The 56481-nt window shown below is 49.7% G+C and carries 60 protein-coding genes, 1 pseudogene, 1 riboswitch and 1 other annotated feature (1 of these 63 only partly in view); of the genes and pseudogenes, 44 read left to right on the top strand and 17 right to left on the bottom strand.

Annotated elements, in window-relative coordinates; translation table 11 throughout:
* Positions 1-957 carry the 3' portion of an NADP-dependent phosphogluconate dehydrogenase gene (gene gndA / locus M975_RS11490; RefSeq protein ID WP_064559450.1) on the top strand. It extends 453 nt beyond the left edge of the window, so the window shows 957 of its 1410 coding nt (coding positions 454-1410); its start codon lies beyond the left edge, outside the window; its stop codon occupies positions 955-957.
* Between the two features lie 245 nt (positions 958-1202).
* Positions 1203-2189 (top strand): LPS O-antigen chain length determinant protein WzzB, encoded by a 987-nt coding sequence (gene wzzB, locus M975_RS11485; RefSeq protein WP_064559448.1) that lies wholly within the window; start codon positions 1203-1205, stop codon positions 2187-2189.
* Between the two features lie 67 nt (positions 2190-2256).
* Here the strand turns inward: wzzB and hisIE are convergent, their stop codons facing one another.
* The 9 genes from hisIE to hisL all read right to left on the bottom strand — a co-directional run bounded on the left by hisIE (position 2257) and on the right by hisL (position 9492).
* Positions 2257-2868, bottom strand: coding sequence for a bifunctional phosphoribosyl-AMP cyclohydrolase/phosphoribosyl-ATP diphosphatase HisIE (hisIE, locus tag M975_RS11480; RefSeq protein WP_064559447.1), 612 nt, complete (start codon positions 2866-2868; stop codon positions 2257-2259).
* Positions 2862-3638, bottom strand: a complete 777-nt coding sequence (gene hisF, locus M975_RS11475; RefSeq protein ID WP_064559446.1) for an imidazole glycerol phosphate synthase subunit HisF — start codon at positions 3636-3638, stop codon at positions 2862-2864. Before hisF ends, hisIE begins: the two co-directional genes overlap by 7 nt.
* Positions 3620-4357, bottom strand: coding sequence for a 1-(5-phosphoribosyl)-5-[(5-phosphoribosylamino)methylideneamino]imidazole-4-carboxamide isomerase (hisA, locus tag M975_RS11470; RefSeq protein WP_064559445.1), 738 nt, complete (start codon positions 4355-4357; stop codon positions 3620-3622). The genes hisF and hisA overlap by 19 nt, the downstream gene beginning before the upstream one ends.
* Positions 4358-4362: 5 nt before the next feature.
* The gene (gene hisH, locus M975_RS11465) at positions 4363-4953 is read right to left on the bottom strand and encodes an imidazole glycerol phosphate synthase subunit HisH (protein WP_064559443.1); all 591 of its coding nucleotides are present in this window, start codon (positions 4951-4953) and stop codon (positions 4363-4365) included.
* A complete protein-coding gene (hisB, locus tag M975_RS11460; protein ID WP_064559441.1) occupies positions 4953-6020 on the bottom strand; it encodes a bifunctional histidinol-phosphatase/imidazoleglycerol-phosphate dehydratase HisB in 1068 nt (355 codons plus the stop codon). The genes hisH and hisB overlap by 1 nt, the downstream gene beginning before the upstream one ends.
* The gene (hisC, locus tag M975_RS11455; protein ID WP_064559439.1) at positions 6017-7099 is read right to left on the bottom strand and encodes a histidinol-phosphate transaminase; all 1083 of its coding nucleotides are present in this window, start codon (positions 7097-7099) and stop codon (positions 6017-6019) included. Before hisC ends, hisB begins: the two co-directional genes overlap by 4 nt.
* Complete coding sequence (hisD, locus tag M975_RS11450; protein ID WP_064559437.1) at positions 7096-8403, bottom strand: histidinol dehydrogenase; 1308 nt, start codon at positions 8401-8403, stop codon at positions 7096-7098. The genes hisC and hisD overlap by 4 nt, the downstream gene beginning before the upstream one ends.
* Before the next feature lie 4 nt (positions 8404-8407).
* Positions 8408-9307 (bottom strand): ATP phosphoribosyltransferase, encoded by a 900-nt coding sequence (gene hisG, locus M975_RS11445; protein ID WP_064545284.1) that lies wholly within the window; start codon positions 9305-9307, stop codon positions 8408-8410.
* 36 nt (positions 9308-9343) lie between these two features.
* Positions 9344-9466, bottom strand: a sequence feature (His leader region).
* Positions 9442-9492 carry a his operon leader peptide gene (gene hisL, locus M975_RS22965; RefSeq protein ID WP_202914407.1) on the bottom strand — a complete coding sequence of 17 codons (51 nt, stop codon included), beginning with the start codon at positions 9490-9492 and terminating at the stop codon, positions 9442-9444. Its footprint overlaps the feature before it by 25 nt.
* A 196-nt stretch (positions 9493-9688) precedes the next feature.
* Between hisL and M975_RS11440 the strand changes: the two genes are divergently transcribed.
* The 8 genes from M975_RS11440 to M975_RS11405 all read left to right on the top strand — a co-directional run bounded on the left by M975_RS11440 (position 9689) and on the right by M975_RS11405 (position 18936).
* Complete coding sequence (locus M975_RS11440; RefSeq protein ID WP_064559435.1) at positions 9689-10516, top strand: SDR family oxidoreductase; 828 nt, start codon at positions 9689-9691, stop codon at positions 10514-10516.
* A gap of 38 nt (positions 10517-10554) precedes the next feature.
* Entirely contained in the window at positions 10555-11469 is a 915-nt protein-coding gene (locus M975_RS11435) for a LysR substrate-binding domain-containing protein (protein ID WP_064559433.1), read from the top strand.
* Positions 11470-11600: 131 nt separating this feature from the next.
* A complete protein-coding gene (locus M975_RS11430) occupies positions 11601-12563 on the top strand; it encodes a glycosyltransferase family 2 protein (RefSeq protein WP_064559431.1) in 963 nt (320 codons plus the stop codon).
* Between the two features lie 26 nt (positions 12564-12589).
* Positions 12590-13237: a class I SAM-dependent methyltransferase gene (locus M975_RS11425; RefSeq protein ID WP_064559429.1), complete on the top strand. Its 648-nt coding sequence runs from the start codon at positions 12590-12592 to the stop codon at positions 13235-13237.
* Positions 13224-14078 (top strand): hypothetical protein, encoded by an 855-nt coding sequence (locus M975_RS11420; protein ID WP_064559427.1) that lies wholly within the window; start codon positions 13224-13226, stop codon positions 14076-14078. Before M975_RS11425 ends, M975_RS11420 begins: the two co-directional genes overlap by 14 nt.
* A gap of 10 nt (positions 14079-14088) precedes the next feature.
* Positions 14089-15852 carry a hypothetical protein gene (locus tag M975_RS11415; RefSeq protein ID WP_064559425.1) on the top strand — a complete coding sequence of 588 codons (1764 nt, stop codon included), beginning with the start codon at positions 14089-14091 and terminating at the stop codon, positions 15850-15852.
* Positions 15853-16066: 214 nt separating this feature from the next.
* On the top strand, positions 16067-17365 hold the full coding sequence (gene gabT, locus M975_RS11410) for a 4-aminobutyrate--2-oxoglutarate transaminase (RefSeq protein WP_064559423.1): 1299 nt from the start codon (positions 16067-16069) through the stop codon (positions 17363-17365).
* A gap of 206 nt (positions 17366-17571) precedes the next feature.
* Positions 17572-18936: an APC family permease gene (locus M975_RS11405; protein ID WP_064512283.1), complete on the top strand. Its 1365-nt coding sequence runs from the start codon at positions 17572-17574 to the stop codon at positions 18934-18936.
* Positions 18937-18982: 46 nt separating this feature from the next.
* On the opposite strand, the gene sbcB is transcribed toward M975_RS11405, so the two are convergent.
* Positions 18983-20410, bottom strand: coding sequence for an exodeoxyribonuclease I (gene sbcB / locus M975_RS11400; protein ID WP_064559421.1), 1428 nt, complete (start codon positions 20408-20410; stop codon positions 18983-18985).
* A 180-nt stretch (positions 20411-20590) separates the two neighbouring features.
* Between sbcB and M975_RS23410 the strand changes: the two are divergent.
* Positions 20591-20782, top strand: a pseudogene (locus M975_RS23410) (Arm DNA-binding domain-containing protein); the annotation flags it as partial.
* A 577-nt stretch (positions 20783-21359) separates the two neighbouring features.
* Here the strand turns inward: M975_RS23410 and M975_RS11395 are convergent.
* The 4 genes from M975_RS11395 to M975_RS22960 form a co-directional block, all read right to left on the bottom strand.
* Positions 21360-22823: a glucosyltransferase domain-containing protein gene (locus M975_RS11395; RefSeq protein ID WP_064559419.1), complete on the bottom strand. Its 1464-nt coding sequence runs from the start codon at positions 22821-22823 to the stop codon at positions 21360-21362.
* Positions 22820-23737, bottom strand: coding sequence for a glycosyltransferase family 2 protein (locus M975_RS11390; RefSeq protein WP_064559417.1), 918 nt, complete (start codon positions 23735-23737; stop codon positions 22820-22822). The genes M975_RS11395 and M975_RS11390 overlap by 4 nt, the downstream gene beginning before the upstream one ends.
* Positions 23734-24099: a GtrA family protein gene (locus M975_RS11385; RefSeq protein ID WP_064559593.1), complete on the bottom strand. Its 366-nt coding sequence runs from the start codon at positions 24097-24099 to the stop codon at positions 23734-23736. Before M975_RS11385 ends, M975_RS11390 begins: the two co-directional genes overlap by 4 nt.
* A 223-nt stretch (positions 24100-24322) precedes the next feature.
* A complete protein-coding gene (locus M975_RS22960; RefSeq protein ID WP_157093372.1) occupies positions 24323-24469 on the bottom strand; it encodes a hypothetical protein in 147 nt (48 codons plus the stop codon).
* Positions 24470-24733: 264 nt separating this feature from the next.
* On the opposite strand from M975_RS22960, the gene dacD reads away from it, so the two are divergent.
* The 4 genes from dacD to M975_RS11365 all read left to right on the top strand — a co-directional run bounded on the left by dacD (position 24734) and on the right by M975_RS11365 (position 28323).
* Positions 24734-25900: a serine-type D-Ala-D-Ala carboxypeptidase DacD gene (gene dacD, locus M975_RS11380; protein WP_064559415.1), complete on the top strand. Its 1167-nt coding sequence runs from the start codon at positions 24734-24736 to the stop codon at positions 25898-25900.
* 217 nt (positions 25901-26117) lie between these two features.
* Complete coding sequence (sbmC, locus tag M975_RS11375) at positions 26118-26588, top strand: DNA gyrase inhibitor SbmC (protein ID WP_064559413.1); 471 nt, start codon at positions 26118-26120, stop codon at positions 26586-26588.
* Between the two features lie 89 nt (positions 26589-26677).
* A complete protein-coding gene (locus M975_RS11370; protein WP_064559411.1) occupies positions 26678-27736 on the top strand; it encodes an FUSC family protein in 1059 nt (352 codons plus the stop codon).
* 266 nt (positions 27737-28002) lie between these two features.
* Positions 28003-28323 carry a DUF496 family protein gene (locus M975_RS11365; protein WP_064559409.1) on the top strand — a complete coding sequence of 107 codons (321 nt, stop codon included), beginning with the start codon at positions 28003-28005 and terminating at the stop codon, positions 28321-28323.
* A gap of 178 nt (positions 28324-28501) precedes the next feature.
* Here the strand turns inward: M975_RS11365 and M975_RS11360 are convergent, their stop codons facing one another.
* On the bottom strand, positions 28502-29362 hold the full coding sequence (locus tag M975_RS11360; protein ID WP_064559592.1) for a GHMP family kinase ATP-binding protein: 861 nt from the start codon (positions 29360-29362) through the stop codon (positions 28502-28504).
* A 160-nt stretch (positions 29363-29522) separates the two neighbouring features.
* Positions 29523-29694: riboswitch (cobalamin riboswitch) on the top strand.
* 158 nt (positions 29695-29852) lie between these two features.
* Here M975_RS11360 and M975_RS11355 point away from each other — a divergent pair.
* The 22 genes from M975_RS11355 (at position 29853) to M975_RS11250 (ending at position 47389) form a co-directional block, all read left to right on the top strand.
* Positions 29853-31250, top strand: a complete 1398-nt coding sequence (locus tag M975_RS11355; protein WP_064559407.1) for a cobyrinic acid a,c-diamide synthase CobB — start codon at positions 29853-29855, stop codon at positions 31248-31250.
* Positions 31247-32206 carry an adenosylcobinamide-phosphate synthase CbiB gene (gene cbiB / locus M975_RS11350; protein ID WP_064559405.1) on the top strand — a complete coding sequence of 320 codons (960 nt, stop codon included), beginning with the start codon at positions 31247-31249 and terminating at the stop codon, positions 32204-32206. Before M975_RS11355 ends, cbiB begins: the two co-directional genes overlap by 4 nt.
* Before the next feature lie 9 nt (positions 32207-32215).
* A complete protein-coding gene (locus tag M975_RS11345) occupies positions 32216-32848 on the top strand; it encodes a cobalt-precorrin-8 methylmutase (RefSeq protein ID WP_064559403.1) in 633 nt (210 codons plus the stop codon).
* Positions 32845-33993 (top strand): cobalt-precorrin-5B (C(1))-methyltransferase CbiD, encoded by a 1149-nt coding sequence (gene cbiD, locus M975_RS11340; RefSeq protein WP_064559401.1) that lies wholly within the window; start codon positions 32845-32847, stop codon positions 33991-33993. The genes M975_RS11345 and cbiD overlap by 4 nt, the downstream gene beginning before the upstream one ends.
* A complete protein-coding gene (locus M975_RS11335) occupies positions 33987-34589 on the top strand; it encodes a cobalt-precorrin-7 (C(5))-methyltransferase (protein WP_064559399.1) in 603 nt (200 codons plus the stop codon). Before cbiD ends, M975_RS11335 begins: the two co-directional genes overlap by 7 nt.
* On the top strand, positions 34579-35148 hold the full coding sequence (locus M975_RS11330) for a decarboxylating cobalt-precorrin-6B (C(15))-methyltransferase (protein ID WP_064559397.1): 570 nt from the start codon (positions 34579-34581) through the stop codon (positions 35146-35148). The genes M975_RS11335 and M975_RS11330 overlap by 11 nt, the downstream gene beginning before the upstream one ends.
* The gene (locus M975_RS11325) at positions 35141-35914 is read left to right on the top strand and encodes a cobalt-precorrin-4 methyltransferase (protein WP_064559396.1); all 774 of its coding nucleotides are present in this window, start codon (positions 35141-35143) and stop codon (positions 35912-35914) included. The genes M975_RS11330 and M975_RS11325 overlap by 8 nt, the downstream gene beginning before the upstream one ends.
* Positions 35895-36956, top strand: a complete 1062-nt coding sequence (gene cbiG / locus M975_RS11320) for a cobalt-precorrin 5A hydrolase (RefSeq protein ID WP_064559395.1) — start codon at positions 35895-35897, stop codon at positions 36954-36956. The genes M975_RS11325 and cbiG overlap by 20 nt, the downstream gene beginning before the upstream one ends.
* Positions 36950-37675, top strand: a complete 726-nt coding sequence (locus M975_RS11315) for a precorrin-3B C(17)-methyltransferase (protein ID WP_064559393.1) — start codon at positions 36950-36952, stop codon at positions 37673-37675. Before cbiG ends, M975_RS11315 begins: the two co-directional genes overlap by 7 nt.
* A 50-nt stretch (positions 37676-37725) precedes the next feature.
* The gene (locus M975_RS11310) at positions 37726-38511 is read left to right on the top strand and encodes a cobalt-precorrin-6A reductase (RefSeq protein ID WP_064559590.1); all 786 of its coding nucleotides are present in this window, start codon (positions 37726-37728) and stop codon (positions 38509-38511) included.
* Positions 38508-39302, top strand: a complete 795-nt coding sequence (gene cbiK / locus M975_RS11305; RefSeq protein WP_064559390.1) for a sirohydrochlorin cobaltochelatase — start codon at positions 38508-38510, stop codon at positions 39300-39302. Before M975_RS11310 ends, cbiK begins: the two co-directional genes overlap by 4 nt.
* On the top strand, positions 39299-40012 hold the full coding sequence (locus M975_RS11300; RefSeq protein ID WP_064559388.1) for a cobalt-factor II C(20)-methyltransferase: 714 nt from the start codon (positions 39299-39301) through the stop codon (positions 40010-40012). Before cbiK ends, M975_RS11300 begins: the two co-directional genes overlap by 4 nt.
* A 3-nt stretch (positions 40013-40015) precedes the next feature.
* Complete coding sequence (cbiM, locus tag M975_RS11295; RefSeq protein WP_064559386.1) at positions 40016-40747, top strand: cobalt ECF transporter S component CbiM; 732 nt, start codon at positions 40016-40018, stop codon at positions 40745-40747.
* A 1-nt stretch (position 40748) separates the two neighbouring features.
* The gene (locus M975_RS11290; RefSeq protein ID WP_034496484.1) at positions 40749-41030 is read left to right on the top strand and encodes an energy-coupling factor ABC transporter substrate-binding protein; all 282 of its coding nucleotides are present in this window, start codon (positions 40749-40751) and stop codon (positions 41028-41030) included.
* A complete protein-coding gene (locus tag M975_RS11285) occupies positions 41017-41694 on the top strand; it encodes an energy-coupling factor ABC transporter transmembrane protein (RefSeq protein ID WP_064559385.1) in 678 nt (225 codons plus the stop codon). Before M975_RS11290 ends, M975_RS11285 begins: the two co-directional genes overlap by 14 nt.
* An 11-nt stretch (positions 41695-41705) precedes the next feature.
* Positions 41706-42515 carry an ATP-binding cassette domain-containing protein gene (locus M975_RS11280; RefSeq protein WP_064559382.1) on the top strand — a complete coding sequence of 270 codons (810 nt, stop codon included), beginning with the start codon at positions 41706-41708 and terminating at the stop codon, positions 42513-42515.
* Positions 42512-44047, top strand: coding sequence for a cobyric acid synthase (locus tag M975_RS11275; protein WP_064559381.1), 1536 nt, complete (start codon positions 42512-42514; stop codon positions 44045-44047). The genes M975_RS11280 and M975_RS11275 overlap by 4 nt, the downstream gene beginning before the upstream one ends.
* A complete protein-coding gene (cobU, locus tag M975_RS11270; RefSeq protein ID WP_064559379.1) occupies positions 44044-44586 on the top strand; it encodes a bifunctional adenosylcobinamide kinase/adenosylcobinamide-phosphate guanylyltransferase in 543 nt (180 codons plus the stop codon). The genes M975_RS11275 and cobU overlap by 4 nt, the downstream gene beginning before the upstream one ends.
* Positions 44586-45329, top strand: coding sequence for an adenosylcobinamide-GDP ribazoletransferase (gene cobS, locus M975_RS11265; protein ID WP_064512146.1), 744 nt, complete (start codon positions 44586-44588; stop codon positions 45327-45329). The genes cobU and cobS overlap by 1 nt, the downstream gene beginning before the upstream one ends.
* A gap of 48 nt (positions 45330-45377) precedes the next feature.
* Positions 45378-46430 carry a nicotinate-nucleotide--dimethylbenzimidazole phosphoribosyltransferase gene (cobT, locus tag M975_RS11260; protein WP_064559377.1) on the top strand — a complete coding sequence of 351 codons (1053 nt, stop codon included), beginning with the start codon at positions 45378-45380 and terminating at the stop codon, positions 46428-46430.
* Between the two features lie 247 nt (positions 46431-46677).
* The gene (locus M975_RS11255) at positions 46678-46941 is read left to right on the top strand and encodes a type II toxin-antitoxin system RelE family toxin (protein WP_134185505.1); all 264 of its coding nucleotides are present in this window, start codon (positions 46678-46680) and stop codon (positions 46939-46941) included.
* 73 nt (positions 46942-47014) lie between these two features.
* Positions 47015-47389, top strand: coding sequence for a helix-turn-helix domain-containing protein (locus tag M975_RS11250; protein WP_064559588.1), 375 nt, complete (start codon positions 47015-47017; stop codon positions 47387-47389).
* 113 nt (positions 47390-47502) lie between these two features.
* On the opposite strand, the gene acuI is transcribed toward M975_RS11250, so the two are convergent.
* The gene (gene acuI / locus M975_RS11245) at positions 47503-48477 is read right to left on the bottom strand and encodes an acrylyl-CoA reductase (NADPH) (RefSeq protein ID WP_064559374.1); all 975 of its coding nucleotides are present in this window, start codon (positions 48475-48477) and stop codon (positions 47503-47505) included.
* A gap of 259 nt (positions 48478-48736) precedes the next feature.
* Between acuI and M975_RS11240 the strand changes: the two genes are divergently transcribed.
* The 4 genes from M975_RS11240 to M975_RS22950 are packed head-to-tail and all read left to right on the top strand — an operon-like array spanning position 48737 to position 51780.
* The gene (locus tag M975_RS11240; RefSeq protein WP_064559586.1) at positions 48737-49723 is read left to right on the top strand and encodes an ABC transporter substrate-binding protein; all 987 of its coding nucleotides are present in this window, start codon (positions 48737-48739) and stop codon (positions 49721-49723) included.
* A 9-nt stretch (positions 49724-49732) separates the two neighbouring features.
* Positions 49733-50512, top strand: a complete 780-nt coding sequence (locus M975_RS11235) for an ABC transporter ATP-binding protein (RefSeq protein ID WP_064559372.1) — start codon at positions 49733-49735, stop codon at positions 50510-50512.
* Positions 50509-51267: an ABC transporter permease gene (locus M975_RS22955; RefSeq protein ID WP_064559369.1), complete on the top strand. Its 759-nt coding sequence runs from the start codon at positions 50509-50511 to the stop codon at positions 51265-51267. Before M975_RS11235 ends, M975_RS22955 begins: the two co-directional genes overlap by 4 nt.
* Positions 51268-51279: 12 nt before the next feature.
* Positions 51280-51780 carry a nucleoside deaminase gene (locus M975_RS22950; protein WP_064559367.1) on the top strand — a complete coding sequence of 167 codons (501 nt, stop codon included), beginning with the start codon at positions 51280-51282 and terminating at the stop codon, positions 51778-51780.
* A 61-nt stretch (positions 51781-51841) separates the two neighbouring features.
* Here M975_RS22950 and cueP read toward each other — a convergent pair whose 3' ends face one another.
* The gene (gene cueP, locus M975_RS11220) at positions 51842-52384 is read right to left on the bottom strand and encodes a copper-binding periplasmic metallochaperone CueP (protein WP_064559365.1); all 543 of its coding nucleotides are present in this window, start codon (positions 52382-52384) and stop codon (positions 51842-51844) included.
* A gap of 284 nt (positions 52385-52668) precedes the next feature.
* On the opposite strand from cueP, the gene M975_RS11215 reads away from it, so the two are divergent.
* From M975_RS11215 to M975_RS11205, 3 genes are all read left to right on the top strand, one after another.
* Entirely contained in the window at positions 52669-54111 is a 1443-nt protein-coding gene (locus M975_RS11215) for an IS1182 family transposase (protein ID WP_064559363.1), read from the top strand.
* A 315-nt stretch (positions 54112-54426) separates the two neighbouring features.
* Positions 54427-55608 carry an AAA family ATPase gene (locus M975_RS11210; RefSeq protein WP_064559361.1) on the top strand — a complete coding sequence of 394 codons (1182 nt, stop codon included), beginning with the start codon at positions 54427-54429 and terminating at the stop codon, positions 55606-55608.
* A 1-nt stretch (position 55609) separates the two neighbouring features.
* Positions 55610-56356, top strand: coding sequence for an HNH endonuclease family protein (locus M975_RS11205; protein ID WP_064559359.1), 747 nt, complete (start codon positions 55610-55612; stop codon positions 56354-56356).
* Positions 56357-56481: the final 125 nt, after the last annotated feature.

The following is a 56481-nucleotide window of genomic DNA, read 5'->3' as shown; positions in this document are numbered from 1 at the left end:
GTTGCACCCATTCTGAAGCAAATCGCAGCAGTGGCAGAAGATGGTGAACCATGCGTCACCTATATTGGTGCTGATGGTGCTGGTCACTATGTGAAGATGGTTCACAACGGTATCGAATACGGTGATATGCAGTTGATCGCTGAAGCATACTCACTGCTGAAAGGTGGCCTCAATCTGACCAATGAAGAACTGGCAGAAACCTTCACAGAGTGGAATAAGGGTGAGCTGAATAGCTACCTCATCGATATCACTAAAGACATCTTCACAAAAAAAGATGAAGACGGTAAATATCTTGTTGATGTGATTCTTGATGAAGCAGCGAACAAAGGTACCGGTAAGTGGACCAGCCAGAGCTCGCTGGATCTTGGTGAACCACTGTCGCTGATTACAGAATCAGTTTTCGCCCGCTACATTTCCTCACTCAAAGAGCAACGTGTTGCTGCATCTAAAGTACTGAGCGGCCCTCAATCTAAAGCATTTGCTGGTGATAAAACTGAGTTCTCTGAGAAAGTGCGTCGTGCACTGTATCTGGGCAAGATCGTCTCTTATGCTCAGGGCTTCTCACAGCTTCGTGCTGCATCGGAAGAGAATAACTGGGATCTCAATTACGGTGAGATTGCTAAGATCTTCCGTGCTGGCTGCATCATTCGTGCGCAATTCCTGCAGAAAATCACCGATGCTTACGCTGAGAACCCAGCTATTGCAAACCTGCTGTTAGCACCTTACTTCAAACAGGTTGCTGATGAATATCAGCAGGCACTGCGTGATGTAGTTTCTTACGCAGTACAAAATGGTATTCCAACACCAACCTTCTCAGCTGCAATCTCATACTATGATAGCTATCGCTCAGCGGTTCTGCCTGCAAACCTGATTCAGGCACAACGCGACTACTTTGGTGCGCATACTTATAAGCGCATAGACAAAGAAGGTGTGTTCCACACTGAATGGCTTGATTAAAAGCAGTCCATAAAAGTTTTATCCAACGGTCCTTTCGGGGCCGTTTTTTTAAGACAAGACATATGGTTTTCCTCTCAATTCCTGAGTATAGTTTGTGTCTGGTTTTGAATGTAACAATTAAGTAACATTTAATGGTTGTTTTGTACTTTTAAAAACACATACTTTTCAACGATGATTTTTATAACCCCTTGTTATACTAGCGCCGTAAACAATTACCTCACTGAACAATTTCGATTAGGGTAAACATGAATCAAAATAGCAATGATGCGATAAAAAATCGCATAGATAATAACGAAGAACCAATTGATTTAATTGATATTTTTTTGCAGTTATGGAAGGGTAAAGTCACTATCATCGCTTTTGCAGTTGTAGCGGTAATTCTTGCGGTTATCTACCTGTTCGTTGCTAAAGAGAAATGGACCTCTGAGGCTATCATTACGTTGCCCGACTCAGGACAAATTGCGAATTATAACAACTCAATGGACGTTCTGTATGGCGCTAGCGCTCCGACGATTGTCGATATCCAGCAACGTTTCTTTGGCCGTTTCAATTCAGCTTTATCGGCATTGTCAGAGCAATTAGACAATCAGCAAAAACCTGAAAAATTGACCATTGAAGAGTCGGTTAAGGGACAGCCAGTCCCACTGAAAGTGAGCTATGTTGCAACCACCGCAGGTGAGGCACAAAAAACACTTACCAACTACATTCAGCAAATTAACAAACGCATTGTTACCGAGCTTGATGATGACTTACAAACCAGCATTAATTCTAAAGTTGAAGATCTGAAGGTAGATTTGACAACTAAAGAAAAAATCGCTCAAGAGAAGAAAGATAAACGTCTGGAAATCTTGAATCAGGCATTGATAGTTGCGCAGCAATCCAACATCAAGAATACGCTTGTTCAGCAGGCTGAAACGCTTTCTGAAGACACACTGTTTGTATTGGGTAGTGATGCACTTTCTGCAACCATTAAGAACGAAGCGACGCGTCCACTACCGTTGGATGAGTCTTACTTCGGTGCACGCCAAACGTTGTTAGCGATTAATGCATTGAAATCAAAACCAGACACCACATACGCTTTCCGCTATGTGATGAAGCCAAGCTTGCCTATCCGTCGTGATAGCCCGAAAAAAGGTCTGACACTGGTGCTGGGTGCGTTGGTTGGTTTGATTTTGGGTTCTGGTGTTGTTCTTGGACGTAATGCACTGCGTAACTACAAACCCGTCGTCTGAATCCTGTGTAAACATGAATAAAAAGGCCGCAATCGCGGCCTTTTTCACATCTAAAACCCAAACAATTTTACTTATGTCTTTCGCGCAAATTCTCAATCACCGCGCTCAAATCCAAATCCTGATCCTGCAGTAACACCAGCAAGTGATACACCAAATCTGATGCTTCATTCTTCAGCTCAAAGCGGTCATTAACCGTTGCCGCCAGCGCAGTTTCCACGCCTTCTTCACCGACTTTCTGCGCAATACGCTTAGTCCCACTCGCATACAACTTGGCGGTATATGAGCTTTCCGGATCGGCAGTTTTGCGCGAGGCCAGCAGTTCCTCCAGCTGATACAAGAAGTGCCAGTCGTGCTGGGTTTCACCAAAGCAGCTTGAGGTGCCGAGGTGGCAGGTTGGGCCAATCGGGTTCACCAGGATCAGAAGCGTGTCGTTATCACAGTCCTGGGCAATATTCACCACGTTGAGGAAGTTGCCGGAGGTTTCGCCTTTGGTCCACAGGCGCTGTTTCGTGCGAGAGAAGAAGGTGACTTTTCCGCTTTCGATGGTTTGCGCCAGAGCTTCCGGGTTCATATATCCCAGCATCAAAACTTCACCCGATTTGGCGTGCTGGACGATGACTGGCATCAGGCCATCGGTTTTTTCCCAGTCCAGTTGAGCTTGTTGTTCTGTCGTTAGCACACTCTTATCTCCACACCTTGCTGAGCCAGAAAAAGTTTCAGCTCACCAATATTAATAATTTGCTTGTGGAACACTGAGGCTGCCAGCGCACCATCAACATCTGTATCACGGAATGCTTCGAGGAAGTGTTCCATGGTTCCCGCGCCACCTGAGGCAATCAGTGGCACGTGGCAAACTTCACGTATTTTCTTCAATTGCTCCAGGTCGTAACCGTTACGCACGCCATCCTGGTTCATCATATTCAGAACGATTTCCCCGGCACCGCGCTTTTGTACTTCCTGCACCCAGTCCGCAGTTTCCCACTTGGTTACGCGCGTGCGGCTTTCATCGCCAGTATATTGATTGACGTGGTATTTCCCGGTTTCGCTATCAAACCAGGTATCAATACCCACCACAATACACTGCACGCCAAAGCGTTCAGCCAGGCGAGTGATCAGCTCCGGGTCTGCCAGGGCAGGGGAGTTAATGGAGATTTTGTCTGCGCCGAAGGATAGAATTTGTGCGGCATCGTCAATCGACTTAATGCCGCCCGCTACGCAGAAAGGAATATCAATAACTTCCGCCACGCGTGACACCCAGCTTTTATCGACCACACGGCCATCGCTGGAGGCGGTGATATCGTAAAACACCAGCTCGTCGGCACCTTCGGCAGCGTAACGTTGCGCGAGAGGTACGATATCACCGATGATCTCATGGTTGCGGAATTGCACACCTTTTACGACTTGCCCGTCGCGTACGTCCAGACAAGGAATTATCCGTTTTGCCAGCATGAAATCGCCTCCGTTACATTAAACTTCCCTTCCAGCAGTGCTCGCCCAACAATCACACCCTGAACGCCTGTTCCGCGTAAAGCGGCGATATCATCGATATCACCAATGCCGCCGGAAGACTGGAACGCCACCTGTGGGAAACGTGCGCAAACTTCTTCATACAGCGACACGTTAGAACCTGCCAGTGTTCCGTCGCGGGAAATATCGGTGCACAACACATGTTTGAGCCCGACGGGCAGGTATGTTTCCACCAGTTCTTCAAGCGTTACGCCAGAATTCTCTTGCCAGCCGCTGACAGCGACGTGTTTATTGCCTTGTTCGTCAATGCGCACATCAAGTGCTAAGACCAGTGCATCAGCACCAAAGCGGGTAAACCAGCCTTTGACAACTTCGGGTGATTTCACCGCCGTTGATCCGACGACCACACGCGCGACACCTGCTTCAAGTAGTGAGGCAACATCTTCTTCTGTACGTACACCACCACCCACTTGCACGGGAACTTTCACGCCTGCAACCAGCGTTTTAATCAGTGGGATCTGGCGTTTGGCAGGGTCTTTCGCGCCGGTTAAATCCACTAAGTGCAGCACTTGTGCACCTTGCGCTTCGTACTCTTGCAGGCGCGGCAACGGGTCGTTGCCGTAATCGCGTTGCTGGCCATAGTCTCCCTGATGGAGGCGCACCACTGTGCCGTCAATTAAATCGAGAGCAGGAATAATCATGGTGCTTACATCTCCAGGAAGTTTTTCAGTAATTTCGCGCCAGCGGCACCCGAGCGCTCCGGGTGGAACTGCACGCCAAAGAAATTATCTTTTTGCACGGCAGCGGTGAAAGCTTCACCGTAGCTTGCCTGCGCGATGGTGTTTGCACAAACCGGCATCGCGTAGCTGTGCACAAAGTAAAAATAATCACCATCGTCAATGCCACGGAACAAGCGGTCACCGGCTTTGGGATAGACGCGGTTCCAGCCCATATGCGGCAAAGGCAAACCATGGTCGACCATTTTTAGCACCGGCTGCTCGATGATGCCGAGCATCTCTATACCGTTGCTTTCGTCACTGCGTGAACCCAGCAATTGCATACCGAGGCAAATACCCAGCACCGGCTGAGTACAGGCTTTAATCAGATCGATAAGCTCACGTTCACGAATCTGGTCCATCGCCGCCTGCGCCGTGCCAACGCCTGGCAAAAAGAGCTTATCCGCGCGTAGCACCACATCAGGATCGCGGCTCACCAGTGGCTCGTAGCCATGGCGCTGGATGGCCGATTTCACCGAGTGCAGGTTTGCGCATCCGGTGTCCAGAATCACCACGTTCATTACAACACTCCTTTTGAGGAGGGCAGCGTGTCGCCTTCAACTTTGATAGCCTGGCGTAACGTACGGCCAAAGACTTTAAACAGGCTTTCGACACGGTGGTGGTCGTTTTTGCCTTTGGTTTTCAGGTGCAGCGTCACGCCCATGGTGTAAGAAAGCGAACGGAAGAAGTGTTCAACCATCTCGGTGCTTAAATCGCCGACACGCTGGAAGTTATACTCGGCTTTGTATTCAAGGTGCGGGCGGCCAGAAATATCCAGCGCACAACGGGCCAGGCATTCGTCCATCGGCAGTGTGAAGCCGAAACGTGTAATCCCACGTTTGTCGCCCAGCGCGATTTTCAGCGCTTCGCCCAGAGCCAGACCCGTGTCTTCAACTGTGTGGTGGTCGTCGATGTAGAGGTCGCCTTTCACGCTGATATCCATTCGGAAGCCGCCGTGGGTGGCAATCTGGTCCAGCATATGGTCGAAGAAACCCACGCCAGTGTTAATTTTGCTGCCACCTTCACGGTCGAGCCAGACTTGCACGTCGATTTGCGTCTCTTTAGTGGCGCGTTCAACGTGGGCATAGCGGTCACGTTTTGTCAGTTGTTCACTGATGGCAGACCAGTTCAGCGTTTCACCGTGGTAGCGCAGCCCCTGAATACCCATATTTTCAGCCAGTTCAATATCGGTTGCACGGTCGCCAATCACGTAGCTATTGGGTTTATCCAGAACGCCTTCTTCCAGATAACCGTTCACCATGGCAATTTTTGGCTTACGGCATTCACAGTTGTCAGCCGGCAAGTGCGGGCAAATCAGCACATCGTCAAAGTTGACGCCCTGCGAGGTAAACACTTGCATCATCAGGTTGTGCGGGCCGTCGAAATCCGCTTGCGGGAAGCTCTCGGTGCCTAAACCGTCCTGATTGGTGATCATGACTAGCTTGTAGCCTGCTTTTTGTAATTGCAGCAGGGCAGGGATCACCGCTGGCTCAAAAGCCAGTTTGTCCATGCGGTCCACCTGGTAATCTGAAGGTGGTTCAGAAATTAACGTGCCGTCACGGTCGATAAAAAGAATTTTCTGGCTCACACGCCCTCCGTGGCCGTCAGGCCTGGTTGTTCACGCAGCGCTGCAATAGTGCGCTCGCATTCTAAACGGGTGCCGACGGTAATCCGCAGGCAGCCACTTAATGATGGTTGTTTATTTTGATCACGTAGGATAATGCCTTGATCCCACAAAGATTTAAACACTGCACTTGAAGCGGTGATGCGAGCCAGAACATAGTTGGTTTCTGAGTCGAAAACTTGCTCTACGCAACCCACTTCCTGAAGTGCTGTGACCAGGTACTGGCGATTCAGCAGCACTTCAGCCACGCGCTCGCGCATTGCATTTATTCCCTGTGGGCTTAACGCCTGGGCGGCAATATCCGCAACCGGGGTCGACAGCGGGTAAGGGGCGATGACCTTCATCAGCAAGTTAATCACTTCTTCATTGGCGAGCGTGAAGCCACAACGCAGGCCAGCCAGCGCAAAGGCTTTGGAAAGTGTGCGCAGTACCACGAGGTGTGGATATTCATTTAACCAGCCAGCGAGCGTCGCCTGTGGGCAAAACTCGATATAGGCTTCATCTGCAACCACCAGTGCTTTTCCGCGCGCCATTTCCAGCAGCACACGGAAATCTTGCGGATTGATTAACTGCCCCGTTGGGTTGTTCGGGCTGCAAACGTAAATCACTTTTACGCCTTCAAGATTCTCTGCAATGGCCGGTAAATCGAGCTGCCAGTCGGCAAGTGTCGGTACAACGCGGCATTCCACGTTGAAGGCTTCGCAGCTCACGCTGTACATACCGTAAGTCGGTGGGCAATAAAGTACTGCGTCTTTGCCCGGCTCACAGAATGCGCGGATCAACAGTTCGATACCTTCGTCTGCGCCACGGCTGACCAGTACTTGCTCAGGTTTCACGCCTGCATATTCGGCATAACGCTCGATGACCCGTTTTGGCTGGCATTCCGGGTAACGGTTCAGCGTCTGTTGCGTCAGTTCGTACTCAACCGCAGTTGGATATTCGTTGGCGTTCAGCCACACATCACCATTGCCACCCAGGCGGCGAGCCGACTGGTAAGGGGTCAGGGCGCGAACGTTCTCACGGGCTAACTCTTCAATGCTCATGCTTGCTCCTTAAGTGCTGCAACACGCAGGGTAACGGCGTTTTTGTGGGCGTCCAGCAGCTCGGCGGCGGCCAGCGTTTCAATCGTTTTCGCAAGGCTTGCGAAGCCTTGTGGGGAGAGTTCCTGAACCGTCATGCGTTTCTGGAAATCAGCCAGTCCAAGGCTTGAACACGTTGAGGTATATCCGTACGTCGGCAGTACGTGGTTCGTACCCGAAGCGTAGTCGCCAGCGGATTCCGGTGACCAGTCACCGAGGAACACGGAACCTGCACTGGTGATGCTATCGACCAGCTCACGGGCGTTACGCGTCTGAATAATCAGGTGTTCCGGACCGTACTGGTTGGAGATTTCAATGCATTGCTCGAGGTCGCGAGCAACAATCAGGCGGCTGCTTTCCAGCGCTTTGCGAGCGGTTTCAGCACGCGGCAGAGCGGCTAACTGGCGCTCAACAGCTTCGGCGACGGCTTGCGCCATACCTACATCCGGCGTCAACAGAATCACTTGTGAGTCCGGGCCGTGTTCGGCCTGTGAAAGCAGGTCAGATGCCACAAAGTCAGGCGTTGCACCGCTATCGGCAATCACTAACACTTCTGATGGACCAGCTGGCATGTCGATGGCCGCACCATCAAGGCGTTGGCTGACCTGGCGTTTCGCTTCGGTAACAAACGCGTTGCCCGGCCCGAAGATCTTATCCACTTTCGGGATGCTTTCGGTGCCCAGCGCCAGTGCGGCAATGGCCTGCGCACCGCCGACCTGAAACACTTCCTGCACGCCACACAGTTGCGCGGCATACAGAATTTCATCGGCAATCGGTGGCGGTGAGCACAGCACTACTTTTTTGCAGCCTGCGATACGAGCAGGCGTGGCAAGCATCAATACGGTTGAAAACAGCGGTGCGGAACCGCCTGGAATATAAAGGCCAACAGAGGCAACCGGGCGCGTAACTTGCTGGCAGCGCACGCCAGGCATCGTTTCGATATCAACAGTTGGCAGTTGCTGAGCAACGTGGAATTTTTCGATATTCGCAACAGCTACGGCCATCGCCTCTTTTATCTCTGTCCCAAGGCGCGCGACGGCAGCGGTAATTTCCTGCTCGCTGACTTTCAGTTGCTGCACATCGGTTTTATCGAACTTTGCGCTGTATTCGCGCAACGCCGCATCACCGTTAGCTTTCACATTATTCAGGATGTCAGCGACTGTGCGGGTAATGCTTTCCGATGCAGAAATCGCCGGACGGGTCAGCAAAGTCTGCTGTGCGGTTTCATCGCACTCATTCCAGTTAATCAACGTATTGAAGTTTGCCATGGTGTTACTCCATCATCTTCTCAATTGGTAACACCAGAATCGAACTGGCACCCAGCGCTTTCAGTTTCTCCATGGTTTCCCAGAACAGCGTTTCGCTGCTCACCATGTGCATTGCTACACGCTGTTGGTCCCCTGCCAGCGGCAGAATGGTTGGGCGTTCAGCGCCTGGCAGCAGAGAAATAATCTCATCCAGACGCTCGCTTGGTGCATGCAACATAATGTATTTCGATTCACGCGCCTGAATCACGCCCTGAATACGGGTCATCAGTTTGTCGATGAGCTGTTGCTTGGCTTCAGGCATTTCACCGTCGCGTTGGATCAGGCAGGCTTTGGAGCGGTAAATCACTTCAACTTCACGCAGGCCGTTGGCTTCAAGCGTTGCGCCAGTGGAAACCAGGTCACAAATGGCATCCGCCAGACCCGCACGTGGAGCCACTTCAACAGAACCGTTCAACAGGCAGGATTTGAACTGCACACCTTTGCCATCAAGGTAACGCTTCAACAGGTGAGGGTAAGAAGTCGCGATACGCTTATTATTCAGGCTGGCTGGGCCATCCCAGGGTTCATCAACAGAAATCGCCAGAGAGAAGCGGCAGCCACCGAAATCCAGACGACGCAGCGTGAAATAACGTGGGTCTTCACCCTGAGCGCGACGCGTCAGTAACTCTTCTTCCAGCACGTTCTCGCCGATAATGCCCAGGTCTACTACACCGTCCATAATCAGCCCAGGAATATCGTCATCACGAACACGCAGAATATCGATCGGCATGTTTTCAGCTAACGCAATCAGGCGCTGAGTATGCAGGTTGATTTTTATGCCACAGCGCGCGAGCAATTCGCGTGAATCATCGCTTAAACGGCCTGATTTCTGAATAGCTATGCGTAAACGGTTGTTGTCTAACATGGGTAAATACTCCTGGTAAATTCTTGTCTGACGTCCAAAAAAAAGCCCCCGGAAGAAATCTTCCGGGGGCTTATTGACTCGTTCATGCACCACTGGAAGATTTTTCTGTCTCCCAGCACACATCGCCTGAAAGACTAGTCAGGATGATGGTGATGATGGTGATTGGTATTTTGAACGCGTGTCATAAAATTCTCGTATGAATGTTTATTCATGATGTGCTTTAACGTAAACCATATTTAGTCCGTTGTGCAAGGGCTTTTTATCCCCTCAATTAATATTCTGTTTAGTGCCACTGATTGTCAGTTGTCGTAACGTGGCGTAGCCTTAATAAGACGCTAAAAATAGCAGCAGAGAGATATGCTGTAATCCAGGAGATAAGACATGAAAAAGGTTGCGATTGTCGGGTTAGGGTGGCTGGGAATGCCATTGGCGCTGTCTTTATCAGCGCGGGGCTGGCAAGTGACAGGAAGTAAAACGACCCTCGATGGTGTGGAAGCCGCGCGAATGTGTGGCATTGACGGTTATCAACTGCAGCTTACTCCTGAACTGGTTTGTGACAGCGACGATCTTGATGCACTGCTGGATGCTGATGCGCTGGTGATAACGCTGCCTGCTCGCCGTACCGGCGAAGGCGACGATTTTTACCTGCAGGCGGTGCAGGAAATTGTCGACAGCGCGTTGGCTCATAATATCCCGCGTATCATTTTTACCAGCTCCACGTCGGTGTATGGCGAAACAGAAGGCAGCGTGAAAGAAACCTCGCCGCTTGAACCTGTGACGGCCAGCGGACGGGTGCTGAAAGAGCTGGAAACCTGGCTGCATGACTTGCCTGGCACTTCAGTAGATATTCTGCGTCTTGCGGGTTTGGTTGGGCCGGAACGCCATCCTGGGCGTTTTCTGGCAGGAAAAACCGATGTCGCAAATGGCGCTCATGGAGTCAATCTGGTACACCTTGAAGATGTTATTTCAGCAATTACACTGTTGTTGCAGGCTCCAAAAGGCGGACACATCTATAATTTATGTGCGCCAGCTCACCCAACGCGTGCTGAGTTCTACTCTTTGATGGCACGCCAGATGAATTTAGACGCACCCGTTTTTCGAACCCAAACGCAAAATGGCCACGGTAAGCTGGTGGATGGCAACCGTATCTGCAATGAACTTGGGTTTGAATATCAGTATCCAAACCCGCTGGTAATGCCCATGCAGTAACCGCTGTGGGGTATTGCTCGTGACTGCCGGGAACGAGTATGAAACCACTGCTGGATGTGCTGATAATTCTCGATACCCTCGATAAAGAAGGGAGCTTTGCTGCGGCGGCAACAAAGCTCTTTAAAACGCCTTCCGCACTCAGTTACACCGTTCAAAAACTCGAAAACGATCTCAACATTCAAATCCTCGACCGTTCAGGCCATCGGGCGCGTTTTACGCGAACAGGCCAGCTTCTGCTGGAAAAAGGGCGCGAAGTGTTGCATACCGTGCGCGAACTGGAACAGCAGGCCATCAAACTTCACCAGGGGTGGGAAAACGAACTGGTGATCGGCGTGGACGATTCGTTTCCCTTTTCGCTGCTGACCCCGCTTATCGAAGCGTTCTACAAAAGCTACAGCGTGACGCGCCTGAAATTCATCAACGGCGTGCTGGGTGGCTCCTGGGAGGCCCTTACCGAAGGGCGGGCGGATATTATTGTCGGCGCCATGAGTGACCCGCCGTCGCTGAGCGGTTTTGGTTTTACGCTCCTTGGCCAACTTGAAAGCATTTTTGTTGTTGCACCTCACCACCCACTTGCTGAAGCTGAAGAACCCCTCACTCGCCGGATAATCAAACGCAGTCGTGCAGTCGTCGTTGGTGACACATCGCGACTTGAACCGTCACGTTCGATGCATTTACTCGAAGAACAAGACGCAATCACCGTTTTCGATTTCAAAACCAAACTCGAGTTGCAAATTAGCGGCATCGGCTGCGGTTACGTTCCCCGTTACATGGCGCAGCGTTTTATCGAAAGTGGCGTACTGGTGGAAAAACAGGTGGTGTCCCATGTGCCTTTTGTGCCGGTGTGGATTGGCTGGAACGAACAGACCGTCGGGCTTGCCAGTGAATGGTGGCGTGAACAAATTACTACAAATTACGCCATAAAACGCATATATGAATCAGCACCGGACTGAGTGGGCATTAACTGTTCGGTTGTGACACAAAACTGTAAGCGCATTTGAGGATAATAATTGAAAGCGATCAGCAAAAGGATGCTATAGAATTCAAAGCTAAATTTTTGGCGTTAGGATAAGGTGCACTGAAAGTGAAATTAATCATACAAATCCCTTGTTTCAATGAGGCAGAAACGCTAGCTATCGCACTTGATGCGCTACCGAAGCATGTTGCAGGATTTGATGAAGTTGAGTGGTTAATTATTGATGATGGCAGTACTGATGATACCATTAACGTAGCCAAGATGAATGGTGTTGACCACATAATAAAGCATACAGCCAATAAAGGGCTGGCTAAAGCCTTTATGACGGGACTTGATGCATGTCTAACTCTGAATGCTGATGTTATTATTAATACTGATGCTGACAATCAATATTGTGCTGATGATATACCATTACTGGTTGCTCCGATTCTTGAACATCGTGCAGAAATGGTTATCGGTGAGAGACCAATTTCAGCAATACAGCATTTCTCTCCCATAAAGAAATGTCTTCAAAAAATAGGTAGTTGGGTTGTTCGTGTAGCAAGTAAAACAGACGTTCCTGATGCACCTAGCGGTTTTAGAGCGATGTCCCGTGCCACAGCACAAAAATTAATGGTTTTTAATGATTATACTTATACCCTTGAAACGATAATTCAGGCAGGACAAAAAAATATTACTATTACTTCTGTTCCAGTTCGTGTTAATGATGATTTACGACCATCACGTTTAGTTAAAAGTATTACTTCATACATTAAACGTAGCATCGTGACAATTATTAGAATATTTGTAATCTATCGTCCTTTCCGTTTTTTTGGCACTATTGGAGCTGTTCTGTTTTTCGCCGGCTTTCTGCTTGGCATTCGATTCTTGTTTAAGTTCTTAACTGGAGATGGCAATGGGTATGTGCAGTCATTAATTCTAGCTTCTGTATTGATGGGTATGGGTTTTCAAACCATTTTGATTGCATTTGTCACGGACCTTCTGTCGGCAAATAGGAAATTACTTGAAGATTTACGCTTCAAAGTCGCGCAGTTAAATGTCGATTCAATTAATAAAGATAATCACAATTAATAATAACCTAAATCGATGAGGTGGTTATGAGTTTCAAAGTTTCCGGTGGAAAAATTGAAGATGGGATTGTATTTGGCAATGCTTTTGATAAATATGGCTCCAAGAATCCTATTGTTAAATGGATAATGAGCGGTTTTGACTCCTCTCTTGAACATTTTGTGGTGCATGCAAATCCCGAAACTATTCATGAAGTTGGTTGTGGAGAAGGATTTTGGGTAAACAAATGGAATAGTCAGGGTCTTAAAGCTGTTGGTAGTGATTTTTCACATGATGTTATTTCCCTTGCAAGGGAAAATGCGACAGCCGCGAATCTTATGCCTGATGTGTTTAATGTTAAGAGTATCTATGATCTCAAGGAAGGAATTGATAGTGCTGATTTAATTGTATGTTGTGAAGTTATGGAGCATCTAGAAGAGCCAGATAAAGCAATGAAGATATTGCAGAGTCTGGTTGATAAATATCTTATCATCAGTGTTCCACGTGAACCTATATGGTGCGCCCTCAATATGGCTCGAGGAAAGTATATACGGAATTTTGGCAATACCCCTGGGCATATACAACATTGGTCAAAAAAATCCTTTATAAAATTCATACAGAGTTACTTCAAGGTAATTGAAGTTTCGTCTCCATTTCCTTGGACTATGTTGTTATGTGTCCCTTATGAACAAAAGTAGCCTACGGAAGTTACTTAATTATGCAGGGAGTATTATTGCACTATTTAGCGTAATATTTGTTGTGCATAGAATAGCCGAGTATTGGAAGCGGGTTCCCGATGATACTTTCACATTTAAATTTTTATTATTAATCTTGGTGTTAGCCTGTGTTTATGGTGCAGCCAATATTATTCTTGCTTCTGCATGGCGAATGTTATTGTTAGGGTTACACCAGTCCATCAGTCATCGAGTTGCAACCAGAATTTATGGTTTAACTCAACTGGCGAAGTATGTACCTGGTAACATTTTTCAATTTGCAGGCAGGCAATTACTAACAATGTCATATGGATTTTCTGGAAAAGCGGTTGCTAAAAGTACTGTTCTGGAATTATTGCTTTTGATTGTAAGTGGCGCCACTTTTATTTTTTGGATGCTACCCCTATTATTCCCTGAGTTCAATTTTATTTATGGTTTCTCTCTGTTTACATTCGCCATAATGGCACTTGTTTTCGGATTTGAAATGCAAGGAAAGCGAAATTTAACTAAAATCATGACTAAATATTTTTTATTCTTGTTTATTTCAGGAGGGGTTTTTTTTAGTGTATTGTATTCAATAGTAGATAATTGGGCTGTAGCTCCTACATTTATATTACCGCTAATTGGGGCCTATGTCATCTCTTGGCTTGCGGGACTCATAACACCAGGGTCACCAGCTGGGGTAGGTATCAGAGAGTTTATACTTCTATTATTGTTAAAGCCATTTTTTGCTGAGATTGATATTATCTTGGCTGTTGTCCTAAGTCGTTTCATCACTATTGTTGGTGATTGCTTTTTCTACTTATTTTCTCTCTCTCTCAAATAAGACGGAATCTATGTATAAACAAAAATGTGGTATTGTGTTTATAACACTATTACTTTCTTTATTGTTTCTTGTAATGGCTATGGGCTATATTCTTTCCTATAGTCCAGGAGTCTTCCCTGATGAATTTGCACATATGGCGTATGTCGGAAATGTTATGGATAGGGGTTTTCCAAATTATAGCAGTGGTACTATTCTACCAGGAGGAAAACTAAACTACCTTAATCACCCTGCATTATATTATCTCATTGTTGGTGGATTGGCTAACTTCTTAGACTTGCAAGGTATGTATGCAATGATAGGTCGTTACGTTAATATGCTTATTTCTATTTTGATAATAATTTTTACTTGCAGGATGTTGTATTCTGCAACCAAATCAAAATTATCTACTTTTTGTGGGGGCGCTTTTTTACTTGTTATTCCTATGTTCGTTGTTTCTGGAAGTGCTGTAAGTAATGATCAAATCAATGTTTTGGGGTGTACGCTAGTCCTGCATGGGTTGTTAGATATAATAGAAACTCACAAAGACAATAAATCAATTACTTATAGTGTTATTACTATCTGCATCGGCGGTATTATTGCTGCATTGAGTAAAGCAACAGGATCACTAGCTATAGTATGTTTATTAATATCTGTTTGTTTGTTCAATTTTTCGAAGTTGTCTGAGGTAATTAAAAAAATTACTTTTAGACAATGGGTGATTATAATTTCATCACTTGCAATTATAGCCATATACTATTTAAATATATACGTTGTGTATGGGAGGTTTTATCCTGCCCCTCAGGGTAATCCAGCATTATGGTTTGCTGTTGATCATCCGGGTGCCAAAAGACTCGGTCTTACAGAATTTATAGTTAATTTTTATCAAGCAAATTTAGTTACCCTTACTATACCGTATGGCCATGCTGCAATTAGTGATAACGACATTAGAATTACAGTATTGAAAACTATCTTGCTCATGTTAGTCTGGATGACTATTTTTGTTATAGTAAAAAAACTATCGGTAACGAATTCTTGTTTTAATCTTACCTTTTCATTTGTTATTGCTTTTGCATGCTTTATTATTACCTACTTATTTACTATAAGGCAGTTACATATAAACACAGGTTATTTAGGGGCTATGCAGGCTCGGTATTTTTTTGGCTTTTTACCGGTTTTTTCTTTGGTGATTGCAAAGATTATAGCTATTATAAAAAACAAGGCAGTTAGAGTGATTTTATTTTCTCTTATTGTGTCAGGATTGATCACAGCTCTTTACCCGCCTTTAATTAAATTTTCCGAATTACGCGCTTGGAAATCGCTAACTATCGTAGAACAGCCACTATATAACACTGGCTATGGTTATCTTACTAAAGGGCGTAGATTCGAACAGGTAATTGAAGCTGATTCGAGCACGCTTATAGGTGTTGAATTAATGCTTGCTACATTCGCCCGGCGGAATTATGGTGTATTGACCTTGGAGTTATCCGATCAGGCAGGGAAGGTAATTGCTAGTAATACAGTGAGGTTGGAAACTCTTAAAGATAATAAGTATGCCTGGTTCGATTTTCATCAAGCGGCCTTAACAAAGAACCAAAAGTATAATTTAATTTTAAAGTGTGATGAATGCACGCAGGATAATGCTATTACTTGGTGGGCCGTGAAAAAAGAGTATGAGTCAACAATCTTTTTGCTAACTAAGTTTGGTCCAGGTGTTGGTGGCATTTATCCTAAAGGTAATGCTTATGTAGATGGTAAAGATGTTGGTGGTGCTTTTGCATTTCGCTTGTATTTTTAGATAATATTTTGGCGGGTTATTATTTTTAGCCCGTTTTTTTATTTTAGGTAATTTAAACTATCAGATAGTTGATTTAGCATCATGTTAGTCTAAGATTTAAATCTTGATTCACCATTGTTTTGTGAATATTCAATTGTGTATAGCAACCCATATAATTCGCTCCTTTTGACGGCCTTAACCTTAAATTATATTTTTTTGTGCGCAAGGAGTCTGTATGAAGCAAACCAATCAACAATGGCAGTCACGGCGTGAGCAGGCGGTTCCACACGGAGTCGGCAATGCATTTCCGGTATACATCGATAAAGCGAAAAATGCGGAAATCTGGGATGTGGAAGGGAAACGCTACATTGACTTTGCCTCGGGTATTGCGGTGCTTAATACCGGGCATAACCATCCCGCAGTCATTGATGCGGTGCGTCAACAGCTTGAAAAATTTACCCATCCTTGTTTCCAGGTGACCCCTTACGGCAATTATATTGAGCTTGCCGAACGGCTCAACAAACTGGCGCCGATAAGTGAACCTTGCCAGACACTGTTCCTCACTACGGGGGCGGAGGCGGTTGAAAATGCCATCAAAGTGGCGCGTATTGCGACGGGGCGTTCGGCCATCATTGCATTTCGTGGCGCCTTCCATGGCCGGACTTTATTGGGCATGGCGCTAACGGGCAAAGTGCAACCGTATAAAAAAGGCTATGGTCCGTTCCCTGCAGGTATTTATCATGCGCCTTACCCGGCTGCATATCTTGGCGTGAGTGACACTCAGGCTCTGGCCTCGCTGGCAGGGATTTTTGCCGCAGATGTCTCACCTGATGAGGTCGCCGCCATCATTATTGAGCCAGTGCAAGGGGAAGGGGGTTTCTATGCCGCGTCACCTTCCTTCATGAAGCAACTGCGTGCGCTGTGCGATAAACACGGCATTGTGCTTATCGCCGACGAAATCCAAAGTGGTTTTTGCCGTACTGGCAAAACGTTTGCGATTGAACACAGTGAAGTGGAGCCCGATCTCGTCACTATGGCGAAAAGCCTGGCGGGCGGCTTCCCACTTTCTGCGTTAGTGGGCAAAAAATCGCTGTTCGAAAAAGCGATGCCTGGCGGTCTGGGTGGCACCTATGCGGGCTCGCCTGTGGCCATTGCGGCGGCACTGGCGGTCACTGATGTTATTGAGAAAGAAAACCTCAATCAAAAGGCACAGGAAATTGGCGAGCTCATCACCCATCGTTTGCATGAGATGGTCGAGCAATTTGACTGTATTGGTGATGTGCGTGGTTATGGCGCCATGATTGCAATGGAGCTGGTGGAGGAGCGCGACAGCCACCGTCCAAATAAAGAGTTAACACAAGAACTTGTCAAAGAAGCGGGTAAAAAAGGACTGGTATTACTGTCATGCGGAGTGAGAGCGAATGTCATTCGTTTTCTCGTCCCGTTAACTGCTGAAAAAGAAATTGTTAATGAAGGCCTCAATATCTTGTCATCCTGCCTCGAATTGGTGCAAAATACGCGCCTCACTAAATGAGAACAAAAAACCGACGTTAAACGCGTCGGTTATTTTTTTGCATTAAGTTCTAGTAGTCAAACAGGCATCCGCCAAAAAAACCAAGAGGCCGGGCTTCGTACCGGATAGATACTAGCTTTTAAAAAACGACAGTCGTGTCGCCGAGGAAATTCAGATGGGGCAGCTTTTTGCTTTTGCGCAGGTATTCGCCGTTTGGGGGAATAGCCATGTCGCTTAACGTCACCGCAGGTGCAAAATCTCGTGTTGAACTCCGTAAGAGCCTGACGCTCATTCCGGTTGTTATGATGGGCCTGGCTTATATGCAGCCTATGACCCTGTTCGATACATTTGGTATTGTATCTGGCCTTACCGACGGACATGTCGCTACGGCTTACGCGTTTGCCCTTGTGGCAATTTTGTTCACCGCGTTAAGTTATGGAAAGCTAGTACGCCGCTTCCCATCAGCGGGTTCCGCCTATACCTACGCTCAAAAAGCAATCCACCCGGTGGTTGGCTTTATGGTGGGTTGGTCTGCCTTGCTTGATTATCTGTTTATGCCGATGATCAACATCCTGTTGGCGAAAATCTATTTTGAAGCCCTGGTGCCGTCGATTCCTTCGTGGATTTTCGTGGTGCTGCTGGTTGGCTTTATGACTATCTCCAACCTGCGCGGCATCAAAACAGTGGCTAACTTCAACAGCCTTATTGTTGTGCTGCAAATGATCGTCATGGTGGTCATCACCGGTCTGGTTATTTACGGTGTGGCAAATGGTGAAGGTGCGGGCACATTAACCAGTACTCGTCCGTTCTGGTCGGAACACGCGAACGTCGTGCCGATGATTACCGGAGCGACCATTCTGTGCTTCTCGTTCCTCGGTTTTGACGGCATTAGCTCGTTGTCTGAAGAAACGAAAGATGCAGGCCGCGTCATCCCGAAAGCGATTTTCCTGACGGCCCTGATTGGCGGCGTGATCTTCGTTGTGGTGTCCTACTTCCTGCAACTGTACTTCCCGGATATCTCCCGCTTCCACGATCCGGACGCGTCACAGCCAGAAATCATGCTCTTCGTGGCAGGTAAAACCTTCCAGTTTGGCATCCTGATTTTCTCCTGTGTAACGGTTCTGGCGTCAGGTATGGCGGCACATGCGGGCGTTTCTCGCCTGATGTACGTGATGGGACGTGACGGTGTGTTCCCGGAGCGCTTCTTCGGCTACATCCACCCGAAATGGCGTACCCCGGCACTGAACGTGGTACTGGTCGGTATCATTGCTCTGTTTGCGATTAAGTTTGACCTGGTAACAGCAACCGCGCTGATTAACTTTGGTGCGCTGGTGGCGTTTACCTTCGTTAACCTGTCAGTGATTTCCCAGTTCTGGATTCGTGAAGGGCGCAACAAGTCCATCAAAGATCACATCAACTATTTGGTGCTGCCAATTTGTGGCGCGCTGACAGTGGGTGCGTTGTGGATTAACCTGGAAGAAAGCTCGATGATTCTGGGTCTGATTTGGGCAGCCATCGGCTTAACATATCTGGCCTTCGTGACTCGTCGCTTCCGTAACCCGGTTCCACAGTTCAACGAAGATTTAGCGTAACAGCTAAATACGAAAAAGGCCGCGAAAGCGGCCTTTTTGCTATCTATTACCCTACCAAAAACTGCGCATACTCAAACAACTCCTTAAGCAACGCCGTTTTCTCTTTATTCCCTTCATGCAGGTTATACAGTGCTTCCAGTTCCTGAGCGTAGGCTTGCAATGCTTCCTGAGATAACACATCCCGACGGTGTTCTAACCAGCGCTGCTGCTCTGCTTCATCCAGCGTGCCGGGGAAATTTCGGGCACGGTAGTTAAACAGCAGTTTTTCAATGCGCTTATCAGCGAACGTAATATCCAGAGCCGGCAGATTTTGCGGGTCGGTTTGCAGCACAATGCGCATTGCGGCGCGGTCAGCATCGCTGAAAAAGCCATTATAAAGCTGCGCGTCAACGTTATCAGATGGCACAAAAGGCTCTGCTTCAGCAAAAATAGCAACGGCCTTTTCACGCACTACGGGATGCTCGCGCAACAACTTCAGGTTATCCAGACAACGCTTACGATCGATTCCTAACCGTTCAGCATCTTCCGGGCGCAAGGTGTTCGCCACTGCTAACACCGGGCATTTATTCAAATGAACCAGTTTGATTGGCACCGCTGCGGCATCGCCAAGCGCGGCTTTTGGCGTGTATAAGCGTTCGCGTAACGTATCGGCATCGAGTTCCAGCAGTGGCGAAATATCACCCGCTAAATCGACCATAATCACCGCATTTTTGTTATCCGGGTGCCAGGCCAGCGGCGCAATCCAGCTGGTGTTACCACGCCATGCGCCGAACATGCCGGAAACATGCACCAGTGGTTTCATCTGCGGAATATCAATCAGCGTGTTGAGCTTGTGCTTAGAACGATGGCTGTAGAGGTACTCAAACAAGCGCGGCTGGCGTGTTTTGACTAATTGCGCCATGGCGATAGTGGCGTACACATCTGACATCGCATCGTGCGCATTCGCATGTTCAATGCCATTGGCTTTGGTCAGGTGTTCAAGGCGGAAACTCGGCAGCCCCTCTTCGTTTTCAGGCCAGATAATTCCTTCCGGGCGCAGGGCATAACAGGCGCGCATGACATCGAGTAGATCCCAGCGCGAATTATCGTTCTGCCAGCTCCAGCCATAAGGATCGTAGAAATTACGGTAAAAAATATTACGCGTAACTTCATCATCGAATCGCACGTTGTTGTAACCGATCACGCAGGTTTTCGGCACAGTGAAGATGCTATGAATGCGCTTTGCAAAATCGGCTTCATTAACACCGCGCGCCAGGGCTTGCTGCGGTGTAATGCCGGTAATCATCACCGCTTCTGGCTGAGGTAAATAGTCATCCGCAGGCTTGCAGTAAAAGACTTCTGGCTCACCGATGACATTGAATTGTTCATCGGTACGAATAGCCGCAAATTGCGCTGGGCGGTCAAGGGATGGGCTTTTGCCGAAGGTTTCATAATCATGAAAGAGGAAGGTAGGTTGTTGCGTTGAATTTTCCACGGTTTACCCCCGCCCTTGAGTGATGTTTAACATACTGTTATTAAACTGAAATATCACTAAATAACCCCTTCATACGTCAATCTGCGTCCCTAATTGTTTTTTACTGTCCACTTTAGTCCATGTGATATTGCGTACCAGAAGTGTACCAAACCCACTTTCTGATGCGTACCAAATATTATTATGGCTCTCAGTGACACTAAACTTCGCTCAATACATGGTAAACCATTTTCAAGCCCGCAAGAAGTATCGGATGCTGACGGACTCAGTGTGCGGTACCGGTACAGTAGGGAATCAAAAGCTCAAAGATTGAGTCTCGGGCGATCTCCTGACGTACAACTCAAAGAGGCTAGAGGCATTACTGCCGAATTGAGGATCCCGCATGACTGTAGTGGCATTCTGAATTTGGCCACTATAGTTCGATTACTGTTAAGCAGTGGGTTCAGGAAGATAAGGCTAATAGTCGACGCGCCCGGGTCTGTTCAGACTCCGGAGTTGCAAAGTTCATTCTCAGCCGGCTAATTAATTACTATGGGATTGTTTATTATGAGGCGATCATCGTGAAAGTAGAGGCTGGAAATATTTTCTACGTAAAACCATTTTCACAGTCGCCATCCATCGGTGTTGGGTTCGGTAACCGCTACAGTTGGGTCGAAATCTAGAAAAACAAGACTGTCTGCTGGTGCTGTAGGTGCAAACATTACCACCATTGATGACGACAGCACATTTATTACAGCAATTGCGCCAAATGAATTTGGACTTTGTCTAAAGCTGAATTTTACATGAACATTAACGACACCTAAATGTTGTTGGAATGTTCTACTTGCATCGTTTGCGCTAGTGTTGGGGCTCACCAATGATGGCAATACTGGACTCATAATGATAAGGGCAAGGACGCCCCTATCATATTTCTAAATTAATTAAATTTCAGGTTTATCATTAAATATACATGCTATTTATTACAGATTGAGTTTGAGAAATCTATTAAAGCAAAGTTTCCACGCATAAATATGCTATAGTCGCTTTTTTTTACAAAATTACTTGTGCTGCATAAGTTATATTTAGAAATAGCTTCCTCTGCACTCATGGGACCAGGGTAGGTATACGTATATCCAATTCTTTTCATATATTGAAAACTCCACCACCAGTTAGCAAAATAATTTGGAATCATACTTTTAATTTGAGGGAAAACGCTGGTTGTGTTACTCATGACGGGGGATGTAGGGTATATGCCATTGAACGATAATATTACATTTTCGTTACCTCGATAAATACTCTCTATGTCACCATTTATTTTTGTTGCGGTATTCATGTTTATTAGATCTTGAGATTTTAAAGTGTTGCCATATGCATATGAAAGCACTACAGAATACGTTATTGGTAATAAGCATGAGTAACATGCCTTTGATGCTTTTGGGGGCATAGCAAGAAAAGCCACACCGAAAGAAAAGAAAGAAAAAGCGCCATATGAAATATAAATTCTAGGGGAGAAAAGAATGTTTTCAAGAGTAAGCATTACTCCAAACATGGATATGAACACAATAAGAGGAGAAATTAACATCAACATAGATATTACTATGGATTTCTTTTTGCTGCTCACTGCAAGGATTATGCATGATATCTGAGAAAGCAAGAATAAAAATAATAATACGTACTTCCCGTTATTGTTTAAAATAAAATTTGATACAATGCTTGTCATGGCATCGATATTTATAAAAATATTTACTAAAGCGTAATAAAAATCCACACCTGGGTGGTCAGTCCCGTTGCCACCACTATGTGATGCAGGAAGCACAATGATATAATATATCAGCACTCCAGAAATAAGTGAAATTACTTTTATTGCAATGCCTCTGAATACAATATCAGGTTTGTTTTCATTGATTGCAAGCAATATGAGGTTGAATATTATTAGTATGATCGCTACATTTATCGTTGTTTGATACAGCGACATTGCTGCAACTGTTAGTGCCGACGTGATAATTGCATCAATTTTGGGGGATTTATATATTCTAGATAAAAAAACACAGCACATTACTGCCGTTGATATTGTAATTGAATCAAATCTATACGAAAAAACCTCTAAATAGAAAATATTGAAAACCATTAGTAGAGGTATTATAAATGTCAGGAAGTTTTTGTTTCTATTATTTTCTAAATCCGCTTTCAAGGCAGAAAGCGCCAGGGAAAGTAAAAGAGCAGAAACTATTATGTTTAATGGAAAAATATCAACGAGTCTAGATGAAAGATTGATCGAGCGCATGATGAAGTCCGCTAAAGGTCTTCCATCAATCCCCCAATTGGTATATCCCTCAATAGATCTGCCATTATCATCAATATAATAAAAGTTCGCCATTATTATAGGTAGAGTGAAAAACATAACGGCAAAAAAATATTTTTTTATATTGTTAATCATTTTTTACTCCTAAGGATATAACGAGGGCGTTTTTTTGTTTCTAAATAGATTCTACCTATATATTCACCTAGCACCCCGATACCTATTAATTGCACGCCACCCAAAAACAAAACACAAACAAGTAGTGATGGATAGCCGCGTACGGGATTTCCGAAGGCGAGAGTATCTGCAATCATCCATACGCCATATATAAACGATAGTCCTGCAACGAAAAGGCCCACGTAGCTCCAGATTCTCAACGGGAAGGTAGAGAAGGATGTAATCCCTTCAAGGGCCAGGTTCCATAACTTCCACCCATTGAATTTCGTACTTCCAGCTACACGTTCGGCTCTGGCATATTCAACTACATCAACTTTGCCGCCAACCCAACTCAATATGCCTTTCATGAATAAATTTCGCTCAGGCATAAGTTTGATGTTTTCTACAATTTCGCGTGACATCAGACGGAAATCACCAACATTTTCTTCTATTTTTGGATTGCTGATTTTGTTATGAAGTTTGTAAAACATCTCAGCTGACTTGCGCTTAAGGCGACCGTCTGTGCTTCTGTCAGTGCGTTTTGCGAGAACAATATCTGCACCAGCTTGCCACTTTTCTATAAGATGAGGGATAACTTCAATAGGATCTTGCAGGTCAACGTCAATTGGTATCACTGCGTCGCCAGTGGCATTATCCAAGCCAGCAAATAAAGCAGGCTCTTTGCCAAAGTTACGCGTGAAAGATAGTGCCTTGACCATGCTATCAGATAAAGCCAGTGCGTTTATAATGGCTTCAGTGGAATCTTTGCTGCCGTCATTGATAAAGACGATTTCTACTTCATGTTCTTTCAGCTCATCAAATTCGCGAACTGTTTTATAAAAAATAGGAATCGTGTCCTCTTCATTGAAGACAGGAACAACCAAAGATATTTTCACGCTTTTTCACTCCGGAAAACGATGAATTTAGAATAGAAGAAACCGCAAATGAGACTGATGACTGAGAATCCAATCAGCGTGAACAAGGCTGGTAGCCCGCAGGCATCAGCAAACCAACCGGTAGTCGCACTGAGCACACCCATAAACCCGAGATAAATCAGATACCGGCCAGAAGTGGCTCGCGCTTTGAATGTGTATTTCGCATTAGCGAAGAATGAGAATGTTACAGCTACGCAGAATGCTACGAAGTTAGCCAGAGCCTGGTTAGTGTGGAGCGCATACAAACAAGCGGCAAACACAACCCAGTGGATAGCAGTATTGAAAATACCGACTGTAAAATATTTCGAAAATAGCTTAAGCATTTGTCTGTATGAGTAGTTTTTTGTAGGCGGGGAGTTTAGCACCCAAGAGGAATCTGATCATCCATTGATCAACTACCAATTTGTAGACTACTGGCTATCCGCGCGGCTCTGCGGATACTCAACGATGCTAGGAACGGATAGTTCGACGATGTGCCGGTGATGTGACTTGGAAATCTTGCCATCAAGGTTTCCTTCTATATAGAAGAAGAGGAAGAGATGTTAATTAATGATGAAATCGAGGCAGTGTACCAAATTGCGTACCAATCTCACCGCTTCGTTTCATGAAGTCAGGCGCGGCAAGGGATGGGCTTTTGCCGAAGGTTTCATAATCATGAAAGAGGAAGGTCGGTTGTTGCGTTGAATTTTCCACGGTTTACCCCCGCCCTTGAGTGATGTTTAACATACTGTTATTAAACTGAAATCCCACTAAAACTCTCTCCATGTATCCATCATTATTTGCTGGTGCTGCATAACGCCATGGTAAACCATTAACCCGCCGCCTGCACTACCGGGAAAAGTATCCAATCTGGCGAGTAAATTTGATTATTCATAACTTTTTGCAATTTAATCGCGAAAAAAGTCGCAAACTCCAGTAAAAGAGGCGGCTGAATTTATTGTTACCGAGGGTATATCGTTGAAGATCCGTCTGTTTGCTGTCTGTTCACTGCTTTCTTTATCTGCTCACTCCGTTTTTGCCAACGATACTTTCGTTAATGCGCCACCACCACCACAAATTCAGGCGGGGTCGTGGGTGTTGATGGATTACACCACCGGGCAAATCCTGACTGCGCAAAATGAGCATGTGCGACGTAACCCGGCGAGTCTGACAAAGCTGATGACCGGCTACGTGGTCGATCGCGCCATTGATAGCGGGCGTATCTCGGCAAACGATATGGTCACCGTCGGTAAAGATGCCTGGGCGAAGGGGAATCCTGTGTTTGAAGGTTCATCGCTGATGTTCCTGAAAGCCGGCGACCGACTAACGGTACATGATTTAAGCCGTGGGCTGATTATTGATTCCGGTAATGATGCCTGCGTTGCCCTGGCTGATTATGTTGCGGGTGGCGAGCCACAATTTGTGGCGATGATGAACAAATACGTGCAGCAACTCCGCCTGCGCGATACCCATTTCGAAACGGTGCACGGCCTTGATGCGCCGGGTCAGCACAGTTCAGCCTTCGATCTGGCCGTTCTTTCCCGCGCCATTATTCACGGTGAACCTGATTTCTATCACATGTACAGCGAACGCAGTCTGACATGGAATGGCATTACTCAGCAGAACCGTAATGGCTTGCTGTGGGACAAGGAGCTGAACGTTGATGGCCTGAAAACAGGGCATACAGCCAGTGCGGGCTTTAACTTAATCGCTTCAAGTGTGGTGGGTGAGCGCCGTTTAATTGCCGTCGTCATGGGGGCTGAAAGCCCGAAAGGACGTGAAGATCAGGCGCGTAAATTACTGCACTGGGGCCAGGATAATTTTGATACGGTGCAGGTGCTGCATAAAGGCAAAAAAATTGGCACCGAAGCAATCTGGTATGGCGATCAAAAGAGCGTTGACGTTGGCACCAACCAGGATTTCTACCTCGCGCTGCCGAAGTCGGAAGTGGCTAATATAAAAGCTAAATATGTTCTCGACAGCCAGGAAATTGAAGCGCCGATTGCTGCAAACCAGCAGGTTGGGGAAATCGAACTCTTTGACCGCGACAAACTTATTGCTCACTGGCCACTGGTGACGCTGGCAAACGTTAAAAAGGGCAGTGCATGGTCACGGTTTAGCGACTATTTAAGCCACAAACTGTAACTGAGAACTCAATGTGAAAAGAGCCGACAGCAATGTCGGCTTTTTTTTCGTCAGTCCTCTGCGGCTGAACTACGATCAACAGGCGGATCAACAGGCGAAAGATTTGCTAAAAGCGATCACGCTCGCAAAGTAACCACATCACCCTGACAAAGGATTGTTTCCCAGTCATATAGTGATGTATAAACATACAGTGCTTTTAATCGGGTCAGGAGGTCATATGGAATTTAACGTACAACAAGTGCATGAGCGGAAAGTAGCTGGTTTTCATATGGTAGGGCCGTGGGAAAAAACGGTTCATCAAGGGTTTGAACAGCTTTCTGCGTGGGTGAAAACACACAAAATTGTCGGCGAAGAGTGGCTGGCGGTTTATTACGATAACCCGGACGTCGTGCCTGCGGAAAAGCTGCGCTGCGATACCGTGGTATCGGTGGCTGAAAACTTCACCGTGCCTGAAAACAGTGAAGGCGTTATCACCACCAAAATAGAAGCCGGACAGTATGCGGTGGCGCGTGCCCGTGTTGATGACGGTGATTTTGCCAGGCCGTGGAACCTGTTCTTTGACAGCCTGCTGGCTGACAACCGCTATCAAATGGCACCGAAAGCCTGCTTTGAACACTATCTTAACGATGGATCAGAAAGCGGAGTCTGGGAAATAGATATGTATATTCCCGTGGCAGATCAAGTCTGATGCTAAAGGGGGCACAAGCCCCCTAACTTTGTGAGGTTCATTCCAAAAAAACAGGTACAATCCCATTTTTGTTTTCAGGAGAGCCGGGTGTGCGTCCCGACAAATCACTAAGTCCTTTTGAGCTCAGCGTTTATCGCAATTACCGAATTGTTCATGGCGTTCGCATTGCGCTGGCCTTCGTCCTTACTTTTCTTATCGTTCATTTACTGAAAGTACCAGAAGGCACATGGCCGTTAATCACGTTAGTCGTGGTGATGGGGCCAATCTCCTTTTGGGGGAACGTGGTACCGCGGGCTTTTGAACGTATTGGTGGCACCATTTGCGGTGCTGCAATGGGTCTGGTCGCCCTGAAACTGGAACTGTTTTCATTGCCACTGATGCTGGTGTGGTGTGCCATCGCCATGTTTATTTGTGGTTATCTGGCACTGGGCAAACGCCCATACCAGGCTCTGCTGATTGGTATCACTTTGGCTGTCGTGGTGGGTGCGCCTGCAGGCGACATGGAAATTGCGATGTGGCGAAGTGGCGATGTTATCTTCGGCTCATTGCTGGCGATGCTGTTTACCAGCATTTATCCGCAGCGCGCGTTTATCCACTGGCGCATCCAGATGGCGAATTTCGTCACCGCTTTTGGCCGAGTCTATAACGCAGGCTTTTCCCCCAATCTGTTAGACCGCCCGCGCCTTGAAAAACACTTGCAGCAAGTGCTGAGCGATGTGGTGAGAATGCGTGCACTGATTGGCCCGAGCAGCAAAGAAACGCACATCCAAAAATCTATTCTGGAAGCCATACAAACCGTGAGTCGCAATATGGTTTGCACCCTCGAGTTGCAGATAAACGCTTACTGGGCTTCTCGTGAAAGCCATTTTCTGATGATCAACGCACACACGTTGCGCGATACACAGCAGATGACTCAGCGCACGCTTAGCGCCATCGCGCATGCTTTGCTCGACGGCAACCCATCGCCGATTTCCGCAAATAACGAAAAGCTGACCGAAACCGTCAAAGAATTGCGCCAGCTGATGCAGGAAGGGCAAAACGGTGAACTTCAGGAAACGCCTATTCATGGCTATGTGTGGTTAAGTCTTGAGCTGGCTCGCCAGCTAGAATTGCTGTCACAGTTGATCTGCCGCGCGTTACGCAAATAATTGCGAGGGCTGAGGCGAATTGCTGGTTTCGATTCAGCATCAATTGAGGTTAAGATAGCGAAACAGACTGATCGCCTGTACTGTTCGGGATATCACCCTGCGCCACGCAGCTTGAGTCAGTGGCTGGGTGAGGGAGTGCAGCCAACGAGCCTGCACCCGAATCGGGACGGGGATAAAAGAATTGTCAGCGGCCGCCGCTACCATTAAGGTTATCTTATGGCGGTTGTCTTAACGAATCCGAGTATGAAATTAGCAGGGGTATAAAAATGGAACCAATCAAACCATCTTTCCAGGACGTGCTTGAGTTCGTACGTCTGTTCCGTCGCAAAAACAAACTGCAACGTGAAATCCAGGACGTACAGAAAAAGATCCGTGATAACTCAAAACGCGTTCTGCTGCTTGATAACCTGAGCGATTACATCAAACCAGGTATGAGCATTGAAGCTATTCAAGGCATCATCGCCAGCATGAAAACCGACTATGAAGACCGTGTTGATGACTACATCATCAAGAATGCTGAGCTGTCTAAAGAACGTCGTGAAATTTCCAAAAAGTTGAAAGTGATGGGCGAAACCAAGCCTGAGTAAATTTACCCGTCATACTTCGAGCGGCCTCTGCGTTGGCTTTCCTCGCTCACCCTTGTCACTTACTGATGTAAGCTCCAGGGGATTGATTGCGTCGCCGCCTTGATGCAACTCGAATTATTTAGGGTAAATAGTGTTGATTTTGATAACCGCCGATTCGGCGGTTTTTTTTCGCAAGAACTTAACGCACGCCACCTTCAATCGTCTTCACCAGATGTTGCTGCGGATAAGGCACATCAATAGCGAACTGATTAATCTGCCAGAGTAATTTCCCAACATCATGCTTACTGGTATCAAGCATCAACCCCACAGCGCTCCCGCTGTGCGCCACGTTCACACCGAATAAATCAAACTCTTCAACTAGCGCTAACAGCTGCGAAAACATCGGTTTTGGCAGTAACGCCTGGCTGGCGATCGCGCTTTGTGTGGCGGCTTCTCCCAACAAGCGGGGATCTTGCATCCTGCAACTTTGTTGCAAGCGAAGCCACGCGTCATCAAGTACTGCGGCATGGCTAATTAACGCAGATTCGCGCTGATGACGACGGTAGTCCTCAGTCAGAATCGTGGTATCACTTTCAAGCAACAGGATATCCATAGCTGGCGCGGCCTGGCAGCTAAACTGAGTTTGCGCATTCAGATGGGAGAACAGCGTCGGCAAAACAAAAATCGTGCTGTCGGTCGGTTCAATGTTTACACATAAAGCCGCAAGGGTGGATTCGCTGAGCGTTTCACCCAAATACCGGGCGGTCGCCACTGCCGTTGCGGCAATATCTGCGGTGCTGCTCGCAAGGCCTTTACCTACGGGGATCGTGGACTCCAGAGCCGTGCTCAGGCTCTCTGATAATGCAGCGGGGTAGCCGAAATACGCCACCACCTGTTCCAGCATCTGGCGCATACGCGGGCGCTCAGTTGGTTTTTTTGCACCATCACGCACTTCAACGGTGCTAAACCAGTCTATCGGGCAGGACACCAGTTTTTCGCTGCCGCTAATCCATCCCTGAATAAATTCCCCACAAGATGCCGGGCACCTCGCTTCAGCCATCTTTTGGGCAACGCTCATTCATGCTGGGATTCATTATTTCATTACCTCAGGGCTTAAAAAATCAGTAAAAATTGTTATAGCGCAACACTCAATATCTATTAGCTTTTACACTGTGCCAGCTTTTACATATTCACGTGCATGATAATTTGAGAATCATGCACGATACAACTGACTCGTTTATGCCATGTGTGACACATGGCTGGGAAGGGGGTGAAACTCCCCCGCAGCCCCCGCTGCTGTGATGCCGACGAACCCGCGTAACCACTGATCTTTGATTGGGAAGGGCGGATGAGGATGAAGCTAAGCCAGAAGACCGACTCGTCAGAATACTTTTGATACTTCAAGTTGCAGAGCCTTGCCTGCACTGCGAATTATCTGGACTCACAACAACTCCTTCGGTGGGAAGCCAGTTGTCATCAGATGCGTGCAGCCGCAAGGTGCGCGCACGTGCTGACATCCGCATTTTGCTGAAGTAAGTAAAAAGGCAATTATGGCAGGGGCAGCGAAACAAGCATTCGTTATTGCAGGAACCAGCAGTGGCTGCGGTAAAACTACCGTCACGCTCGGGCTGCTCCGTGCCCTCATGCTGCGCGGCCTGCGCGTTCAACCCTTCAAAATCGGCCCCGATTACCTCGACAGCGGCTGGCACAGTGCCGTGACCGGCATATCTTCGCGTAATCTCGATGCATTCATGCTGCCCACGTCAACCCTTAACGGTCTGTTTGCAAAACAAATGCAGCACGCTGATGTCGCCGTTATCGAAGGCGTGATGGGGCTGTACGACGGTTACGGAACGGACCCCAACTATTGCAGCAGCGCGGCGATGGCAAAACAGCTTGGTTGCCCGGTGATTTTGCTGGTCGATGGCAAAGCCGTGTCCACGTCCATTGCGGCTACAGTCATGGGGTTTCAGCGCTTTGACCCCACGCTGAACATTGCCGGAGTCATACTTAATCGCGTCAACAGCGATAGCCATTATCAGTTGCTTGCCGATGCGATTACCCGATATTGCGGGCTACCGGTGTTGGGGCGAGTACCCGTTATGGCTGATGTGACTTTACCCTCGCGCCACCTCGGACTTGTTCCGGCGCAAGAGCATTCACGGCAAGAACACTCCCCGCAAGATGAACGCTGGCAGCGCCTGGCGCAGCAGCTTGAAGAAACCGTTGATATCGACCACCTGCTGGCGTTATCTCACCTAAATTCTCTGCCGCACGGCGAAGCCCCCGCGATTGCTGACGAAGCCTTAGCGCATGGGCTAACCGTTGCCGTTGCCGAAGACGAAGCCTTCAACTTTTACTACCCGGATAACCTCGACATGCTCGAGCAGGCCGGGGTGAAAATCCAGCGTTTCAGCCCGTTGCATGATTCTCGACTCCCCGACTGCCAGATGATCTGGCTCGGTGGCGGTTACCCCGAAGTCCATGCCGCAAAACTCGCCGCCAATTCCGCCATGCGTGAGTCCTTGCGTGAAGCGCATCAACGCCATATTCCGCTGTACGCCGAATGCGGTGGGTTGATGTATCTGGGGGAATCTCTGACCGATGGCAATGGCGAAACTCATGCAATGTGCGGCGTGCTGCCAGGCCACAGCCAGATGGGTAAACGGCTAACACGTTTCGGCTACTGCGAAGCCACCGCGCTGCACGACACTTTGCTTGCCAGAAAAGGTGAAACCCTGCGTGGCCACGAGTTCCATTACTCGGATTTCAGCGGCTCGTTACCTGCTGCACTCGATTGCTGCAAATGGCGCGATGGTGTCGCTATTTCACGCTGGCAGGGTGGAGTTCAGCAACACGCGACTTTTGCCAGCTATCTGCACATTCATTTTGCCCAACGTCCTGGCTTGCTTTCTAACTGGCTCAAACTTGCGAGGAATCACCTATGACATTACTTGCCTGGGGAGCGGCATGGTTGTTGGATTATTGGTTCGGCGACCCGCCGCACTGGCCACATCCTGTTCGCTGGATTGGCAATCTCATCAGCGTAGCGCAGCGAGCCATTCGCCATTGCTGCAAAACTGAGCTGGCACTGAAAATCGGTGGTGGCGTGCTGTGGCTGGTGGTGGTTGGCACGACCTGGGGCGTGAGTTGGGGATTGTTGCACATCGCAAACCTGGTCTCTCCATGGCTGGGTTGGCTGGTGGAAGTGTGGATGATTTACACCGTGCTTGCCGCCCGTTGCCTGGGGGATGCAGCAATGGAGGTTTACCGCGCCTTAAAAGACGGCACGCTGGCTGAAAGCCGCGAGAAATTATCCTGGATAGTCGGGCGCGACACCTCGCAACTTGAGCGCCCGCAAATCACCCGCGCAGTGGTAGAAACCGTCGCTGAAAACAGTGTTGATGGCGTGATTGCTCCGCTGTTTTTCTTAATGTTGGGCGGCGCACCGCTGGCCATGGCCTACAAAGCGGTTAACACCCTTGATTCAATGGTGGGTTACAAAACCGAAAAATACCGCGCTATCGGTATGGTCAGCGCTCGCCTTGACGACGTCGCCAACTTTATTCCGGCGCGCCTGAGCTGGCTGCTGTTAAGCATCTCGGCCTGGTGCGTGCGGGCTGATTTTAGACGCGCATTGCACATCGGCTGGCGCGACCGCTATCAGCACAGCAGCCCGAACTGCGCCTGGCCTGAGGCCACGGTTGCCGGTGCGCTGGGTATCCGCCTGGGCGGGCCGAACACCTATTTTGGCGAACGGGTAGAAAAACCCTGGATGGGTGATGAACGGCGCGGTATCGCGCTCGACGATATTACCCGCACCATTCAACTCATGATGTTGGCCTCACTGCAGGCTTTGCTGCTGTTCGCCGCATTGCGCGCACTCGCGCTTGGCACCGCTTAAGGACACCCAATGAACTACTTGCAACAACCGCAGCTTATCGAGCAAAACAGCTTTGCAATTATCAGTGAGATTATTGCCGCTGAGCGCCCGGAATATCGTTTTAACGATGCCACTCAGGAGGCGATGATCAAGCGCGTTATTCACACCACCGCCGATTTTGAGTGGCTGGATATTCTGTGGTTTTCACCCGATGTTATCGAAAAACTGACCGCCAGTTTGCAGCGTGGTTGCATTTTATATACCGATACCACGATGGCCCTTTCGGGCATCAACAAAAACCTGCTGGCGGAGTTTGGTTGCAGCTGCCGTTGTTTTATTAGCGACCCGCGCGTAGTGGCACATGCCAAAGAACAAGGCGTGACGCGCTCAATGGCGGCGGTGGATCTCGCCTTGCAGGAAGAAGGCGAGAAGGTCTTCGTCTTTGGTAACGCGCCGACTGCGCTGTTCCGCTTGTTAGAGTTAGGAGCCAAACCTTCAGCCGTTATCGGCGTGCCCGTCGGGTTTGTCGGGGCTGAAGAGTCTAAAGAAGCGCTGGTTGAAAGCGGCTTACCCGCCATTGCCGCCCGTGGGCGCAAAGGCGGCAGTAACGTCGCCGCAGCCATTGTGAATGCGCTGCTTTACCGGTTGCGGGAGGCTCAGTGAGCGAGCAAACCGCCGATTGCGTCTGGCATAAAGGCAAGGCATACCGGAAAGGTTATACCACCGGTTCATGCGCCACTGCCGCGGCAAAAGTCGCGGCCCTGATGGTCTTGCGCCAGCACGTGATCGACCAGGTTTCTATCGTCACCCCTTCGGGCGTCACACTGCATCTCAACGTTGAAATGCCGATTATCGAAGGCCAGCAGGCGACGGCGGCAATCCGTAAAGACGGCGGCGATGATGTCGACGCCACGCACGGCATGCTGATTTTCGCCCGCGTGCAGCTTAATGACAGCGGCGCTATCACACTGCGGGGGGGCACCGGGGTCGGCAAAGTCACGCGCAAAGGGATCGGCTTGCCGATTGGTGAATCAGCGATTAACCGCACGCCGCGCCAGACTATTGAAGCGGCGGTGCGTGAAGTGATCGGTGCTGAACGTGGCGCCGAAATTGAAATTTTTGCGCCGGAAGGTGAAGAGCGGGCAAAGAAAACCTACAACCATCGCCTCGGGATTTTGGGCGGCATTTCGATAATCGGCACCACCGGTATTGTGATGCCGATGTCCGAAGAGAGCTGGAAACGTTCGCTGGCACTCGAGCTGGAAATGAAACGCGCCGCCGGGCTGGACAGAGTCATTCTGGTGCCGGGAAACCACGGCGAGCGTTTTGTTCGTGAGCAACTGGGGCTGGACTGCGAATGCGTGGTGACGATGAGCAATTTCGTCGGCTACATGATTCAGGAAGCGGTGCGCCTTGAGTATCGCCACATCGTCTTGATTGGCCATCCTGGAAAGCTGGTGAAAGTTGCCGCCGGGATTTTCCACACCCACAGCCACATTGCCGACGGGCGCATGGAAACGCTGGTTGCGCACCTGGCATTAATGGGTGCGCCGTTTGCGTTGCTGGAAGCCGTAAGCCGCTGCGACACCACAGAAGCGGCACTCGAAATTATCAGCGAACAGGGCTGGCAAAGCGTGTTCGAACGGCTGGCGATTCGCATTTGCGAACGCGTGGAAGAGATGCTGCGTTTTACCCAATTCCCGCCAAAATGCGATGCCATTTTGTTCTCGTTCGATAACCAGGTTTTAGGCAGTAGCCGCCCGGTGGCTGAGATTGCGCAGGATTTGGCTGGAGAAAAGCGATGCTGACCGTCGCAGGCATTGGCCCTGGCGCCCGTGAATATTTGACCTTCCAGGCACACAACGCCATCAGTGAGGCGCAAATACTCGTCGGCGGTGCACGCCAGCTGGCACTTTTCCCTGAGTTCAGCGGTGAAACGCGCCTGCTGGATAGCGACCTCGACGCCTTAATCGACTGGCTTCGTGCACGAATCGATCTTCGAGTCGTGGTGCTGGCCTCCGGCGACCCGCTGGTTTATGGCATTGGCAAACGCCTGTCAGCAAGTTTCCCGTCAGAACAGCTGCGCATCATTCCCGGTATAAGTTCGGTTCAATATCTGTGCGCCAAAGCCGCCGTCGATATGAACGACTTATGGATCACCAGCAGCCATGGGCGTGAACCCGATTTCAAAGCGATTGTGGCGCACCAAAAAGTGGCAATGGTGACCGACACCATTATCGGGCCGTATGCCATCGCCCAGGCATTTCTGATGCGCGGCTTCAATCCTATTCTCATTATTGGCGAGAAACTTTCGTCAGCAGATGAACGAATCCATCGCCTGCGAGCCGCTGATGTGGCGCAAAGCTACGCGATGAATGTGGTGATAATTCTCAATGAAAGATGATCTGTTTTTACGTGGCGCACGCGTGCCGATGACCAAAGAAGTGGTGCGCACTCAGGCGCTCGACCGCTTGCAACTTCACAACGCTAAACGGTTTATCGACATTGGCGCAGGTACCGGCAGCGTGTCGCTTGAAGCGGCGATGCGTTACCCGCAATTGCAGGTGAGTGCGATTGAACGCAACCCCGACGCGCTGGCGCTGATGGCGGAAAACCGCGAGCTTTTTGCCTGCCCGAACGTTGAGATTATCAGTGGCTACGCGCCGATTGCGCTGAACGTGATGGCCGATGCTGTGTTTATCGGCGGCAGCGGCGGGCAGCTAACCGAACTTATCGACTGGTCGCTGGCGCATTTACAGCCCGGCGGACGGCTGGTGATGACCTTCATCCTGCTCGAAAACTTAACCTGTGCGCTCACTCACCTTGAACAGTGCGCGGTGAGCGATTTCGACTGCCTGCAATTGCAGGTGGCAAACCTCGCAACGCTTGGCAGCGGGCACTACTTCAAACCGAACAATCCCACTTATTTGATCTCTTGTCGCAAGGAAGGAAGCAATGACTGAGTTATTTGATACCCGCAAAGTCTGGTTCGTTGGTGCAGGTCCGGGCGACAAAGAGCTGATTACGCTGAAAGGCTACCGCATCTTGCAACAGGCCGAAGTGGTGATTTATGCCGGTTCGCTGATCAACCCGGAACTGTTGGATTACTGCCAGCCTGGTGCGGAATGCCACGACAGTGCCGCGCTCAATCTCGAAGAAATTATCGAGCTGATGGAAAACGGTGTCAAAGCGGGCAAGCTGGTGGTGCGCCTGCAAACGGGTGATCTCTCGCTGTATGGCTCAATTCGCGAACAGGGTGAAACCCTCACCAAACTTGGCATCGGCTACGTTTCAGTGCCAGGGGTGAGCGCATTTCTGGGCGCAGCCGCGCAACTTGGCGTGGAATACACCGTGCCGGAAGTCTCCCAGAGCCTGATCATCACGCGTATCGAAGGCCGCACGCCGATGCCGCCGCTCGAACAACTTGAATCCTTCGCCAGACACCAGACCTCGATGGCGATTTTCCTCTCGGTACAGCGCATCAACCGCGTGGCAGAGCGCCTGATTGAAGGCGGTTACCCGTCTGATACACCCGTTGCAGTGGTGTATAAAGCCACCTGGCCGGACTGCCAGGAATTGCGCGGCACACTGAGCGATATTGCCGAAAAAGTGCGTGAGGCCGGGATCCGTAAAACCGCGCTGATTATGGTTGGGGCGTTTTTGGGTGAGGAGTATCACTACTCGAAACTTTACGACGCAGGGTTCAGCCATGAATACCGCAAAGCCTGAGTCGATTGCGCTGTTTTGCCTGACGCCCGGTGGCGTGGCATTAGCGCAACGTCTGCGTGATGCGTTACCCGTGACCTGCTTTACCAGTGAAAAGCTGCTGCAACCGGGTTTCATCCCGTTCGGCGGCAGCTTTGCCCAAACGGTACAGCAGGCGTTTAGCCAGTATTCCGCACTGGTGTTTATCGCCGCGACGGGAATTGTGGTGCGGGTGATTGCGCCAATGCTGAGCGACAAACTGCAAGACCCGGCGGTGGTAGTGATGGACGAACGTGCAGAACACGTGATCAGCCTGCTTTCCGGCCACATGGGTGGAGCCAATGAACTCACCCGTGAACTGGCTGCAATTCTGGGTGCCGACCCGGTCATCACCACCGCCACAGACGTTAACCAACTGGCAGCACTCGATACGCTGGCCGCAAAACTTGACGCCACCATGCAGGGGTTTCGCCTGGCGGTGAAAACGGTCAACCAAATGCTGGTCAGCCAGCAGCGCGTTGGCCTGTGGTGGGACAGCGAATTTGCGCCACATGCTGAGCGTTACGACACGCGCGGCTTTATCCCGGTCGAAAGCCTGGATGCCCTGCCAGAGCTTGATGCGCTGGTGTGCGTCACGCTGCGTGATTCGCAGCCTGCGTTAACCATTCCTGTTTATAAACTGGTGCCAAAGCGCATCGTCGCAGGCATCGGCTGCCGCCGTGACACGCCGCTACAAACCGTGGCCGCACTGCTCCGTCAGCAACTGGTGGAAAACCATTTTGACCCGCTGGCGTTGCGCGCCATCGGCAGTGTGATGCTCAAGCAAGATGAGCCTGCACTGCTGGAACTGACACAGCAGCATCAAATCCCTTTTGAACTATTTAGCGTTGATCAACTTTCCCAACATGAGCACCGCTTTCCGGCATCGGAATTTGTGCGCCAGACCCTGGGTGTTGGCAGCGTGTCACAGCCAGCAGCATGGCTGATGAGCAACGGAAACCTGGTCGGCCGCACTGTGCGAGAGCAGGGCGTCACCATAACTTTAGGAGTTTCAGACAGATGTTAACAGTAATCGGCATTGGCCCTGGCAGTGAAGCCATGATGACTCAGGAAGCCATTGCTGCCCTGCAAGAAGCGGAAATTGTTGTCGGCTATAAAACGTATACCCACCTTGTGAAGCCATTAACCGGCGACAAACAGGTGATCAAAACCGGCATGTGCAAAGAAATCGAACGCTGCCAGACCGCCATCGAACTGGCGCAAGCCGGGCATAAAGTGGCGTTAATCAGCAGCGGTGATGCCGGAATTTACGGTATGGCGGGGCTGGTGCTGGAACTGGTGACTTCACAACAGCTGGATATTGAAGTGCGCCTCGTGGCAGGGATTACCGCCAGTATCGCCGCCGCATCGTTGTTGGGTGCGCCACTGATGCACGATTTCTGCCATATCAGCCTGAGCGATTTACTCACGCCGTGGCCGGTTATCGAAAAGCGCATTATCGCCGCCGCTTCCGCTGATTTTGTTATCTGCTTCTACAACCCGCGCAGCCGTGGCCGCGAAGCGCATCTGGCACGGGCATTTGAATTAATGCGCGAGTTTACCCGCCCGCAAACCCCGGTGGGTGTCGTGAAAGCCGCCGGTCGCAAGAAAGAACAAAAATGGCTGACCACCTTTGGCGAGATGGACTTTGAACCGGTTGATATGACGAGCCTTGTTATCGTCGGCAACAAAACGACCTTTGTTCGCAACGGCTTAATGGTTACCCCCCGAGGTTACGAGCTGTGAGTGAAACGCTGTCTCTCGTAGGTCGCAATAGCGAAGCGACACCCGATGTTATGAAGCAGGTACTGGTGTTTGGTGGCACCAGCGATGCCCGGTTTATTTGCCAGATCCTCGATGAACACCGCATTTCGTACACGCTTTCGGTGGCGACGGCGGTCGGGGAATCGCTGGCAGGCAACATTGGCGGGCAGATTCGCGTCGGGCGTATTGATAGCGATGAAATTGCTGACTGGCTGGTGAACCATGCGGTGCAATGGGTGATTGATGCCTCGCACCCGTATGCCGAACTGCTTAGCCACAACATTACCCGCGCCTGCGAAACGGCAGGGGTCACCCTTAGCCGTTACCAACGCCGTAGTGAACTCAATGATCTGGAACACCCGTTGCTGCACAAAGTGGCCAGCCTGCAAGCCGCCTGTGTTGTGGCGCAAGCATTCGGCCCACGCGTGCTGTTGACCACCGGCAGCAAAGAGCTGGCGGCGTATCAGCAAGGTTTACCGGGGAAAACGTTGCTGGTGAGGGTGTTACCGACCAGCGAAGTGATTGCCGAGTGCGAAGCGCTGGGGTTGGGCGTTGACAATATTATTGCCCTGCGCGGCCCGTTCAGCGCTGAGTTTAACGCCGCAACCTATGACTTCTGTGCGCCCGATGTGGTGATGACCAAAGAGTCCGGTGCCGAAGGGGGGTATCTCGACAAAGTGACCCCGGCGCTGGCGCGAAACATTCCCTGTGTGGTGGTCACTCGCCCGCAACCGTTGGTTAGTGGCTCTGAATTACTGGAAAGCCGTGAAGATGTGAGCCGCCGTGTCACACGCTGGCTGCAAGAGAGAAAATCATGAAGAAAGCCCTGTTAGTTATCAGTTTCGGTACCAGTTACCACGACACCTGCACCAAAAATATTGTTGCCTGTGAAGAGCAGCTTGGCCGCACCTTTGCCGACCGCGACCGGTTCCGCGCATTTACCTCCGGGATGATTATTCGCAAATTAAAAAACCGCGATAACCTGGAAATCGACTCCCCGGCGCAGGCGTTACTTCGCCTGGCAAAACTCGGTTATCAGGATGTGGCGGTGCAATCGCTGCATGTGATTAACGGCGACGAATACGAAAAAATTTCCCGTGAAGTGCAGGCGCACAGCCATCTGTTCCAGCGCCTGGTTTTGGGTAAAGCGTTGCTCAGCGACTTCAACGATTACGAGCTGCTGATGAGTGCACTGCAAAGCCAGATGCCCGCCCTTGAAGCTGACGAACGCGTGGTGTTTATGGGCCACGGTGCCAGCCATCATGCGTTTTCGGCCTATGCCTGCCTCGATCATTTAATGGCTGCTCGCCAGATCCCGGCGCGTGTCGGTGCGGTGGAAAGCTACCCGGAAATCGACCTTATCGTGCGCGGCTTGCTGCAAGAAAAGGTACGTAAAGTCCACCTGATGCCGCTGATGTTAGTGGCGGGTGACCATGCAATTAACGACATGGCGTCTGACGAAGAAGATTCGTGGAAAACGCAATTGCAGGAAGCGGGCATTGAGGCGCAGCCCTGGTTGCAGGGACTGGGCGAAAACCCGCAAATTCGCGCCATGTTCGTGAACCACCTGCAGCGTGCGCTGGAACAATCAGCGGAGGTGGCAGCATGACCGGCCGTTTATACGCCCTTGGCACTGGCCCTGGTGCCAGTGACCTGATAACCGTTCGCGCGGCGCGCATCATTGGCAAGCTTGATGTACTGTTCGCGCCAGCAGGCCGCAAAGGCGGCGACAGCCTGGCGCTGTCCATTGTGCGTGAATACTTAAGCGACACCACCGAAATTCGCACCTGCCACTTCCCGATGAGTGCGGATAACGACGAAAAAGCCGTGGTGTGGGATGAAACCGCCGCCGCCCTGCAACACGAAGTGGAGCAGGGTAAACAGGTTGGGTTTATCACGCTCGGTGATTCAATGTTGTTCAGCACCTGGGTGTTTTTGCTGGCCCGTATCGGCAACCCGGAGTGGCTGGAAATCGTCCCTGGCGTGACATCTTTTGCTGCTATCGCCTCCCGCGCACAATTGCCGCTGGCAATGGAGCAGCAATCGCTGGCGGTGATGTCTTGCACCGCATCACATCAGGCACTGTCAGAAGCATTGCGTGCGCACGACAGCGTGGTATTGATGAAAGTCTACGGGCGTTTTGCGCAAATCAAAGCGCTGCTGCAACACCTCGGGCTTATCGACCATGCCGTGTTAATGGCTGAAGCGACATTACCGGGCGAGCAATGTTGGCGAAACCTTAACGAAGTGCCTGATGACCAGAAACTGCCGTATTTCTCGACCATTTTAGTTAACAAGCAATGGCGTAATCGGGGCTAATTCATGGAATCGTTACTTAAAAAACTCTCGCTCAGTGGGCTGGGCATGGGGATCTTATTGCTCATCGTGCCGCAAGAAGCCTTCGCGATGCACATTATGGAAGGCTTCCTTCCACCCGTGTGGGCGCTGGCGTGGTGGGTTCTGTTTCTGCCATGTTTGTACGTCGGCCTGGTTCGCCTGCGCCAAATCGTTGCCGATGACAGCAACCAGAAAGTGCTGCTGGCGCTCTGCGGCGCGTTTATCTTTGTGCTTTCGGCGCTAAAAATCCCTTCGGTTACCGGAAGCTGCTCGCACCCAACGGGCGTTGGCCTGGCGGTCATTCTGTTTGGCCCGGGTGTGGTTGCGGTTTTGGGTGCCATTGTGCTGCTGTTCCAGGCACTGTTACTGGCACACGGCGGCCTGACCACGCTTGGCGCCAACGGCATGTCGATGGCGGTCATTGGCCCGATTGTCGGCTACCTGGTGTGGAAACTGGCGTGTAAAGCGGGTTTTCGCCGTGATGTCGGCGTGTTCTTGTGCGCGATGCTTGCTGACTTAACCACCTATTTTGTGACCTCCATACAGCTTGGTGTGGCTTTTCCCGACCCGCACTTTGGCATCACCGGTTCTTCGATGAAATTCATGGGCATCTTCTGCCTGACGCAGATCCCGATTGCCATCGCCGAAGGCTTGCTCACCGTGATGATTTACGACCAACTGACGAAGCGCCACCTGCTTCCCGCCCGGAGCCAATAATATGAAAAAGACGCTGATCTTACTCGCCCTGGTTGTGGGGCTAATGATTGTGCCGTTCTTCGTTTCCCACGGTGGAGAATACGGCGGTTCTGATGACCAGGCGGAAGGCCAGATTCTGGTTGTCGCGCCGCACTACAAACCCTGGTTCAAGCCGCTTTATGAACCGGCGAGCAGTGAAATTGAAAGCCTGCTGTTTACCCTGCAAGGTTCAATCGGTACGGCGGTCATTTTCTACATTCTGGGCTATTACCGGGGCCGACGCGAAGACCATGCTGGGGATTGATAAGCTCAGTTACCAAAGCCGCTGGTGCCGTGTTTCGCCGCTGCGCAAATTTGCGTTGTATCTGGTGATGATGGTGCTGGCGTTCGCACTGCCGCCTGTCGGACAGGCGGCTTTGCTGCTGGTGATTGCAATATTGACCTGTTGGCTGCTGCGCGTTGGGCCAGTGCGTTATTTGCGCTGGCTGGCGGTGCCGCTGGGCTTTTTGCTGGTCGGCGTGGTGACGATAATCTTCAGTGCCGCGCACCACGCGCAGGCTTTGCTGTGGAGTGTGCCGCTGGGCTCGTTTTATATCGGCATTGATGCGCAGGGCCTGGTGATGGCAAACCAGACGTTCTGGCGCAGCTTTGCAGCACTTGCCGCAACTTACTGGCTGGTGCTAAATCTGCCGTTTCCGCAATTGATCATCTTGCTACAACGCCTGCGTGTTCCGCGCTTGCTCACCGAGCAAATCCTGCTCACCTGGCGTTTTATTTTTATCCTGTTGGACGAAGCGCAGGCCATTCACCGTGCTCAGACATTGCGTTTCGGTTATCGTACGTTGCCTGGTGGCTACCGTTCGCTTGCCATGTTAGTCAGCATGCTTTTTTCGCGCGTGCTGCTGCGTTACCAACAAATGGTCACGACGCTGGATGTTAAACTTTACCAGGGTGATTTCCACCTGTGAGAACCGCACCGATGCTGGCAACCCAAAATTTATCTTTTTGCTATCAGGACGATACCGTTCTGCACGATTTAACCTTTGATTTTGGGGCGCACCCGGTAACGGGAATCGTCGGTGCAAACGGCTGTGGAAAATCCACGCTGTTTATGAACCTCAACGGTGTTTTGCGCCCGAAGAACGGCGCAGTTTTGTGGCAGGGCAAAGCGATAAATTACAGTAAAGCCGGGTTGATTGAGCACCGCCAGCGCGTCACCACCGTGTTTCAGGATCCGGAACAACAAATCTTCTATACCGATATCGACAGCGATATCGCGTTTAGCTTGCGCAACCTTGGCGTGAATGAAGCCGAAATCGCCCGCCGTGTCGAACACGCGATTCAGCTGGTAGATGCGCAATCTTTTCGCCACAAACCGATTCAGTATTTAAGCCACGGGCAAAAGAAACGCGTGGCGATTGCCGGGGCGCTGGTGATGGAAGCCGACTATTTATTGCTCGATGAACCGACCGCCGGTCTTGACCCTTCGGGCCGCCAGCAGATGATTGAAATCATCGCCCGTATTACCGCTCAGGGTAAACATGTGGTTATCTCAAGCCACGACATTGATTTGATTTATGAAGTCTGCGACAGCGTGTATGTGATGAACGGCGGAAAAGTCGTGGCGGCAGGCGAGCCAGGCGTTGTCTTTAGCCAGCCAGACATGCTGCGTGAAGCCGGGCTGGTGCAGCCGTGGCTGGTCAAACTGCACAGCGAACTCGGTTTCCCGTTGTGTAAAACCGAAACTCAATTGTTTAACGCCTTGCGCGTTTCAAAGGATGCAGGATGAGCCTTTCAATCATGGTTCAGGGCACCGCCTCTGATGTGGGCAAAAGCATGCTGGTGGCAGGGCTGTGCCGGATTTTCGCCCAGGATGGCCACCGTACCGCGCCGTTTAAATCGCAGAATATGGCGCTCAACTCCGGCATTACGCCTGACGGCAAAGAGATGGGGCGCGCACAAATTTTCCAGGCCGAAGCGGCTGGAATTGCCCCTGATGTGCGCATGAACCCCGTGCTACTCAAACCCACCAGCGACTGCAAAGCGCAGGTGGTATTGATGGGTAAAGTCGCCACCAATATGGATGCTGTGACCTACCACAACTACAAACCGCAATTAAAAGCGCAAATCCGCGAGGTATACCAAAGCCTTGCGTCAGAACATGATGTGATGGTGCTTGAAGGGGCGGGTAGCCCGGCTGAAATCAACCTACGCGACCGCGATATCGTCAATATGGGCATGGCAGAACTGGCGCAATGCCCGGTGATTCTGGTGGCCGATATCGACCGTGGCGGCGTGTTTGCGGCAATTTACGGCACCATCGCGCTGCTGCTCGAGCACGAAAAATGGCGCGTCAAAGGCGTTATCATCAACAAATTTCGCGGTGATGTTGCGCTGCTTTATTCCGGTATCGAACAGATTGAAGCGTTAACCGGCGTGCCGGTTTTGGGCGTGATGCCGTGGCTGAATGTCGATCTGGAAGACGAAGATAGCGTGGTGTTGCAGCGCGGGAAATACGACGAAGTCACGGCGAAAGAGCTGGATATCGCGGTGCTAAAACTGCCGTACATGTCGAACTTCACTGATTTCAACGCGCTGGCCGCACAGCCTGATGTACGCCTGCGTTATGTAGCCAAACCTGATGAACTGCAAAACAGTGACCTGGTGATTGTGCCGGGCAGTAAAAATACCCTCGGCGACCTGCGCTGGCTGCGTGAAAACGGCCTGGAACAGGCGCTGCTGGCGCATCATCGTAATCACGGTGCGGTGCTGGGGATTTGCGGCGGCTACCAGATGCTCGGACAGCATATTTACGATGAAGTGGAATCCGGGCTTGGCGAAATGCCGGGTATCGGCCTGCTGGATGTGGTCACCCGTTTTGCCAGTGAAAAAACCACGACCCGCGTAGCAGGTCAGGTTCAGGTGCAACTGCCGGGTATTTTCGCTGCCAGTTCAGGTACTCCTTTGCAGGGCTATGAAATCCACATGGGCGAAACGCAGCGCGGCGAAAATACCACTCCGTTTGCCACCTTCACCGAATGTAATACTCAGCCTTATCACAATCTTGACGGTGCAATAAGTGAAGATGGCCGCGTGTTGGGCACTTACCTGCATGGCTTATTTGATAGCGGCGAGTTTACCCGCAGCCTGCTCGACAGCTTGCGTCAGCGCAAAGGGTTGCAGGCCTGGGAAGGTGAGGTGTTCGACTATCAAGCTCACAAAGACCAACAGTTTACTATTCTGGCCGACGCTATGCGCGAACACATTGATATCGAAAAGATTTACCAGATTATGCGCGAGCACCAGGAGCAAGCGGTATGAAATTAGTCACAGGCGGCGCACGCAGCGGGAAAAGCCGCCATGCCGAACAACTGGCGGCGAACTTTGAACGTGTGCTGTATATCGCCACGTCGAAAATTTTCGACGCTGAAATGGAACAGCGAATTGCGCACCACCGCGACAGCCGCCCGGCGCACTGGCGCACCGTTGAACAATATCGCGATTTAAACAGCGTGATTAACGCGCAAAACCCGGCGCAAGAAGCCGTACTGCTGGAGTGCATCACTACGCTTATCACCAACGTTATGTATGACGCGGCGGGCGATAAACCTGAAGACGACTGGGATTTTGAGTCGATGGAACAGGTGGTGAATCAGCAGATCGACATTTTGCTGGCCGCCTGTGAATCAAGCCCTGCGGAGGTGATTCTGGTCACCAACGAAGTAGGGATGGGCATTGTGCCGGAAAACCGCCTGGCGCGGCATTTCCGCGATATCGCCGGGCGTGTTAACCAGCGGCTGGCCCAGCGTGCCGACGAGGTCTGGCTGGTTGTTTCAGGGATTGGAGTAAAAATTAAATGATCTTCCGTTTGTTCTTCGCCACTTTGCAGTTTATGAGCCGTATTCCGGTGCGCGCGCGCTGGGCGGATGGTATCGAAACGCACCAGTACGTGCGCGGTATCGTGACGTTTCCGTTTGTTGGCCTGCTGCTGGGCGCTTTGGCTGGAGGCGTGTTTACGCTGCTGCAACCCTGGGCGGGTTTACCTTTAGCCGCAATGGGTTATGTGCTGGCGCTGGCGCTTTTGACCGGTGGTTTTCATCTCGATGGCCTGGCCGATACGTGTGATGGCATTTTCTCAGCGCGGACCCGTGACCGGATGCTGGAAATCATGCGTGATAGCCGCCTTGGCACGCACGGCGGGCTGGCGCTGATCTTTGTGATTGTCACCAAAGTGCTGGTCGTCAGCGAACTTTCGCTGCGCGGCAACAATATGTTGATGGTGCTGGCGGCGGCTTCTGTTGCCGGGCGCAGTGCTTGTGTGTTGCTGATGTACAACCATAAATATGCGCGTGAGCAAGGGCTGGGCAATCTGTTTATCGGCAAAGTGACCGGTACGCAGGCATTGCTGACGCTGATCGGTGGCGCGGTGCTGTGCACGGTTCTGCTGCCCGCTTCAGGGCTGCTGGCGCTGGTCATCACAATACTGGCGATGTACGGCCTTGGCCTGATGCTTAAGCGCACGCTTGGCGGGCAGACCGGTGACACGCTCGGTGCGGCGATTGAGCTGGGCGAAGTGGTGTTTTTGCTGGCGCTGCTACGTTGATTGTCTTCACCCAAATAATTATTACCCATGTGAATCTGAGAATAAAAAATGCAAACACTGAACTCCCTTTTGGCAACAATTTCCCCGCTTGATAGCGATGCAATGGCTCGCGCACAACAACACATCGACGGCCTGCTTAAACCGTTTGGCAGCCTTGGGCGCCTCGAAGCGTTAGCGGTGCAACTGGCGGGAATGCCGGGCATGAAAAATGGCCTGAACACCGAACGCAAAGCCATTCTTGTGATGTGTGCTGACCACGGTGTGTACGCAGAAGGTGTGGCGATTTCCCCGCAAATCGTCACCGCAATTCAGGCGATGAATATGACGCGCCATAACACTGGCGTTTGCGTATTGGGCGCGACCGTCGGCGCGGAAATTCACGTGGTAGATGTCGGCATCGACAGCGATGCACTGCCTGGTGTGCTGGACATGAAAGTGGCGCGTGGCAGTGGCAACATTGCGCATGGCCCGGCGATGAGCCGTGAGCAGGCTGAAAACTTGCTGCTGACAAGCATGCAAATCACCCTGCAGAAAGCCGCGGAAGGTGTCACGCTGTTTGGTGTGGGTGAACTAGGCATGGCAAATACCACCCCAGCGGCGGCGATGGTCAGCGTGTTAACCGACAGCTCACCCGATGATGTGGTGGGCATGGGGGCTAACTTCCCGAGTGACAAACTGCACCACAAGATTGCGGTGGTACGCAAAGCTATCGAAACCAATCAGCCAGATGCGGCGGACGGTATCGACGTACTGGCAAAAGTCGGTGGTTTTGACCTGGTCGGAATGACCGGAGTGATGCTCGGCGCGGCAGCAGCTGGCCTGCCGGTTGTGCTCGATGGTTTCCTGTCGTATGCCTCAGCACTAGCCGCCTGCCAGATTGCGCCAGGTGTGCGCGATTACCTGATTCCTTCGCATTTATCGGCGGAAAAAGGCGCGGTGATTGCGATGAACAAGTTAGGTCTGGAGCCGTATTTGCAGATGGGGATGCGCTTGGGCGAGGGCAGTGGTGCTGCGTTGGCGATGCATATTGTCGATGCGGCGTGTGCGATGCATAACAATATGGGGTCGCTGGCTGAGAGTAATATTGTGTTGCCTGGGTGATCTTCTCGGATCACTAATCTGAATTTGCCGGGATCGTGATAATTCCGCTCACTAACTTTTCAGTGCAGTTTATACCGGGTCAAAGGTCAAAAATTAAACCGATTTTGACCTTGTTCCCGGTAAGAAGATGTCTTGTAGTCCGGACGCTCAAGCTTAACTATTTTTAAGTTCAATTATCACTAAATTACTTTATTTATCACTACATTTAGTTATGATAATTATCACGGATCGACATAAGGAAGCCAAAGTGCCGAATGTTGAATGGAGTAAGACTGCAATGAAACAGCTTCTCCGCATAGATAGCCGCTACCGTGAAGCGATATATGCCCGGATAAGTGAGCTAGAAGAATTCCCTGATGTGCAGCTAGATTTAAAGAAGCTGCAAGGCAGTAAAGGGAAAGAATATCGGGTAAGAGTGGGTGTTTATCGGGTGCTGTTTACGGTAATAGATGGAAATCCAACCATAATCCAGATTGAAGAGGTAATGCGCAGACAATCAAATACATACTAAGTGGAGGCGAGGAAACCCGCTTCAACCAGTGAGAAAGCTCGACTTTTCTCCAATATTTGCGAGACCCGTGAGAATGAAAAACATACAATTTTTGACCGATGAAAATGGTGCACGTCAATCTGCTGTGATACCTATTGACCTGTTTAATAAACTAGTAGAAGCCGCAGACTTGGATGATTTTTACGAATCGGTTCCCTATGCTCCTGGCCCTAACGACGATGAGACAATCCCACATGAAGTCGTAGGTTACCAAATGAGAAAGGGCGCGACTTTACATGCCGCCTGGCGCATGTATCGCGGTCTATCTCAAGAGGCTGTTGCGGAAGTGCTTGGCATCTCTCAAGCGGGTGTAGCAAACATGGAGAAACGCGCTAAACCTCAGCGTTCCACGTTAGAAAAACTCGCTGAATTGTATAGATGTCGCGTTACCCAGCTAATTGATGACTGATGAAAAATCCCGACCAATGGAGTGTCTCCAGGGTTGGTCGGGGCAAGGGATAACTACAACAAACTATCTCAATTTTTATCCTTATTGAGATAGTTTGTGAAAGAGGTGAGAGCTTACTTCACCTTCACCAGCGTCCGCCCCTGAACCGCATTATTCATAATATCATCGGCAAATTTCGGTGCCTGCTCCAGACTAATCTCGGTCGTCGCCGTCTCATAGAAACTCTCTGGCAGCAATTTGGCCAGACGCTCCCACGCGGCAACTCGGCGTTCAATCGGCGCACTCACTGAATCCACACCTTGCAGGCGCACATTACGCAGAATAAATGGCATCACAGTGGTTGGCAGCGAGAAACCACCCGCCAGACCACAGGCCGCAACACAGCCGGAGTAGTTCATCTGTGCCAGCAATTTGGCAAGCACGTTGCCACCCACGGTATCCACCGCACCGGCCCACACTTGTTTCTCCAGCGGGCGAGTCTCAGCAAATTCACTGCGCGGCAGAATGCGGCTGGCACCCAACTGGCGCAGGTAGTCATGCGTTGATTCACGGCCAGAAACCGCGACAACCTGGTAGCCCAACGCATGCAGCAGGGCGATTGCGGTACTACCCACACCGCCGCTGGCACCGGTCACCACGACTTCGCCACTTTCTGGCGTCACACCGGCTTCTTCCAGCGCCATCACGCACAGCATCGCGGTAAAGCCTGCGGTGCCGACGATCATCGCTTTGCGTGCGGTTAAACCCGCAGGCAGCGCAACCAGCCACTCAGACTTAACACGCGCTTGCTCGGCAAGGCCGCCCCAATGGTTTTCGCCCACGCCCCAGCCGGTCAACACCACTTCCTGACCTGCGCTGAAAGCCGCATCATCGCTGCTCGCCACACGGCCTGCGAAATCAATGCCAGGCACCATCGGGAAGTTACGGATAATTTTGCCTTTGCCGGTAATCGCCAGCGCATCTTTATAGTTCAGGCTTGACCACTCAACATCGACCAGCACATTGCCCAACTCTGCCGCCGGAGCTGAAAATTGCTTCACTTCGGCTTGCGTCTGACCTTCAACTTGTTCAAGTACTACCGCTTTCATAATCAATCCTCATTCTTTGAACCGAGTGTTTCGGTTGAGATGTTTCTAATGCTCAACACGGTATACCCCTCTGGCCTGAGAATAAAGAAGACAGCTCTATTTGGTGGCTAAATGCCTGCTTTTTAGCTGGTTATAAGATTTTCCTATTTTAACTTTTGACCATGCAACTCGTATGTTTGAAACAAAAGTTTCTAACCGTTGTGACAAATGTTTCACATCTGCCCGCCGGGCCAATTTGATCAATTTTGAGGATAAACGCATGCGTGTGATTCGACTGACAACTGCTGTAGCTCTGGCACTGATAAGTGCGCATGCCGCCGCTGCGGATAAATTAAAACTGCAACTCGACTGGATGCCGAACGGCGGTGACAAAGCCTTTGTCTTTGTTGGCGTGCAGGAAGGGTTTTACGCAGCGGAAGGGCTGGATGTCACCATTCTGCCAGGCCGTGGCAGCAGCGACACGCTAACCAAAATTGCCTCCGGCGCCGCCGATGTCGGCACAGGTGGTATCGCCTCATTAATGATGGCGCAGGCCGAAGGCGGTATTCCGGTGAAGGCAATCATGAGCATCTACTCAAAACAGCCGGATGCGATTTACTCCTGGCAGGGCAGCGGCGTGACCGATATGAAAAGCCTGAAAGGCAAAACGCTGGGCATCCCGACGTTCTCTGCTTCTAATGCGTTGTTGCCCATCATGCTGGAAAACAATGGCGTTGATCCCGATAGCGTAAAACAGATCAAAGCAGATCCGGGCACGCTGGTACCAATGCTGGCGCAGGGGCGTGTTGATGGTGTGGTGGTGTGGTCAACTAACCGCCCGAGTATAGAAGCGACGCTGACTCAGGTCGGTAAAAAACCGCTCGAACTGGCATGGACCGATTACGGTCTCGATGGATATGGCCTGTCGTTCTTTGCCTCCGACAAACTCATCAAAGAAAAGCCGGATGTTGTCGCGCGCTTTGTGCGTGCTTCCAAAAAGTCTATCGAGTTTAGCCTCGCCCACCCGGACAAAGCGGCTGCTGACCAAAAAGCGATGGTGCCTGAAGCCGACGTCGCAATGCTGGAAGCTGACTTTAACGTAACAAAACCGCTGATTAACAACGAAATCAGCCAGCGCGATGGGCTGGGGCAATTCGACCCGACGCTTCTGAAACACACCTGGGAGTGGGTGGCGAAATCAATGAAATATCCACTCGATAAAGTGAACCCGGAAACGCTGGTCGACCGCAGTTATCTCGCCAAATAAGGGAATGCCATGCAGCCTGTAATAGAGTTGAGTCATGTTAATCAGACATTTATATCCGCAGATGGCACGCAGGTCACCGCGCTGGACGAGGTCAATCTGACGCTACGCCGCCATGAATTTGTCTCGTTTATTGGCCCGTCAGGCTGCGGGAAATCGACCATTTTGCGCCTGATTGCCGGGCTTTTGAAACCGAGCAGCGGCACCATTTCGGTGTATGGCAAACCCGTGACCGAACCACGCGATGAAATGGGGTTTGTGTTCCAGAAACCGACGCTGCTTCCGTGGCTCACCGTGCTCGATAACATCACGTTTCCGATGAAACACAAGTATGGCCGCGTGGATGCTAAAGATATGGCGCGCGGGCATGAACTGCTGGAAATGACCGGCCTGACGCAGTTTGCCAATAAACGCCCGGCGGAGCTGTCGGGCGGCATGCAGCAGCGCGTTTCCATCGCCCGTTCGTTACTGCATGACCCGGATATTTTGCTGATGGACGAACCGTTTTCCGCCCTCGACTCGCTGACCCGCGATGAAATGAGTTTCGAGCTCATGCGTATCTGGAACGAACGCCCGAAAACGGTGCTGTTCGTCACCCACTCGATTCAGGAGGCGCTGCTGCTTTCTGACCGCATCGTGGTGATGAGCGCTCGCCCGGGCCGCGTGAGTGAAATTATAGATGTGCCGCTGGCACGCCCAAGAGATGAGGAAACACTCAACCATCCGCTATTCCATGAGCTAACGGCGAACATCCGCCACAAAGTCTTCAGCCGCCGCAAGGAGCCTGCATGAAAGCGTTTCTGGAAAGGTACATCGCGCTGCTGGCGCTGGTGGTGGCGGTTTTGCTGTGGGAAGGGGCGTGTAAATTATTCGCCATCCCGGTGTTTATTCTGCCTTCGCCATCGGCCATTTTCGCCTCAGTGAGCACGCTGGATGCCGGGCGTTGGGCTACGCATATTCTGGCGACGTTAAGTGTGGCGCTGAGCGGTTTCCTACTGGCGATCGTGATTGCATTGCCGCTGGCCATTGCGATTGTCAGCTCTAAATTGCTCGCCCGCCTGGTACTGCCGTGGCTGATTGTGATTCAGTCCACACCGGTGGTGGCGATTGCACCCATTATTGTCGTGACCCTCGGTTCCGGCATGCTGCCGCGCGTGGTGATCACCACACTTATCTCCTTCTTCCCACTGGTGATTTCCACGGCGACAGGGATGAACTCCGTGCCGTCCGAATTGCTTGAGCTGTCTAAAACATTACGTGCGCCACGCAACCGCGAATACTGGCAAATCCGCATGCCTTACGCGGTGCCGTATATTTTCAGCGCATTAAAAGTAGCGATTACGTTGTCGATTATCGGGGCGGTAGTCGCGGAGTTTGTCGCAGCAGATCAAGGCCTGGGTTACCTGATTTTATTCAGCACGTCATCGTTCAAAATCCCCTTGGCTTTCGCCAGTTTGTTCTTGCTGGTGGTGTGTAGCCTGACGCTTTACGGGCTGGTGAGCTGGCTGCAAAAACGGCTGTTCCCGTGGAGCCTCGATACAAAATAAGGAAGGAAAAACATGTCACTAAAACGTGGGCCTGCACCAAGTAAAGAACAGATCCTACGCCACCTGCGCCGCTCCAATGCGGTGGCAGAACGGGCGATTTTGCTTGGGCACCATCCGTTTGGTGCGCTATTAGTCGCGCCGGATAACGAAACGGTGTTGCTTGAACAGTGCAATATCGACACGGTAAACCATGCGGAATCAACACTTGCGCGCATTGCGGCGACCAATTACACCGCCGAATATTTATGGCAATGCACGCTGTATACCGCTGTCGAACCTTGCTGCATGTGTGCGGGAACGGCGTACTGGGCGAATATCGGGCGCGTGGTTTTCGGTATGTATGAAAGCCAGTTACTGGAAGCGACCGGTAGCCATCAAGAAAACCCGACCATGAGCGTGTCGTCGAAATACGTCTTCGAGCATTGCCAGAAACCAGTGGAGTTGATTGGCCCGGTAGAAGAAATTATCGAAGAGACAAGGGCGATGCAGCAGGTATTTTGGGCGGGGCGATAACGGTGGATGTCGGATTAGCACAAGCGACATGCGACAACTCAATCCGATATTAACGTCCCTATTAGCCCAGAAGCGGCAGTGTGGTTAAACAGGTCTGGCTACTGGTATGCGTCGCAATCGGCGCGGTGGCCTTTTTCCCCTGATAACTCACTTCAATCGTGCCTTCGATATCACGTGGCAACCAGATACCCACAAAACCATTCGCATGGCTGGTCATCTGTTTCTGTATCAACACCTTGCCGCTTTTATCCGTTACTTTCACATCAAACGGCGTATTCGCAAGCTCGCCACGGCAGCCGGAAAGGCTGTGGTTAAAGCACGGATGGGTTTGCGTCAAATAAGGTGCGAAAGACAAATAGAACTTATCGCCCAGCGGATAGCTGAACTGTTGCGTGCCATCAGACAATTTCAATTCGGTGCTGGTGATTCCTGCGTTATACGGCAGCGGGCGTGCCTGCGGTGAGCTATCAATCGCTTCCACCATTTGCTCGGTCGTCTTACCCGCTAAACCGTGTGCTGCGAGAAATTCTGCATCAGATTGAGCGGCGATTGCACAGCCACTGATACTCAGTGCCAGCAATGCGAACAGCATATTTCGTTTCATCAATGATTCCTTTCTAAAGAGAGAGTTAAGCTGTGGCAAACTCTAAACCTTCCCGTAAGGGGAGGGTCAAAAGGATATGCAAAACTTTACAGAAAGAAGGGGTATTGCGTGGGGGTTCTGCTGTTTTCGACGGTCTGCTTTGTGCCAGGCTGTGTGAAAACTGCTGATCACTTTTTGGTCTAAGCAGTGGCTTTATATGATCAACCATTCTTGATAAACCCGTGCGGTAACCTACTTTATTTAATAAAATTAAAAGCATACGATTAAATATTGCGGGTGAAGATATGACTCACCACATTAAAGGTCAAGGCAGACATCAGGTGACGTTGCTCCCTGAAGTGCTGGATGATTTTGTCACAGAAGATAACCCTGTCAGGGTTATTGATGTCTTTGTTGATGAATTACAGCTTGATACACTTGGCTTTGAGCGTGTTAATGCAAAACAAACCGGGCGGCCAGGATATCACCCCGCAACCATGCTGAAGCTGTACATTTATGGATACCTGAACCGCATTCAGTCATCCCGCAGGTTAGAAAAAGAAGCCCATCGTAACGTTGAATTGATGTGGTTACTTGAGCGATTAACACCTGATTTTAAAACCATTGCAGACTTCAGAAAAAACAATGGTAAAGGCATCAAAAATGCTTGCCGGGCTTTCATTGATCTGTGTCGGCAGATGCAGATGTTCACCGATGTGGTGGTTGCCATTGACGGTAGTAAGTTCAAGGCGGTAAACAGCAAATCGAACAACTTCACGCCCCAGAAAACAAAAGGCCACATCGAAAGGGTTGAGCAAAGTATCGCTCTTTACTTGAATAAGCTCGATGAAGCTGACAAGGCTGCGGGGCCCGAAAAAAATGCAGGTTTAACCGCTGTAAAACTGGCATGGCTGCAAAAGCGTTTGAAAGAACTCAAGCAAATCCAGCAGGCCGTTGTGCAGCACCCTGATAAGCAGCTGTCACTGACGGATCCTGATTCCCGGCTAATGAAGATAAACAATGTTAACCGCCAGGTTAGCTATAACGTTCAGACTGCCGTTGATGCTAAATATCACCTGATTGTTGCGCATGAAGTAACGAATACACCAGACCGTGGGCAGCTAACAGCGGTGACAAAATTAGCGCAAGACGCTGTTGGCAAAGCGGATATTACCGTACTGGCTGATAAAGGTTACTACAGCCGGAGTGATATTAAAGCAACGCAGGACTTAGGTGCCGTAGCCTTAGTACCAAAAGGCGATACCTCTGGCGCTGACCGCAAAGGTCTTTTCAATCGTTCATTGTTCAAATATGACCAGGAAAAAGATATTTATGTTTGTCCGATGGGTAGCGAGCTTCAGAACCGATTTACGGTGGTTGAGGATGGTTTAGAGCAGCAAATGTACTTTAACAATATTGCTTGTCGCGATTGCAGTCAGCGGTCAAGGTGCACCACATCAAAACGCGATCCGAGACGTATAAGGCGCTGGGTTCATGAAGCAGAAATGGAAGACATGCAAGCCAGGCTTAACGCATTGCCACAAACAGCTGTCGTGCGAAAGCAAACGGTAGAGCATCCGTTCGGGACAATTAAAATGTGGATGGGAGCGACTCACTTCCTGACGCAACGGTTTAAAAACGTCAGCACAGAAATCAGTCTGCATGTGCTGGCTTATAACCTGAAAAGGATGATGTCCATCTGGGGTACCGAAGGATTGGCCATTAAGCTGCGAGAACAATGCAACTAGCGGGAGTGGCCGCTTTAACCCCTAATAACAAGCCATTAGCACTCCATATCAAGCCACAAAAGCCTCGTTCTACCTCTACATACAAATCACAGCGAATACAGTCAATATCAGGAATATCTTGCATCCCTGACTGAGGATAGTACTCAGATACTGCAAAAACCGAGTTTTTACACAGCCTGTGCCATGAGCGGAGATTACGTAAACCACGTTGTTTAACTCGAATATAAATTAATGGGTCATATTTACAATACTTGGCTTGTTACTTAATATCGAGCTAATCCGGAGTTCTGGTTAATAACAAATACAAGGAAATATATGAAACTGACTGAACTGACTATCAACGGTGTAGGGGGGATAAAGTTCCTACATGTAACATTTAGGCCTGACATGAATATTATATGTGGGCCTAACGGAATTGGGAAATCCACTCTTCTGCTTGCTGCCTCATTTCCTTTTTTTCATGGGCATACTCAAAAAATAAAGCGCAACATCACTTCTGAAAGAGGGAGTATCAGTTTAAAAGTTGAAGCTAATTCTGCTAACTTTAACCCAGTGGCAGATATTACAGTTCATTTGCCTACGGAATCGGCTCATTATTTTAATGATGATGGGTTCGATAAGAGAAAACTCATAAAGTTCGAAATTATGCGTAACTTCGATTATAAGCATCTTAACGCTTTGAATGCAGATAAATCACTATCCAATGATCAAATTTCGCAACAGCTTAATTCAGGTGTCAATTTAAACGATATCAAAGATTGGTTTGCCAAGCGAGACCTGTTTGAAAATGTAAAAAATGGCTATGGACCTAATACGATAAAAAACATACACCTTGCAAGAGAATGTATATCAATATTGAACCCTCAGTTTTCCTTCAACAGAGTCGATCCTAAAACTTACGATATTTTTGTAAATACACCAACCGGGGTAATTTGGTATGAATACCTCTCCTCGGGATTCAAATCTTGTATGAGCCTCCTTCTTGGTATTATCAAAGAGATCGAACTGCGTTATCCGGAGCAAGATCTTTTTGCCCAAGAATTTGATGGAGTGATTCTTATCGATGAAATTGAGATCCATTTACACCCTGAGTGGCAAGCAAGAATCACCGAAGCCCTAACGACAACATTTCCATCAGCACAATTTATCGTCACAACTCATAGCCCGCATGTAGTACAGAATGCAAAATCAAATCAGATAATTGCGTTAGTACCAGATAGTAATGGCACAGTAAGAGTAAAAGAACTTCCTGAAAATGGCTTGGGCTATTCGGCTTGGACAGTCGAAGAGGTTTTGTTGGATGTAATGGGAATGGAAAGCACTCTCAGCAGAAAATTACAAGAACTACTTGATAATTTCGAACGTTTAGTTGATGAAGAAAATTTCGACAAAGCTAAAGAAATTTATGATTATTTGGATATAGCGTTGCATCAAAATAGTGTTCTTCGTAAATCTCTTAGAATAAGCCTGATGTCAATTCGGGAGAGAGAAGAGTAAAATGATTAAGCTTGAACGAAATTTTATTCCTGATTTTTTTACTCGTATGGATCTTCAATCATTAACTCAGGAGTTTAAAGATAAAGGAACAGCTGTATGGCAGCATCCGGAAGTAAAATCGGCATGCATGAAATTAAGTGATGGTAAATGCTCATTTTGTGAAGTAAAGCTTGAAGAGGCTAGTACTTATAATGAAATCGAGCACTTTAAGGACAAGAATACTTTTCCTGATGATGTTATCAGATGGGAAAACCTCCTACCTTCATGCCGTCACTGTAATGGTTCAAAACAACGTCATAATGTAGTAATGAATCCTATTATGAATCCATGCAATGATTTACCTTCGGAACATCTTTACATGAGAGGTTATCGAATTAAAGGTAAAACAGATTTAGGTACTACAACAGTCGATGTTTTAAACTTTAATCACAGGGAACATAAATTCATCCCACGCTGTAAAGCAGGGGAGGTTATTGATAGCAGTATTGACGATGCAATTGAAAAGCTTAATTGGTTTCTTGAAAATCCAAGCACGAGGCGTAAAAACATTCTTATGAATTTAGTCGAGGCAATTTTAGATGAGTGTCAGAAAAAATCTCCCTTTTCTGCTGTGTCGGCAACAATGCTTCATCGTTCAGTAGAATATGCTCATCTTAGAGAATCCATGCAGATGCGGAATTTATGGACACATTATATGCAAGAACTTCATGATGAATCTCTGAGCTTAACCTTACAATCAATTCGCTAGTTAATACACTTTCTCGCATAAAAACCAAACGTTCAGACATTCTTGGCTGGACGTTTGGTTTGCGAAAGGCGACAAGCAGGTAGGAACCGAGTAATTATCCCGGAAACACGAACCATTTATAGACC

Source organism: Buttiauxella brennerae ATCC 51605 (assembly GCF_001654925.1).
Classification (GTDB): Bacteria; Pseudomonadota; Gammaproteobacteria; order Enterobacterales; family Enterobacteriaceae; genus Buttiauxella; species Buttiauxella brennerae.
The sequence above is the reverse complement of the archived record's forward strand: the minus strand, read 5'-3'. Positions and strand labels throughout refer to the sequence as shown.

What these genes read in the sequence shown, in the direction of transcription:
- wzzB (WP_064559448.1), top strand. Translation starts at nt 1,203, where the DNA reads ATGAATCAAAATAGCAATGATGCGATAAAAAATCGCATAGATAATAAC.
- hisF (WP_064559446.1), bottom strand. Translation starts at nt 3,638, where the DNA reads ATGCTGGCAAAACGGATAATTCCTTGTCTGGACGTACGCGACGGGCAA.
- hisA (WP_064559445.1), bottom strand. Translation starts at nt 4,357, where the DNA reads ATGATTATTCCTGCTCTCGATTTAATTGACGGCACAGTGGTGCGCCTC.
- hisH (WP_064559443.1), bottom strand. Translation starts at nt 4,953, where the DNA reads ATGAACGTGGTGATTCTGGACACCGGATGCGCAAACCTGCACTCGGTG.
- hisC (WP_064559439.1), bottom strand. Translation starts at nt 7,099, where the DNA reads ATGAGCATTGAAGAGTTAGCCCGTGAGAACGTTCGCGCCCTGACCCCT.
- hisD (WP_064559437.1), bottom strand. Translation starts at nt 8,403, where the DNA reads ATGGCAAACTTCAATACGTTGATTAACTGGAATGAGTGCGATGAAACC.
- hisG (WP_064545284.1), bottom strand. Translation starts at nt 9,307, where the DNA reads ATGTTAGACAACAACCGTTTACGCATAGCTATTCAGAAATCAGGCCGT.
- M975_RS11440 (WP_064559435.1), top strand. Translation starts at nt 9,689, where the DNA reads ATGAAAAAGGTTGCGATTGTCGGGTTAGGGTGGCTGGGAATGCCATTG.
- M975_RS11435 (WP_064559433.1), top strand. Translation starts at nt 10,555, where the DNA reads ATGAAACCACTGCTGGATGTGCTGATAATTCTCGATACCCTCGATAAA.
- M975_RS11425 (WP_064559429.1), top strand. Translation starts at nt 12,590, where the DNA reads ATGAGTTTCAAAGTTTCCGGTGGAAAAATTGAAGATGGGATTGTATTT.
- M975_RS11420 (WP_064559427.1), top strand. Translation starts at nt 13,224, where the DNA reads ATGAACAAAAGTAGCCTACGGAAGTTACTTAATTATGCAGGGAGTATT.
- M975_RS11415 (WP_064559425.1), top strand. Translation starts at nt 14,089, where the DNA reads ATGTATAAACAAAAATGTGGTATTGTGTTTATAACACTATTACTTTCT.
- gabT (WP_064559423.1), top strand. Translation starts at nt 16,067, where the DNA reads ATGAAGCAAACCAATCAACAATGGCAGTCACGGCGTGAGCAGGCGGTT.
- M975_RS11405 (WP_064512283.1), top strand. Translation starts at nt 17,572, where the DNA reads ATGTCGCTTAACGTCACCGCAGGTGCAAAATCTCGTGTTGAACTCCGT.
- M975_RS11395 (WP_064559419.1), bottom strand. Translation starts at nt 22,823, where the DNA reads ATGATTAACAATATAAAAAAATATTTTTTTGCCGTTATGTTTTTCACT.
- M975_RS11385 (WP_064559593.1), bottom strand. Translation starts at nt 24,099, where the DNA reads ATGCTTAAGCTATTTTCGAAATATTTTACAGTCGGTATTTTCAATACT.
- sbmC (WP_064559413.1), top strand. Translation starts at nt 26,118, where the DNA reads ATGGAATTTAACGTACAACAAGTGCATGAGCGGAAAGTAGCTGGTTTT.
- M975_RS11365 (WP_064559409.1), top strand. Translation starts at nt 28,003, where the DNA reads ATGGAACCAATCAAACCATCTTTCCAGGACGTGCTTGAGTTCGTACGT.
- M975_RS11360 (WP_064559592.1), bottom strand. Translation starts at nt 29,362, where the DNA reads ATGGCTGAAGCGAGGTGCCCGGCATCTTGTGGGGAATTTATTCAGGGA.
- M975_RS11355 (WP_064559407.1), top strand. Translation starts at nt 29,853, where the DNA reads ATGGCAGGGGCAGCGAAACAAGCATTCGTTATTGCAGGAACCAGCAGT.
- cbiB (WP_064559405.1), top strand. Translation starts at nt 31,247, where the DNA reads ATGACATTACTTGCCTGGGGAGCGGCATGGTTGTTGGATTATTGGTTC.
- M975_RS11345 (WP_064559403.1), top strand. Translation starts at nt 32,216, where the DNA reads ATGAACTACTTGCAACAACCGCAGCTTATCGAGCAAAACAGCTTTGCA.
- M975_RS11335 (WP_064559399.1), top strand. Translation starts at nt 33,987, where the DNA reads ATGCTGACCGTCGCAGGCATTGGCCCTGGCGCCCGTGAATATTTGACC.
- M975_RS11330 (WP_064559397.1), top strand. Translation starts at nt 34,579, where the DNA reads ATGAAAGATGATCTGTTTTTACGTGGCGCACGCGTGCCGATGACCAAA.
- M975_RS11325 (WP_064559396.1), top strand. Translation starts at nt 35,141, where the DNA reads ATGACTGAGTTATTTGATACCCGCAAAGTCTGGTTCGTTGGTGCAGGT.
- cbiG (WP_064559395.1), top strand. Translation starts at nt 35,895, where the DNA reads ATGAATACCGCAAAGCCTGAGTCGATTGCGCTGTTTTGCCTGACGCCC.
- M975_RS11315 (WP_064559393.1), top strand. Translation starts at nt 36,950, where the DNA reads ATGTTAACAGTAATCGGCATTGGCCCTGGCAGTGAAGCCATGATGACT.
- M975_RS11310 (WP_064559590.1), top strand. Translation starts at nt 37,726, where the DNA reads ATGAAGCAGGTACTGGTGTTTGGTGGCACCAGCGATGCCCGGTTTATT.
- cbiK (WP_064559390.1), top strand. Translation starts at nt 38,508, where the DNA reads ATGAAGAAAGCCCTGTTAGTTATCAGTTTCGGTACCAGTTACCACGAC.
- M975_RS11300 (WP_064559388.1), top strand. Translation starts at nt 39,299, where the DNA reads ATGACCGGCCGTTTATACGCCCTTGGCACTGGCCCTGGTGCCAGTGAC.
- cbiM (WP_064559386.1), top strand. Translation starts at nt 40,016, where the DNA reads ATGGAATCGTTACTTAAAAAACTCTCGCTCAGTGGGCTGGGCATGGGG.
- M975_RS11290 (WP_034496484.1), top strand. Translation starts at nt 40,749, where the DNA reads ATGAAAAAGACGCTGATCTTACTCGCCCTGGTTGTGGGGCTAATGATT.
- M975_RS11285 (WP_064559385.1), top strand. Translation starts at nt 41,017, where the DNA reads ATGCTGGGGATTGATAAGCTCAGTTACCAAAGCCGCTGGTGCCGTGTT.
- M975_RS11280 (WP_064559382.1), top strand. Translation starts at nt 41,706, where the DNA reads ATGCTGGCAACCCAAAATTTATCTTTTTGCTATCAGGACGATACCGTT.
- M975_RS11275 (WP_064559381.1), top strand. Translation starts at nt 42,512, where the DNA reads ATGAGCCTTTCAATCATGGTTCAGGGCACCGCCTCTGATGTGGGCAAA.
- cobU (WP_064559379.1), top strand. Translation starts at nt 44,044, where the DNA reads ATGAAATTAGTCACAGGCGGCGCACGCAGCGGGAAAAGCCGCCATGCC.
- cobT (WP_064559377.1), top strand. Translation starts at nt 45,378, where the DNA reads ATGCAAACACTGAACTCCCTTTTGGCAACAATTTCCCCGCTTGATAGC.
- M975_RS11250 (WP_064559588.1), top strand. Translation starts at nt 47,015, where the DNA reads ATGAAAAACATACAATTTTTGACCGATGAAAATGGTGCACGTCAATCT.
- acuI (WP_064559374.1), bottom strand. Translation starts at nt 48,477, where the DNA reads ATGAAAGCGGTAGTACTTGAACAAGTTGAAGGTCAGACGCAAGCCGAA.
- M975_RS11240 (WP_064559586.1), top strand. Translation starts at nt 48,737, where the DNA reads ATGCGTGTGATTCGACTGACAACTGCTGTAGCTCTGGCACTGATAAGT.
- M975_RS11235 (WP_064559372.1), top strand. Translation starts at nt 49,733, where the DNA reads ATGCAGCCTGTAATAGAGTTGAGTCATGTTAATCAGACATTTATATCC.
- M975_RS22955 (WP_064559369.1), top strand. Translation starts at nt 50,509, where the DNA reads ATGAAAGCGTTTCTGGAAAGGTACATCGCGCTGCTGGCGCTGGTGGTG.
- M975_RS22950 (WP_064559367.1), top strand. Translation starts at nt 51,280, where the DNA reads ATGTCACTAAAACGTGGGCCTGCACCAAGTAAAGAACAGATCCTACGC.
- cueP (WP_064559365.1), bottom strand. Translation starts at nt 52,384, where the DNA reads ATGAAACGAAATATGCTGTTCGCATTGCTGGCACTGAGTATCAGTGGC.
- M975_RS11215 (WP_064559363.1), top strand. Translation starts at nt 52,669, where the DNA reads ATGACTCACCACATTAAAGGTCAAGGCAGACATCAGGTGACGTTGCTC.
- M975_RS11210 (WP_064559361.1), top strand. Translation starts at nt 54,427, where the DNA reads ATGAAACTGACTGAACTGACTATCAACGGTGTAGGGGGGATAAAGTTC.
- M975_RS11205 (WP_064559359.1), top strand. Translation starts at nt 55,610, where the DNA reads ATGATTAAGCTTGAACGAAATTTTATTCCTGATTTTTTTACTCGTATG.